This is a genomic window from Paenibacillus sp. B1-35 (assembly GCF_050474385.1).
Lineage (GTDB): Bacteria > Bacillota > Bacilli > Paenibacillales > Paenibacillaceae > Paenibacillus_B > Paenibacillus_B alvei.
The window spans coordinates 115,344-172,569 of the sequence record NZ_JBCHVJ010000009.1; the positions used below are offsets into that span (position 1 = coordinate 115,344).

The 57,226-nt window shown below is 46.6% G+C and carries 59 protein-coding genes, 2 tRNA genes, 1 pseudogene and 1 riboswitch (2 of these 63 only partly in view); of the genes and pseudogenes, 25 read left to right on the forward strand and 37 right to left on the reverse strand.

The features are described from left to right. The 3 genes from ACQ5BJ_RS24300 to ACQ5BJ_RS24310 form a co-directional block, all read left to right on the forward strand. Positions 1–233 carry the end of a GerAB/ArcD/ProY family transporter gene (locus ACQ5BJ_RS24300; RefSeq protein WP_430112764.1) on the forward strand. Its footprint begins 889 nt before the window's first position, so 233 of the gene's 1,122 nt are visible here — the last part of the coding sequence; its start codon lies off the left edge, out of view; its stop codon occupies positions 231–233. Between the two features lie 15 nt (positions 234–248). Then, positions 249–1,328: a Ger(x)C family spore germination C-terminal domain-containing protein gene (locus ACQ5BJ_RS24305; RefSeq protein ID WP_005546019.1), complete on the forward strand. Its 1,080-nt coding sequence runs from the start codon at positions 249–251 to the stop codon at positions 1,326–1,328. A 120-nt stretch (positions 1,329–1,448) separates the two neighbouring features. Continuing rightward, positions 1,449–2,660: an MFS transporter gene (locus ACQ5BJ_RS24310; protein ID WP_040735795.1), complete on the forward strand. Its 1,212-nt coding sequence runs from the start codon at positions 1,449–1,451 to the stop codon at positions 2,658–2,660. 124 nt (positions 2,661–2,784) lie between these two features. Here ACQ5BJ_RS24310 and ACQ5BJ_RS24315 read toward each other — a convergent pair whose 3' ends face one another. Beyond that, positions 2,785–3,774: a LacI family DNA-binding transcriptional regulator gene (locus tag ACQ5BJ_RS24315; protein ID WP_268622355.1), complete on the reverse strand. Its 990-nt coding sequence runs from the start codon at positions 3,772–3,774 to the stop codon at positions 2,785–2,787. Positions 3,775–4,003: 229 nt separating this feature from the next. Between ACQ5BJ_RS24315 and ACQ5BJ_RS24320 the strand changes: the two genes are divergently transcribed. Continuing rightward, a complete protein-coding gene (locus ACQ5BJ_RS24320; RefSeq protein ID WP_268594594.1) occupies positions 4,004–4,777 on the forward strand; it encodes a Cof-type HAD-IIB family hydrolase in 774 nt (257 codons plus the stop codon). Positions 4,778–4,944: 167 nt separating this feature from the next. On the opposite strand, the gene ACQ5BJ_RS24325 is transcribed toward ACQ5BJ_RS24320, so the two are convergent. The 3 genes from ACQ5BJ_RS24325 to ACQ5BJ_RS24335 all read right to left on the reverse strand — a co-directional run bounded on the left by ACQ5BJ_RS24325 (position 4,945) and on the right by ACQ5BJ_RS24335 (position 8,457). Next, a complete protein-coding gene (locus ACQ5BJ_RS24325) occupies positions 4,945–6,285 on the reverse strand; it encodes a sodium-dependent transporter (protein ID WP_005546007.1) in 1,341 nt (446 codons plus the stop codon). Between the two features lie 77 nt (positions 6,286–6,362). Beyond that, positions 6,363–7,709 (reverse strand): sodium-dependent transporter, encoded by a 1,347-nt coding sequence (locus ACQ5BJ_RS24330; RefSeq protein WP_163979017.1) that lies wholly within the window; start codon positions 7,707–7,709, stop codon positions 6,363–6,365. 112 nt (positions 7,710–7,821) lie between these two features. After that, on the reverse strand, positions 7,822–8,457 hold the full coding sequence (locus ACQ5BJ_RS24335; RefSeq protein WP_268598840.1) for an O-methyltransferase: 636 nt from the start codon (positions 8,455–8,457) through the stop codon (positions 7,822–7,824). Positions 8,458–8,539: 82 nt separating this feature from the next. On the opposite strand from ACQ5BJ_RS24335, the gene ACQ5BJ_RS24340 reads away from it, so the two are divergent. After that, a complete protein-coding gene (locus ACQ5BJ_RS24340; protein WP_268598841.1) occupies positions 8,540–9,703 on the forward strand; it encodes a THUMP domain-containing class I SAM-dependent RNA methyltransferase in 1,164 nt (387 codons plus the stop codon). Positions 9,704–10,076: 373 nt separating this feature from the next. After that, a complete protein-coding gene (locus tag ACQ5BJ_RS24345; protein ID WP_430112771.1) occupies positions 10,077–12,059 on the forward strand; it encodes an LTA synthase family protein in 1,983 nt (660 codons plus the stop codon). 92 nt (positions 12,060–12,151) lie between these two features. On the opposite strand, the gene ACQ5BJ_RS24350 is transcribed toward ACQ5BJ_RS24345, so the two are convergent. The 6 genes from ACQ5BJ_RS24350 to racE form a co-directional block, all read right to left on the reverse strand. Continuing rightward, a complete protein-coding gene (locus ACQ5BJ_RS24350) occupies positions 12,152–13,678 on the reverse strand; it encodes a glycine betaine uptake BCCT transporter (protein ID WP_268622359.1) in 1,527 nt (508 codons plus the stop codon). Between the two features lie 117 nt (positions 13,679–13,795). Beyond that, a complete protein-coding gene (locus ACQ5BJ_RS24355) occupies positions 13,796–14,077 on the reverse strand; it encodes a hypothetical protein (RefSeq protein ID WP_005545996.1) in 282 nt (93 codons plus the stop codon). A 104-nt stretch (positions 14,078–14,181) separates the two neighbouring features. Further along, positions 14,182–14,406: a DUF1450 domain-containing protein gene (locus tag ACQ5BJ_RS24360; RefSeq protein ID WP_005545993.1), complete on the reverse strand. Its 225-nt coding sequence runs from the start codon at positions 14,404–14,406 to the stop codon at positions 14,182–14,184. 125 nt (positions 14,407–14,531) lie between these two features. Further along, positions 14,532–14,810 carry a hypothetical protein gene (locus ACQ5BJ_RS24365; RefSeq protein WP_430112774.1) on the reverse strand — a complete coding sequence of 93 codons (279 nt, stop codon included), beginning with the start codon at positions 14,808–14,810 and terminating at the stop codon, positions 14,532–14,534. Between the two features lie 96 nt (positions 14,811–14,906). Further along, positions 14,907–16,112, reverse strand: coding sequence for a M14 family zinc carboxypeptidase (locus ACQ5BJ_RS24370; RefSeq protein WP_005545989.1), 1,206 nt, complete (start codon positions 16,110–16,112; stop codon positions 14,907–14,909). Between the two features lie 195 nt (positions 16,113–16,307). After that, entirely contained in the window at positions 16,308–17,120 is an 813-nt protein-coding gene (gene racE, locus ACQ5BJ_RS24375) for a glutamate racemase (protein WP_005545987.1), read from the reverse strand. Between the two features lie 231 nt (positions 17,121–17,351). On the opposite strand from racE, the gene ACQ5BJ_RS24380 reads away from it, so the two are divergent. After that, entirely contained in the window at positions 17,352–18,497 is a 1,146-nt protein-coding gene (locus tag ACQ5BJ_RS24380) for a phosphodiester glycosidase family protein (RefSeq protein ID WP_306416522.1), read from the forward strand. Positions 18,498–18,600: 103 nt separating this feature from the next. Here ACQ5BJ_RS24380 and ACQ5BJ_RS24385 read toward each other — a convergent pair whose 3' ends face one another. The 7 genes from ACQ5BJ_RS24385 to ACQ5BJ_RS24415 form a co-directional block, all read right to left on the reverse strand. Continuing rightward, on the reverse strand, positions 18,601–18,972 hold the full coding sequence (locus tag ACQ5BJ_RS24385; protein WP_268622365.1) for a YtxH domain-containing protein: 372 nt from the start codon (positions 18,970–18,972) through the stop codon (positions 18,601–18,603). A 15-nt stretch (positions 18,973–18,987) separates the two neighbouring features. Continuing rightward, positions 18,988–19,428 (reverse strand): hypothetical protein, encoded by a 441-nt coding sequence (locus ACQ5BJ_RS24390; protein WP_171418148.1) that lies wholly within the window; start codon positions 19,426–19,428, stop codon positions 18,988–18,990. Positions 19,429–19,739: 311 nt separating this feature from the next. Continuing rightward, the gene (locus tag ACQ5BJ_RS24395) at positions 19,740–20,381 is read right to left on the reverse strand and encodes a helix-turn-helix transcriptional regulator (RefSeq protein ID WP_005545979.1); all 642 of its coding nucleotides are present in this window, start codon (positions 20,379–20,381) and stop codon (positions 19,740–19,742) included. Positions 20,382–20,472: 91 nt separating this feature from the next. After that, positions 20,473–20,901, reverse strand: coding sequence for a DUF86 domain-containing protein (locus tag ACQ5BJ_RS24400; RefSeq protein WP_005545974.1), 429 nt, complete (start codon positions 20,899–20,901; stop codon positions 20,473–20,475). A 175-nt stretch (positions 20,902–21,076) separates the two neighbouring features. Next, complete coding sequence (locus ACQ5BJ_RS24405) at positions 21,077–21,454, reverse strand: hypothetical protein (RefSeq protein WP_005545973.1); 378 nt, start codon at positions 21,452–21,454, stop codon at positions 21,077–21,079. 173 nt (positions 21,455–21,627) lie between these two features. Next, positions 21,628–22,524: a helix-turn-helix domain-containing protein gene (locus ACQ5BJ_RS24410; RefSeq protein ID WP_268622369.1), complete on the reverse strand. Its 897-nt coding sequence runs from the start codon at positions 22,522–22,524 to the stop codon at positions 21,628–21,630. Positions 22,525–22,593: 69 nt separating this feature from the next. Then, on the reverse strand, positions 22,594–22,758 hold the full coding sequence (locus ACQ5BJ_RS24415; protein WP_005545969.1) for a hypothetical protein: 165 nt from the start codon (positions 22,756–22,758) through the stop codon (positions 22,594–22,596). Positions 22,759–22,947: 189 nt separating this feature from the next. Here ACQ5BJ_RS24415 and ACQ5BJ_RS24420 point away from each other — a divergent pair, with 189 nt between their 5' ends. Continuing rightward, positions 22,948–23,202 (forward strand): hypothetical protein, encoded by a 255-nt coding sequence (locus ACQ5BJ_RS24420; RefSeq protein ID WP_021253290.1) that lies wholly within the window; start codon positions 22,948–22,950, stop codon positions 23,200–23,202. 232 nt (positions 23,203–23,434) lie between these two features. Here the strand turns inward: ACQ5BJ_RS24420 and ACQ5BJ_RS24425 are convergent, their stop codons facing one another. Continuing rightward, positions 23,435–24,217 (reverse strand): CPBP family intramembrane glutamic endopeptidase, encoded by a 783-nt coding sequence (locus ACQ5BJ_RS24425; RefSeq protein WP_163979029.1) that lies wholly within the window; start codon positions 24,215–24,217, stop codon positions 23,435–23,437. 120 nt (positions 24,218–24,337) lie between these two features. Here ACQ5BJ_RS24425 and ACQ5BJ_RS24430 point away from each other — a divergent pair, with 120 nt between their 5' ends. Continuing rightward, a complete protein-coding gene (locus ACQ5BJ_RS24430; protein WP_268598848.1) occupies positions 24,338–24,610 on the forward strand; it encodes a hypothetical protein in 273 nt (90 codons plus the stop codon). Between the two features lie 17 nt (positions 24,611–24,627). Then, positions 24,628–24,915, forward strand: a complete 288-nt coding sequence (locus ACQ5BJ_RS24435; RefSeq protein ID WP_268594595.1) for a hypothetical protein — start codon at positions 24,628–24,630, stop codon at positions 24,913–24,915. A 227-nt stretch (positions 24,916–25,142) separates the two neighbouring features. Here the strand turns inward: ACQ5BJ_RS24435 and ACQ5BJ_RS24440 are convergent, their stop codons facing one another. From ACQ5BJ_RS24440 to ACQ5BJ_RS24460, 5 genes are all read right to left on the reverse strand, one after another. After that, positions 25,143–25,427 carry a hypothetical protein gene (locus tag ACQ5BJ_RS24440; protein ID WP_005545961.1) on the reverse strand — a complete coding sequence of 95 codons (285 nt, stop codon included), beginning with the start codon at positions 25,425–25,427 and terminating at the stop codon, positions 25,143–25,145. Further along, positions 25,420–26,034: a chorismate pyruvate-lyase family protein gene (locus tag ACQ5BJ_RS24445; protein ID WP_005545958.1), complete on the reverse strand. Its 615-nt coding sequence runs from the start codon at positions 26,032–26,034 to the stop codon at positions 25,420–25,422. Before ACQ5BJ_RS24445 ends, ACQ5BJ_RS24440 begins: the two co-directional genes overlap by 8 nt. An 81-nt stretch (positions 26,035–26,115) precedes the next feature. Further along, complete coding sequence (locus ACQ5BJ_RS24450; protein WP_430112781.1) at positions 26,116–27,135, reverse strand: bifunctional 3-deoxy-7-phosphoheptulonate synthase/chorismate mutase; 1,020 nt, start codon at positions 27,133–27,135, stop codon at positions 26,116–26,118. A 53-nt stretch (positions 27,136–27,188) separates the two neighbouring features. Then, entirely contained in the window at positions 27,189–28,430 is a 1,242-nt protein-coding gene (locus ACQ5BJ_RS24455; protein WP_430112783.1) for a phenylacetate--CoA ligase family protein, read from the reverse strand. 77 nt (positions 28,431–28,507) lie between these two features. Further along, complete coding sequence (locus tag ACQ5BJ_RS24460; protein ID WP_430112786.1) at positions 28,508–29,851, reverse strand: phenylacetate--CoA ligase family protein; 1,344 nt, start codon at positions 29,849–29,851, stop codon at positions 28,508–28,510. 300 nt (positions 29,852–30,151) lie between these two features. Here ACQ5BJ_RS24460 and ACQ5BJ_RS24465 point away from each other — a divergent pair, with 300 nt between their 5' ends. The 3 genes from ACQ5BJ_RS24465 to ACQ5BJ_RS24475 all read left to right on the forward strand — a co-directional run bounded on the left by ACQ5BJ_RS24465 (position 30,152) and on the right by ACQ5BJ_RS24475 (position 32,254). Continuing rightward, entirely contained in the window at positions 30,152–30,682 is a 531-nt protein-coding gene (locus ACQ5BJ_RS24465) for a hypothetical protein (protein WP_262866549.1), read from the forward strand. A gap of 53 nt (positions 30,683–30,735) precedes the next feature. After that, positions 30,736–31,917: a hypothetical protein gene (locus ACQ5BJ_RS24470; protein WP_430112788.1), complete on the forward strand. Its 1,182-nt coding sequence runs from the start codon at positions 30,736–30,738 to the stop codon at positions 31,915–31,917. A gap of 121 nt (positions 31,918–32,038) precedes the next feature. Beyond that, positions 32,039–32,254 carry a hypothetical protein gene (locus ACQ5BJ_RS24475; RefSeq protein ID WP_262866547.1) on the forward strand — a complete coding sequence of 72 codons (216 nt, stop codon included), beginning with the start codon at positions 32,039–32,041 and terminating at the stop codon, positions 32,252–32,254. Positions 32,255–32,538: 284 nt separating this feature from the next. On the opposite strand, the pseudogene ACQ5BJ_RS24480 reads toward ACQ5BJ_RS24475, so the two are convergent. Together ACQ5BJ_RS24480 and ACQ5BJ_RS24485 are read right to left on the reverse strand one after the other, a co-directional pair. Beyond that, positions 32,539–33,121: pseudogene (locus tag ACQ5BJ_RS24480) on the reverse strand (alpha/beta hydrolase). Between the two features lie 209 nt (positions 33,122–33,330). Beyond that, positions 33,331–33,406 (reverse strand) — tRNA-Ala (locus ACQ5BJ_RS24485). Positions 33,407–33,790: 384 nt separating this feature from the next. Between ACQ5BJ_RS24485 and ACQ5BJ_RS24490 the strand changes: the two genes are divergently transcribed. From ACQ5BJ_RS24490 to ACQ5BJ_RS24540, 11 genes are all read left to right on the forward strand, one after another. Then, entirely contained in the window at positions 33,791–34,822 is a 1,032-nt protein-coding gene (locus tag ACQ5BJ_RS24490; protein ID WP_430112790.1) for an ATP-binding cassette domain-containing protein, read from the forward strand. Then, the gene (locus ACQ5BJ_RS24495; RefSeq protein ID WP_430112792.1) at positions 34,819–35,634 is read left to right on the forward strand and encodes an ABC transporter permease; all 816 of its coding nucleotides are present in this window, start codon (positions 34,819–34,821) and stop codon (positions 35,632–35,634) included. The genes ACQ5BJ_RS24490 and ACQ5BJ_RS24495 overlap by 4 nt, the downstream gene beginning before the upstream one ends. 345 nt (positions 35,635–35,979) lie before the next feature. Beyond that, a tRNA-Lys gene (locus ACQ5BJ_RS24500) sits at positions 35,980–36,055 on the forward strand. 229 nt (positions 36,056–36,284) lie between these two features. Further along, entirely contained in the window at positions 36,285–38,291 is a 2,007-nt protein-coding gene (locus ACQ5BJ_RS24505; RefSeq protein ID WP_430112793.1) for a serine hydrolase, read from the forward strand. Positions 38,292–38,372: 81 nt separating this feature from the next. After that, on the forward strand, positions 38,373–39,068 hold the full coding sequence (locus ACQ5BJ_RS24510; protein ID WP_268594657.1) for a response regulator transcription factor: 696 nt from the start codon (positions 38,373–38,375) through the stop codon (positions 39,066–39,068). Continuing rightward, complete coding sequence (locus tag ACQ5BJ_RS24515; protein ID WP_005551575.1) at positions 39,052–40,434, forward strand: HAMP domain-containing sensor histidine kinase; 1,383 nt, start codon at positions 39,052–39,054, stop codon at positions 40,432–40,434. Before ACQ5BJ_RS24510 ends, ACQ5BJ_RS24515 begins: the two co-directional genes overlap by 17 nt. Positions 40,435–40,663: 229 nt before the next feature. Further along, a riboswitch (TPP riboswitch) is annotated at positions 40,664–40,770 on the forward strand. Between the two features lie 146 nt (positions 40,771–40,916). Next, positions 40,917–41,510: a YkoF family thiamine/hydroxymethylpyrimidine-binding protein gene (locus ACQ5BJ_RS24520; protein ID WP_005551576.1), complete on the forward strand. Its 594-nt coding sequence runs from the start codon at positions 40,917–40,919 to the stop codon at positions 41,508–41,510. 76 nt (positions 41,511–41,586) lie between these two features. Further along, complete coding sequence (locus ACQ5BJ_RS24525; RefSeq protein ID WP_005551577.1) at positions 41,587–42,162, forward strand: ECF transporter S component; 576 nt, start codon at positions 41,587–41,589, stop codon at positions 42,160–42,162. Between the two features lies 1 nt (position 42,163). Next, positions 42,164–43,960: an ABC transporter ATP-binding protein gene (locus ACQ5BJ_RS24530; protein WP_430112795.1), complete on the forward strand. Its 1,797-nt coding sequence runs from the start codon at positions 42,164–42,166 to the stop codon at positions 43,958–43,960. After that, positions 43,957–44,742, forward strand: coding sequence for an energy-coupling factor transporter transmembrane component T family protein (locus ACQ5BJ_RS24535; protein WP_268598911.1), 786 nt, complete (start codon positions 43,957–43,959; stop codon positions 44,740–44,742). Before ACQ5BJ_RS24530 ends, ACQ5BJ_RS24535 begins: the two co-directional genes overlap by 4 nt. A gap of 88 nt (positions 44,743–44,830) precedes the next feature. Further along, positions 44,831–45,118 (forward strand): hypothetical protein, encoded by a 288-nt coding sequence (locus tag ACQ5BJ_RS24540; RefSeq protein WP_005551581.1) that lies wholly within the window; start codon positions 44,831–44,833, stop codon positions 45,116–45,118. 225 nt (positions 45,119–45,343) lie between these two features. Here ACQ5BJ_RS24540 and nrdR read toward each other — a convergent pair whose 3' ends face one another. Beyond that, entirely contained in the window at positions 45,344–45,823 is a 480-nt protein-coding gene (nrdR, locus tag ACQ5BJ_RS24545; RefSeq protein WP_005551582.1) for a transcriptional regulator NrdR, read from the reverse strand. A 135-nt stretch (positions 45,824–45,958) separates the two neighbouring features. Between nrdR and ACQ5BJ_RS24550 the strand changes: the two genes are divergently transcribed. Next, positions 45,959–46,180, forward strand: coding sequence for an alpha/beta-type small acid-soluble spore protein (locus ACQ5BJ_RS24550; RefSeq protein ID WP_005551584.1), 222 nt, complete (start codon positions 45,959–45,961; stop codon positions 46,178–46,180). 74 nt (positions 46,181–46,254) lie between these two features. On the opposite strand, the gene ACQ5BJ_RS24555 is transcribed toward ACQ5BJ_RS24550, so the two are convergent. From ACQ5BJ_RS24555 to ACQ5BJ_RS24605, 11 genes are all read right to left on the reverse strand, one after another. Beyond that, the gene (locus ACQ5BJ_RS24555) at positions 46,255–46,836 is read right to left on the reverse strand and encodes a lytic transglycosylase domain-containing protein (protein ID WP_268622393.1); all 582 of its coding nucleotides are present in this window, start codon (positions 46,834–46,836) and stop codon (positions 46,255–46,257) included. Further along, positions 46,833–47,429 carry a dephospho-CoA kinase gene (coaE, locus tag ACQ5BJ_RS24560; RefSeq protein WP_005551586.1) on the reverse strand — a complete coding sequence of 199 codons (597 nt, stop codon included), beginning with the start codon at positions 47,427–47,429 and terminating at the stop codon, positions 46,833–46,835. The genes ACQ5BJ_RS24555 and coaE overlap by 4 nt, the downstream gene beginning before the upstream one ends. A 29-nt stretch (positions 47,430–47,458) precedes the next feature. Then, complete coding sequence (locus ACQ5BJ_RS24565) at positions 47,459–48,187, reverse strand: MntP/YtaF family protein (RefSeq protein WP_005551588.1); 729 nt, start codon at positions 48,185–48,187, stop codon at positions 47,459–47,461. Positions 48,188–48,315: 128 nt separating this feature from the next. Further along, entirely contained in the window at positions 48,316–49,146 is an 831-nt protein-coding gene (gene mutM, locus ACQ5BJ_RS24570; RefSeq protein ID WP_005551590.1) for a DNA-formamidopyrimidine glycosylase, read from the reverse strand. A 98-nt stretch (positions 49,147–49,244) separates the two neighbouring features. Next, on the reverse strand, positions 49,245–51,920 hold the full coding sequence (gene polA / locus ACQ5BJ_RS24575; protein ID WP_262866885.1) for a DNA polymerase I: 2,676 nt from the start codon (positions 51,918–51,920) through the stop codon (positions 49,245–49,247). A 161-nt stretch (positions 51,921–52,081) separates the two neighbouring features. Beyond that, positions 52,082–52,741 carry a phosphate signaling complex protein PhoU gene (gene phoU, locus ACQ5BJ_RS24580; protein WP_289356047.1) on the reverse strand — a complete coding sequence of 220 codons (660 nt, stop codon included), beginning with the start codon at positions 52,739–52,741 and terminating at the stop codon, positions 52,082–52,084. Between the two features lie 154 nt (positions 52,742–52,895). Next, positions 52,896–53,669, reverse strand: a complete 774-nt coding sequence (pstB, locus tag ACQ5BJ_RS24585) for a phosphate ABC transporter ATP-binding protein PstB (RefSeq protein ID WP_005551594.1) — start codon at positions 53,667–53,669, stop codon at positions 52,896–52,898. A 12-nt stretch (positions 53,670–53,681) separates the two neighbouring features. Continuing rightward, on the reverse strand, positions 53,682–54,557 hold the full coding sequence (gene pstA, locus ACQ5BJ_RS24590; protein ID WP_005551595.1) for a phosphate ABC transporter permease PstA: 876 nt from the start codon (positions 54,555–54,557) through the stop codon (positions 53,682–53,684). 4 nt (positions 54,558–54,561) lie between these two features. Then, positions 54,562–55,488: a phosphate ABC transporter permease subunit PstC gene (gene pstC / locus ACQ5BJ_RS24595; RefSeq protein ID WP_005551596.1), complete on the reverse strand. Its 927-nt coding sequence runs from the start codon at positions 55,486–55,488 to the stop codon at positions 54,562–54,564. A 142-nt stretch (positions 55,489–55,630) separates the two neighbouring features. Further along, positions 55,631–56,629, reverse strand: a complete 999-nt coding sequence (locus ACQ5BJ_RS24600) for a PstS family phosphate ABC transporter substrate-binding protein (protein ID WP_005551597.1) — start codon at positions 56,627–56,629, stop codon at positions 55,631–55,633. Between the two features lie 127 nt (positions 56,630–56,756). Further along, positions 56,757–57,226, reverse strand: the 3' end of a protein-coding gene (locus ACQ5BJ_RS24605) for a methyl-accepting chemotaxis protein (protein WP_430112804.1). It continues 655 nt past the right edge of the window; 470 of the gene's 1,125 nt are visible here — the last part of the coding sequence; its start codon lies beyond the right edge, outside the window; it ends in the stop codon at positions 56,757–56,759.

Here is a 57,226-nt window from a genome sequence, read left to right on the forward strand (position 1 = left end):
CACCCAAAGCGCCTGTTTTTGTACTTCTTTGCGTATTATGCTCAATACCGCTGCTTGCTTCCATCACTGTTGAGCAATTTGGCAAGATAAGCGAGTTTGTCGCATATGGAGACTGGATACTCATTCTGATCCTCATTAGTCTGTATTGGATTCTCCCAGTCCATGCTGATCAGCAATCGGCCGCTAAGCGCGAAGATACGTCCATACAAGAATCCGCCTGCCCGCAAACGTGAACAGGAGGTTGTGTCATGAAGGATACATCCATTCGAAAGCTCTTCTTAACCGGAGTATGGATCATCTCCATTATCGCTATAACCGGATGCCAGCAAAAGATTATTGTGAATGAGGCAGGTTTCATTCAAACCATTACGGTCGATGTTGGGGAGAAACACCCATTCAAATACGGCATCAGCTTTCCGCAAGAGTCTAGTGGCAACAAGACACTCATCTGGCATTCTATCCTGGAGGCGCCAGATTTCCAGGGGGCTATGAATCATTTCAATCTGCAGACACAATCCCAACTCGTGGTTGGACAACTGCGCAACATTTTGTTCGGGGAAGAGGTCGCGAGGCAACCGGTAAATGCCATCCGTCATCTTGTCTATGACTCGAAGTTCCCTTTGACCTCCAACCTGCTTATGGTGAAAGGCAAGGCCAGCGGCATTTTCCAAGCGCCCAAGGGGGAGTTGAACCTCGCCCTGTATCAATTGCTGATGAAGCTTCATAAAAATAAAAACTTGACCCTATCTTCACTCTTCAACTTTATTCGAGACGATCTCGATGATGGGATTGAGCCTGTCTGCTCCATTGCCAGTTTTAATAAAAACGATGTTCGAATTCACGGAATGGCATTGTTTCGGAACGGAAGCTGGGTCGCGACCCTGCCCGAGGAGGATGTCAATTTCATGCTCACTTTACGAAGCAACCGAATGACGGCGCTCCTGTATATTCCAGAGGAACGGATGAACAAACAACAACCGCTTATTATTGAAAATGCTCAAGTCAAACGGAAAATCCGCGTTATCCGAACGGATCCCTATCCAGAGGTGGAAATCACACTGTCCATCAAGGGAGCCACCACCTCATCATTGAACGAGCTTGGCAACAATAATGTTGGTACCTCCTCCAACATTACCAAGCAGTTGCAGCGCAAGTACGAGCAGGTCATTCGCTTCCTTCAGGAGCAAAAGACAGATTGTCTCGGGATCGGTGCACATGTACGCAATAAGATCGGTTATCCTGCTTATAAAGGCGAGGAATGGCCAGAACGATTTGCGAAGTCCAACATTCGCTGTATTGTAACGTACAGCAAAATCAATGAGGTGTAGCAATGCTTGGCATCACTGCCTTCCAATATGACAACATTGTTATAGTACAATATGGTATACTGGTACCAGTTGCTGGCACATCGGACGGACCGTGACCGAAGAAAGTGGTGAACAAGAGATATGCAGCAATGGAAATTAAATCTCATCATTTTATGGTTCGGTTCATTTCTTGCCATGGCAGGAATGACCATGGTTACCCCGTTTCTTGCTTTATATTTGCAGCATGATATCGGACTGACCGATACGCATCAAATCGCGCTCTGGTCAGGATTCATATTTGCGGCGAATTTCTTCACCTCATTTATTTTCCAGCCGATATGGGGGAAATTCGCTGACAAATACGGGCGCAAGGTCATGCTGCTTCGCTCGGGATTCGGAATGGCGGCAGTTACCGCATTAATGGGGTTAGCGCAGACGCCTTGGCATCTATTGCTGCTGCGCATGCTGAACGGAACCATTTCCGGATTCAACCCTGCTGCCGTTGCGCTAGTATCGTCAACGACGCCCAAAGAACGAATGGGCTTCGCGATGGGAGTTCTTCAATCCGGGGTCGTTGCAGGCTCGATTTTGGGGCCACTAATGGGCGGCGTGTTGGCCGACTTGGTCGGATACCGTCCTATTTTCTACATCACAGGAACGCTCCTATTTCTGGCAACCATGCTGACAATGTTCATGGTGAAAGAGTCCTTCGATCGTGAGAAGGTAAGCAAAACGTCTGAGATGTCTGTACTGCAGGGTTTCAAGGAATTGGCCCGCATCCCGCAATTGAAGTCGTTGTTGGCTGTTACCTTCCTGCTGCAATTCGCCATGCTAAGTCCCATGTCGTTATTGCCGCTGTATGTACAGGAGCTCCATGGATCACAGCAGGGTCTGGCATTGCTAGCCGGAGTCGTAAGCGCAGTGACCGGATTGTCTAATATGATCTGTTCACCGATACTCGGCAAAATCAGCGACAAAATCGGATCGCATCGCATCTTAACCATTTGCCTAGTCGGTGCAGCCTGCTGCTTAATCCCACAAGCCTTCGTCACGCAAGTATGGCAGCTTGCCGCCGTTCGGTTTGCACTCGGAATCTTCATGGGAGGACTCCTTCCTTCCGTTAATTCGCTTATCCGCAAATTTACGCCTGACGGTATGGAAAGCCGTGCTTACAGCTTCAACAGCAGCACCTTAGCGCTGGGCAACATGGTTGGACCGATTGTCGGCGGATTGCTTTCGGGCGTTATCGGTATCGAAGGAATTTTTATTATGTCAGGAATATTGCTGCTCCTTAATACGTTGTGGACTCGCTTCTCGTTGTACGGCAGCAACCGTGCAGAACTCCGTCCGTAGTGCCAATGAAATCACGTGTTCCACACCATCAAGAGATCATGGTCACAAATACATTTTGCCGACTACATCATCAGAAGTAATGAGCACATCATGAACAAGACCCAGGGCATCCCTGGGTCTTGTCCTATTTGATATCCGCGACTGAGCTCCGCTCTACGAACTCAAATCGCATAATTCGCTGTTCGGGCACTGCTTCAGGATTCATAATTCGTGTAAAGCACGCCTGAAACATAGCAGCTCCAGCTTCTTCATTGCGATAATCAATTGAAGTCACCCCGATAACTGAAGCCATCGGGAAATTCTCGCAACTGATTAAGGATAGATGCTCTGGGACATGAATTTCTTGCTTCCGTCCCTCCAATATCATTCCAGCTGCAACTTCATCGCCAGAAGCAATGATAGCGGTTGGACGATTTTCCATTGCAATCCATCTCTGGAGCAGCTCCGCTCCATGCTGGATGTTGCTGCTCCGATAGAACATCCAGTTCTCCTCAGGGGTTACACCAATATCACGGAGGGCATCCACATAAGCTTGCAAGCGAATCGAACTATTATAGCTATATTCTCTACATACCGATATCCCGATACGACGATGTCCCTTCTCAATGAGATAGCGCATGGCATAGCTGTAGCTTCCATAGTAATCAAAGCTTATCGAAGTTATCGGACGATTGCCGGCATGCTCTAAGGATACAATGGGTCCGTAGCGCGTGTATTCCTCAACCGTATCCCATGACAAGTCCTTCGAAACAATAATCAGTCCGTCAATTTGTCTCTGCTTCAGCATATGGAGCGCACGCAGCTCTTCTTCCGCGTTATAGTCCGTTTGAAAAAATACAAGATTATATTTATGTCGCAGCGCTTCTTCTGCCAATCCCGTCATGAAGCTTGAGAAAAACGGCATATCCATACAAGGAAGAAGAATGCCGATAAGCTGGGTTCTCCCCTTAACCAAATGCACCGCATTGAAGTTTTGCGTGTAATCGAGCTGCTCGACAACCCGCATGACGGCCTTCCGCTTTTCTTGACTCACATAAGGATGATTATTCAGCACACGGGATACCGTGGTGACTGATACACCGGACAGCTCCGCAATCTGCTTAATATTCGCCATTATCGCGATCCCCCTATTCATCCAATGCTTCTTCATTATACCGTATGGTAACCGATGTCTGAAAAAAAGTAAAAAGCTCTTGCTATGAAAAGCATTTCATCTGATACGTTATGACTGTAGCCGTTACCTGCTGGCGTAACCTGATGCACCACACGGAGAAAACCGATAGCTTCAATCTCCTAGGGCGTTACGGCAGGATGGCTCGCAGCCGATGAGAGAGGGAGAGATAATGATGACTAGGAGCATCGTATTTTTTGACATAGACGGGACATTATTGAATGAGAAAAAACAAATAAATCCCTCGACGAAGCAAGCAATTGCTCAACTGCAGCAGTCTGGGGTCTATACGGCCATTGCAACTGGCCGCTGTCCAGCATCCTTCCAATGGGTATGCGAAGAACTCAATATACGATCCTTCGTCTCTATGAACGGACAATACGCCGTCTTTGAAGGAAAGGTCGTCCATGATAATCCGCTGCCGGCCGCTGAGGTTGAACGCTTAACCGATATGGCAACGAAACGCAATCATCCGCTTGTCTATTTGCAGGCAGATGCAATGCAGTCCTCCATGGGACAGGACTCCATTAGTGATGCGCTTAAGCAATTCCAGATCGGACGCTTGCCTTTACGGCAGGCCAGCGATCAAGACAAGTCTGTCTATCAAATTTTGCTGTTCTGCAATGAACAGGAAGGCAAGGAATATGCTGTTCATTTCCCTGATTATCAGCAGCACCGCTGGCATCCGAATGCGGTAGATTTTCTGCATGGCAATATTTCAAAGGCCGTCGGTCTGCAAAAGATGCTTGAATACGGCGGATTCTCACGTGAACAGTGCTGTGCATTTGGCGACGGCACCAATGATATTGAAATGCTGCAATTCGCAGGCATAGGAGTGGCTATGGGCAACGCATCCCCCGATGTCAAATCATACGCGAATGTAGTGACAACTTCCCACAACGAAGATGGGATTCGAAACGGTCTGCAGGCGATCGGTCTTCTATAGCCTCCTACGCAAAAAACCTCCGGCTGGAAAACCGGAGATTTTTTCATGTTTGCTCTTTTTTCGATTTTACTTCTAGCTAACCTCTTTTATGCGGTGCAAGTATAGCTGCTGTTAAATCTAGATGCCATCGATAAAGCTTATATCCATGTAACATTTTTGTACATTCCTTATACGATGTGCAGAAGATTCAAGAATACAAGCACAATGACAATTGGAATGACCACACGTAGCAGCATGAGATACATTGCGAGTCCCTTCTGCCACCAAACCGCTTCCGTACGGAACTCTTGCTTCAATCGTGCCTTAGGGAATCGATAACCGACGAACAGAGCGATTAGCAGTACACCAATCGGCATCAATATATTCGTCACCGCAAAATCCGCCATTTCAAAGATGGTTAAACCAAAGAGTTGAATCTCTGACAATACGCCGAAGGACAACGCAGATGGGACGCCAACAACAAATATCAATAAGCCGAACAAGACGCTCAAACGCTTTCGATTGATTTTGTTGCCTCCCGAGAAGCCTGACACCAATATTTCCAACATCGAGAACGCGGAAGTCAATGCAGCAAACAAAAACAACGCTAGGAATAATGTAATAAAAATTCCGCCATAAGGCATTTGTTCAAATAAAGCCGGCAAAGTACCAAACAGCAGTCCCGGACCTTCTTGCGGCTTCATTCCCAAAGCGAATAATGCTGGGAAAATCGCAATTCCCGCCATTAAGGAAGTGAGCACATTCAAGATAACGACGGAAGTCGCCGATTTTACCAAAGATTCTTTCTTGTTCAGGTATGAGCTGTACGTAACCATTACAGATACACCGACACTGAGACAGAAGAACGATTGGCCAAGGGCATTCAATATAGCTTGTCCTGTCAGCTTGCTAAAGTCTGGCTTAAGGAAATATTCAAGTCCTTCACTCATCCCTGGAAGCGTAAGTGAACGGATTATGAGTACAAGGAACAAAATGAATAGACCCGGCATTAAAATACGGCTTGCCCGCTCAATCCCGGACTTTATCCCCTGCCCTACGACGACGATCGTAATCAGCATGAAGGATAGTTGCGCCATAACAGCAGTCCAAGGATTAGATACGGTCTGTGCGAACAGTTCATCATAATTTCTGCCCGCTACAAGCAATCCGCCTACAATCCCACGAGAGAGATAGAGCAAAATCCATCCCCCTACAACGCTATAGAAGGAAAGCAGCAGGAAGCAGGTTCCCATCCCCAAATAACCCGTCCAATGCCAGCGCGTTCCCGGCGCAATTTCCTTATAGGCTCTAATCGCTTCCTTGCCTGTTCCACGGCCAATTACAAATTCAGCAATGAGCAGCGGCAAACCAATCCCCAGTGTAAATATAAGGAACAATAGAAAAAATGCCCCGCCACCGCTTGTGGCAACTACATTCGGAAACTTCCATATCGCTCCGAGGCCTATTGCCGATCCCGCCGAGGCAAGTATAAATCCAATCTTCGATGTCCATTGTTCTGTAGCCTTCATGAATTCCTCCCGCAACCGTTCTTTCTCGTTGTCCCATCTCTTTTACTCTATGTCGCCTCATTCGTAATCGCTGTACTTTAGAACGGAAGCCAGTTCATCCCATGCAAAAACACAATACCTACAATAATCGGCAATACGTAGCGCAATAGCACCATATATACAACTAATCCCTTATGCCACATAGAGGGCATCGTGCTCCATTCTTCCTTCAAACGCTCCCGCGGATATCGGAAGCCGACAAATACAGAAATAAGCAGCACCCCTAACGGAAGCATCACATTCGTTACCGCGAAGTCCGCCCATTCGAATACATTTTTGTTCATCCAGGTCAGTTCGCTGCCAACCCCAAACGACAGTGCCGACGGTACGCCTAACACAAAAATGATCGTCCCAAATATCCAGCACATCCGCTGTCTGCGCACTGCATCTTGATGCGAGAAGGCAGCAACCACGATCTCGAGCAAAGAGAACGCGGATGTCAATGTTGCAAACAGGAATAATGCAAGGAATACCGCGATAAATATACTGCCGTACGGCAACTGCTCGAATACATTCGGCAGGGTCACGAACAGTAATCCTGGGCCGTCCACCGGCTTCATTCCTAACGCAAACAACGCAGGGAATATTGCAATACCTGCCATGAATGATGTCATAACATTTAACCCAACGACAGATAGGGCAGGCTTGCCGAGTGATTCCTTCTTATTCAGATAGGAACTGTACGTGACCATACAGGAGCCCCCGACACTCAAGCAGAAGAATGACTGCCCAAGCGCGTTCAGCAGCGCTGCCGAAGTCAATTTGCTGAAATCCGGCTTCAGAAAATATACAATTCCCTCGTACATGCCCGGCAGTGTCAAAGAACGTACGATCAGCACAAGGAATAGTACAAACAATCCTGGCATTAAAATGCGACTTGCCCGTTCGATCCCGGACTTCACTCCTCTTGCTACTACCAGAATAGTGAGCAGTATAAAGGCTCCTTGGGACAATACTGCAAACCATGGATCTGCCACAGTCTGTGAAAACAGCTGCCCGTAATCTCGTCCGTTCTCCAGCAATGTGCCGCTAATCGAACGAAGGAAATACAGCACGATCCATCCGCCTACTACACTATAAAAGGAGAGCAGCAGTGAGCACGTTGCCATTCCTAAATACCCTATCCAATGCCAACGGCTATTCGGTGCCAAGTCTCGATAAGCAGAGACTGCCTCCTTGCCTGTTCCACGACCGATAAGGAACTCAGCAAGAAGAAGCGGAAGCCCGATACCGAATGTAAATAATATAAATACAAGGAAAAAGGCTCCGCCGCCGCTCGTTGCAACTACATTTGGAAATTTCCATATTGCTCCCAGTCCAATAGCAGCTCCAGCAGAAGCCAGTATAAATCCAAGTCTGGACGTCCATTGTTCTTCCGATTTCATCTTATGATCCATCCTTCATCGTCTAGTTGCCGTCACATATTATAACATAAGAGAGTGCGGCACCACTCAAGATTTTAGGACTTCAGAGGCGATTTCATACGCCAAATTACGGTTATCGAACAATCGCAAGCGCCAAACCGTCATATGCTGGAAGCAGCGTGCTAATGAGACGTTCATCCTGAGCGATTCTTTCATTAAAGAGCCGCATCGCCTGTACAGCTGGTCCCTGTTTGGCCTCATCGAGCGTTCGGCCGCGCAGCATCAAGTTGTCCCCCGCAATGATGGCGCCTGGACGAGCCAAGCGTATGGCATATTCCAAGTAGTTCGGATAATTCCCTTTGTCCGCATCAATAAAGAAAAAGTCAAACGTAGCCTGCTCCTTCTCCAGCTCTTCCAAAGCATACATCGCTTCACCGACTCTATACTCCACTTGACCTCCGTATCCCGCTTCCGTCAAGTTTCTCTTTGCAATATCTGCATAATCCTGCCGCAGTTCGAGGGATACCAGCTTGCCTTCCGCCGACATTCCGCGAAGCAGACAACAACCACTGTAACCGCCTAGCGCACCAATTTCCAGAACGCGCTGTGCACCGATCATACGGACAAGCATTGTCAGCAATCTTCCGTATCCTTCATGCACCGATATGTCCGGCAAGCCATTTTCCCGAATATTTTCCTTAATCCGCTCTAAAATATCGTCCTTCTTATAGAGCTGTTCCAAATAGGTTTCAACCGCATCATTAGACATTTTCACAACCTCCTGCTTTTTATGATATGATGAATGCCATATGAGTACAAGTCAGACAAGAAAACGGAGTTGAATGATTATCATGAGTCGACCTTGGTCGTTAATCGCAACCGCACCGATGGGCCTTGAAGCTATCGTTGCCCGCGAATTGCAACAATTAGGATATGACACTCAAACGGAAAATGGGCGCGTTCATTTTACTGGCGGGCCGCTGGATGTGTGCCGCGCTAATTTATGGCTGCGTTCTGCAGATCGCATCCTCGTTAAGATGGGACAATTCCCTGCCCGTACCTTCGATGATCTATTTGAAGGAACGAAGGCCATTGACTGGCATGAATGGATTCCAGCGCACGGCGAATTCCCTGTCGATGGACGTTCACATAAGTCTCAGCTGTCCAGCGTGCCGGCTTGCCAAGGTATCGTGAAAAAGGCTGTCGTTGATAAATTAAAGCAGCAGTATCATATTGAATGGTTTGAGGAGACAGGTCCTTTATACCGGATTGAAGTGTCCCTGCTAAACGATATTGCAACAATTACATTAGATACAACTGGCGCCGGCCTGCACAAGCGGGGCTATCGCAAATTGACAGCCAAAGCCCCATTGAAGGAAACAATGGCTGCCGCACTTGTTCAGCTCAGCCGCTGGAATCCTGAACGCCCGCTGTATGATCCATTCTGCGGATCGGGTACACTGCTTATCGAGGCAGCTATGATTGGATGGAATGTTGCTCCTGGATTGCGCCGTTCTTTCTCAAGCGAAGCTTGGCCAATCATCGGTGAATCGTATTGGGAAGAAGCTCGTGACGAGGCATTCGATGCGGTACGAGACGATATTGAACTGCAGATAGCCGGTTCAGATATTGATCCAGAAGCGATCCGCTTAGCAGAAGCAGCAGCGAAGAGCGCAGGCTTCGGACGTGAAATACAGTTCCATGTAGCACCGGTTGCTCAAGCTAAGCCAACTGGGGATTACGGCGTCATTCTTACGAACCCGCCATACGGGGAACGCTTGAATGAACAGGATGAGGTCGACCGCATGATTCGTCAGCTCGGCTTCCTTTATAAGACGCTGCCGACCTGGTCAATGTTCGTCATCAGTCCGAACCGCCAATTCGAGCATAGAATCGGCGATCCGGCTACGAAGCGGCGCAAGCTGTACAACGGCAATATCGAATGCCAATTGTATCAATACTTAGGCCCTCTTCCTCCTCGCAAACCGCGGACAGACGAGTCTACTCAGGCCTAATACGAATCAGGTGAATGTGCTATGCATTCTTATTTGACTTACAGGATGGCATGAACATGAACCACTATATAAGTATGTCCAAGGGGCTGTTCAACACATCGAACAGCCTCTTTCCTATAACGTGTATGATTCGCGGCACGGATTGGTTTTTCCTCTCGAAACCATACAATATGTATTCACATAGCGGCCCTTTTTGACTACTCACTAAACAAAATAGTTTAAAAAACAATTACGCCTTTGTTTTTTAAAATTTGGTAAATCAACAAAATCATATAGCCTCTATCGCGGGTACCTTCTTTTTCAATTATTACATTTTCGTAAAATCTGGTATGATGTAGAGTGTTTGTAGAAGATGTACAGAAAGGATGGAAGTATGAATTCGTCTATGTATGGCTCGTATAATACCTCCAGCCATCGTCTCACTATCTCGTCCATATTCGGACGATTCGCTATGGTATGGTTTATCGCCTTAATGATGTGGAAGCTCGTTTGGTTCGATCGCACTTTATCCATTCCATATATGACAATGAGCACACCTGACTTTTTTGTAGCTCTAGGCACATTACTTATCATAGCTGGGTGGACGTTCTGGCTGTCAAAGCGCTGGCGTACGATTGTACTGTTAGTGTTGAATGTACTACTCACAATTCTTATTTTTTCGGACTTGGTATATTTTCGTTATTTCCAAGATTTCATCACTGTTCCGGTGCTGCTGCAAGCTGGACAAGTAAGCTCGCTTGGGGACAGTATCGCTTCCCTAATCCATCTCGGTGACATCTGGCTGTTCCTAGACTGGATCATTGTGATACCGTTGTCCATTATGTACTTCCGAGCACAGTCCAAGGAACATAAAGAACATAGAGGCGGATATTTGCTTAGCGGTGAGCGTCGCCGTCGTCCCGCTTGGGTTACCCGCTTAATCACTAGTACGCTCAGCCTTGTTATTGGCGTGTTGATGATGGCAGTGCCCATCCATCAAGCAACGACGACCTGGGCCTCAGGCGTCTTCACGGGCAATTGGTGGAATGCGTCCATATATAACATAACCGGACTGTTCGGATTTCATGGGTATGATGTGTACCGCTATGCTGAGCTGAATTGGTTCGGCGGAAATAAGCTAAGCGAAGAAGAATTGAATAAGGTCGGGCAGTGGTTTGACGATCATCGCGCGAAGCTGCAAGGCCCGCCTGCTTCCTTCGGCAAATACAAAGACAGCAATGTCATCATTGTACAGGCAGAGGCTTTCGAGAATTTCGTAATCGGCAAATCCTATAATGGGCAAGAGATTACACCGAATATGAACAAATTGCTGAAGGAAAGCATGTATTTTAGTCGTTTCTTCCATCAAACCGGACAAGGACGCACTTCAGATGCGGACTTTGGCGTAAATGCCAGCCTTCACCCTTTGCCAACTGGTTCTGTTTTTATTCGGTATCCAGGTCAAACCTATGATTCACTGCCTTCTATTTTGAAATCATCTGGCTACTCTACAGGTGCATATCATGCCTACGATGCGGGATTCTGGAATCGGTATATCATGTACAGCAATATGGGATACGATAAGTTCATGAGCCGCACTGACTATAAAATAGACGAGCCGCTTGGATGGTCTCTTGGTGATAAATCGTTCCTTCGACAATCGGTGGCACATATGGCGGATAACAAATCGCCATTTTACAGCTTCTTGATTACGCTGACCAGCCATCATCCGTACAAGCTGCCTGCAGATAAACAAGAGCTTAATGTAGAACCGTATCAGGACACCATCTTCGGCGACTATTTGCAAGCTATTCATTACGTAGATGCGGCACTGGGTGATATGATTCAAGATTTGAAGCAGCGTGGTCTATGGGACAAGACGATATGGATGATGTATGGTGACCACGACAATTCCATTGATGATCGCGAACCGCTTGCTCGAATGCTGGGCCATGAGATTAGTGATCTGGATATGCTGGAGATGAAAAATCAAGTTCCACTCATCGTCCATTTGCCTGATGGGGCAAATGCAGGAACCTATGATACCGTAAGCGGTCAGCTCGATATCGAACCGACACTCCTGCACTGGCTTGGAATCGATTCGAGCGACAAGCACCTCATGGGTCAGAATTTGCTGAATCCGGCGAATCGATTAGTCGTACTTCGCAATGGCTCCTTCACAAACGGCAAAGTATTTTATGTACCGTCTGCTGACGGATTATTCGAACATGGAACCTGCTACGATTATGGAACTCGTCAACCAACAGATGCAGCAGCGTGCCAGCCGTTCGCAGCAGAGGCGAATAATCGGCTGCAAATTTCCGATAAGGTCATTATAAACAATGCCATTCAGCAGTTGCGAGAACGCAAAAAATAACACAAACAAAGAAAGAGCCGCTGCATATACGCAAGCGGCTCTTCCACTATTACCTGTTATTCATGAATGCCGTGCACCCACGACAACTGTTATCATAAATCTTCCTGTTCCAGCAGTTTGTCCACTTTACGGCGTCTGCGCTTTTCCTTCAAGCGATAATCCCGTTCCTCCTTGCGTAACGCCCTTGTTATCGAGAAGCACATGCCAAGCAATATTACCGCAAACGGCAGCGCTGTGAGGATAGATGCGGTCTGCAATGCCTCCAAACCGCCTCCCAGCAGCAGCACGGTAGCGATGAGCGATTGGAATAGCCCCCACGCTATTTTAATCGGCGCGCTCGGATTCGGATCCCCGTTCGTTGACATCATTCCCAGGACAAATGTTGCCGAATCCGCGGACGTAACGAAGAAGGTAATAATGAGCAGCGTTGCTAGAATGGCAATAAAACTGCCGCCTGGCAGCGCATCCAGCGTTACGAACAGCGCAGATGTAATATCCTTTTTAACCGACTCTACGATCGGCAGGCCATCGAACATCTCCAGCTTAAGTCCGGTTGCGCCGAAAACAGAGAACCATATGAAACTGAATCCACTTGGCAGCAGCATTGTTCCCAGTACGAACTCCTTGATCGTTCTTCCCTTAGAGACTCGCGCGATAAAAGAGCCAACGAATGGTGCCCATGCAATCCACCAGGACCAATAGAACAAGGTCCAGCTCGCTACCCACGAATCCTCGGTGAACGGAGTCAACCGCAGACTCATCTGAATAATATTTTGCAAATACCCGCCAAGCGTCGTTGTAAAGGAATCGAATATAAATGAAGTTGGTCCGAGTAGCAACGTGAACAAAAGCAAGCCTAATGCGATCAGCAAATTCACATTGCTAAGAATACGAATTCCCTTGTCCAGTCCCGTCACTGCAGAAGTAAGGAACAACACGGTTACAATCGCAATAATAATGACTTGCACCGTTGCATTGCTCGGTATGCCGAACGTATGCGCAAGCCCGCCATTGATTTGCATGGCTCCAAGCCCAAGTGATGTTGCCACCCCGAAGGCCGTTGCAATAATAGCCAATATGTCGATTGTCTTCCCAATCGGCCCCTTCACTCGCTCACCAAGCAGCGGCTCAAAGGTCCAGCTAATTAACCCATTATGACCTTTGCGGAAAGTAAAGTAGGCAATTCCCAGCGAGACAAGCGTATAAATGCCCCAAGGATGCAATCCCCAATGGAAGAAGGAGTACCGCAGCGCTTCATTCGCTGCACCAGGCGTCATCCCTTTCAACGTTGGCGGATTTATGTAATGGCTGATAGGTTCGGCCACTCCCCAGAATACAAGCCCGATCCCCATCCCTGCGCTGAACAGCATGGCGAACCAAGATATATTGGAATACTCCGGGTCATCATCATCATTGCCTAATGTGATATGTCCGAACTTCCCAAAAGCAAGATAAAGACAGAAAACCAAGATGATTAACGCTGTAATCAAATAGAACCATCCAAAACGTTCAGTCGTAAACGACAAGGCCGCGCTGGATTGTGTGGATAAGCTTTCCGGAGAAAGGAATCCCCAAATGACAAACGCTAAAATAACGACTACTGATATACCAAATACCATAACCTCACTCCCAGATGCTAAGACTTGATGTCGGCGGTGGAAGGGTAAAAAAATCCCAGACATAGTCCGGGACAAGAACAAATATCATGACGATAAAGACAATAAAATTGCGTACACCTATCCCTCAAAGGAATCCAGTTGGTCTGCGCCAATGGAATTCAGCCGGGATTGCTCCGCTGCAAGCATTTCTTCAGCTAATTGGACCGGATGTGGATTATCGCTGTCTGCGGCCTGTTGTACGGCGCGCTCAGCATGTTGAAGAGATTGCTCCGCCTGATAGACGGATTGGTCCGAAGGATGTGACATTGCTTGAGATACAGCGTTGTGCGCTGTCTTGACTGCGTTCTGCGCTTGCGAAATCGGATTTTGCGATTGCAAGCTTGAGTCATATTTGGACATGCTGCGAGCCTCCTTCTTCGCCAGAGTATGGAATGTTCCCAAACAGGGAGTAGTCTCCAACGATTAGGATATCGCTTCGCAGCTTTTTCTATGCGGTTAAAAACTTACTTTTTGACAAAAGGCTTTGCCTTTTCAATTGCTTCATCCTCTGTCGGAGCAATTACGTACCGACCATTGATATAGATGAACACTCGCTTGGCGCAATGCCCACAGTATGACTTACAGCCAATCTTGATATCCGCTTCCGGATCCAGACCTTTGACTTTCGGTAAAAAAGTCTTCATTTTGATATGCCGACATTTATCACAAATACGAATATCGTTCGCCATTGTTCTTCACTCCGCTTTACCCCATTGTCTTGTTGTACTTTCGCAATGAAATTGTTGCGTTCGCCAACCTCTATGTCATTGTACGGGAACCCGGGGCGAGAAGCAACCTTTTGCGTCACATTCCGTCATTTTTGGTTCGCATTTTCATATTTTAGAGCATGCTTGGAAAACCAAGGCAACAGAATTAAGGTAAAAATAATGTCATCAATCGGCATAAAGGGAATTAAATCAAATGGGATTATCCAGTAAATAGCGATTACACCTACAAATATTGCTTTTTCCCAAAAAGGAACACGCTTGGATGTCAGCAGTCTTGGCACTGAACTGAGCAGCAACCACAACCTCTGCCAAGATCGCTTAGGGCGTGGTTTTTGAGATGGGCCTCTCGAAGTGGGATTCGCCAATTTTGCACACCTCCTACTCATTAGTGTGCGTAGCGAATTCTAGAACATGCAGGAGTGAATCACGCGCGTCCCATTTATTTTCTAGGCCTTCTAGTCTTATGGAAGCAGGGCTTCCTTCATAATTGCAGCCACTTCCCGGTACATGGCATCAAAGTCATCCAGCGGCAGCGGACTAACGCCATTGCCGACCTCGATAGTGAATCCAGGCTTCCTGTAGCGCTGTATGAACCAATCCTTGTAGCCGGCATCGCTTCCCGACAGCTTCACTGCCCGGTATCCGCTCGCCCTTTGAAACCGTTCTGCCCAGCTACATGCATCATCTGGCTCATAATCTCGATAGTTCCAATAAATTTCTTGTCCCTGGGTATGGAAGGACAGTGCCATTTCAAAAGGAATTCGTTCTGATAATTCGGCTAACGCGATTGCTTCCGGCTCAGTGAGCGGTCTCGTCCCACCGTAATTAAGTGGTGCTGGCGCATATACGCCTCTTCGCGCTTGTTCTTCCTCCCAGTAAGCCGGGAACTGATCATTAAGATCAATGCCTCGAATATTCGCCTTCCAGCGCTGAAATTTGCGCGACCCCTGATTCCATTCCATTATGGAAGCGTAAAGTGGATGCTCCGGCGATATCCCCTCTTGAACGAGTTCTACCCCGTCGGGGTTAGACATAGGAACCATCCATAATGTCGTTCTTTCAAAGGCAGCAAGCGCATCCCAGCCATTCCATGCCTCTCCGCTGTCATACGCCCTCGCATAATCTTCAACAAATTGCATTAATAAGGCTGATGTAATCCACTCATTCGCATGTACAGAACCATTGGCATGCACGGGAACAGTGCCTTTACCGATAATAATTGCAGGTATCGGCTTCCCCATCACACTATTCCCGATCTGCTCAACTCGAATGAAGGAATGGCTATTTTGCAGTTGACCAATATCTCTCATCATTTGAGCATATCCGTATTCTGCCGTTTTCCTTTCCCATTGCGTACTGTATTCGAAAGGAATTAACATAAGCTGTCCAGGTATCAATCTTCTCGGATCAAGCGTTGGATTTGCCTCTGCAAGGCGCTGTGTTGATACTTGAAATCGCTGCGCGATGTGATAAAACCTGTCTTTTGCCTGCACCACATATTTATTGATGGGGGGATCTGGAATATCGATTACCTGTCCGGGTACAGCATATCCATCCGCACGCAGCTGAGGGTTCGCACTAAGCAAAGCATGCAGTTGAATACCGTGACGCGCGCAAATGCGAAGATAGGTATCTCCCTTTTGCACCACATAAGGAACTGCCACCATTTGTCGCTCCTTTCCCAATCTGCTATTGGTTGAAGCATATGCGGCGGCATAGACGTTCATAACTTTCAGGATTTCACCTGAAAATGATACTAAACAATACAAAGAGAGCGCTCCCTGGCAGACTTGCTGCTCACGGAACGCTCTCTATTATCAATATCGTATAAGTTCGTGAATCCAAGTGAATGAGTTCAGCCATTACATAATTTTCGAAATCTGCCAGATTACAGGATTAGCATGAATGTGTTCGCCGAGCCACAAGCAGGCAATCTTCTGGAACATTTCCGGGTCTCCGCTGCAGAAAAATTGATGAGTGGGAACTGTTTCTGTGTTCGCTAACTGACCTTTATCTTGTAAAATGGTGCTGATTTCTCGTGCTGTTTCTTCTGCTGAATTAATAAGCTGAACCTTAGGCCCTATCGCTTCCTGAATCGAATCCGCTAGAAAGGGATAGTGGGTACATCCCAAAATGAGGGTGTCAATTGGGACACTATTCAGCGGTTCGAGTGATTCTCGAACGACATCGGATGTTGACGCACTATTTCTGAACATCCCTTTCTCCACGAGAGGTGCCAGACGAGGACAAGCTTGACTGACCACTTCCACGTGGGGGGACAGCCGCTTTAACGCTTGTTCATATGCTCCACTGCGAATTGTGCCTTCTGTTCCAATGACACCAACATAGCCGCTGTTTGTGGCGGACAGGGCTGCTCTAGCACCCGGGTGAATAACCCCGATTACCGGAATCGGCACGTAAGCTCGAATATATTCCAATGCTGCGGCTGTCGCTGTATTGCATGCAAATACGATCATTTTAGGTTGGTATTGAATAAGATAATCTACGATTTGACGAGTGAACAACCTTACTTCCTCAGCAGTACGAGGACCATAAGGCGAACGGGCTGTATCACCAAAATAGATGATTTTCTCCCGCGGCAGTTGACGCATTACTTCCTTGACGACTGTCAACCCACCAACACCCGAATCGAGCATAGCTATAGCTTGCTGCACGAATACACCGCTTCCTTCGTCTCTTGTTTGACTGACCTTACTTAACATATGTATTCTTTATTTAAAACGTACCTCGATCTTATCAGTAAGTTGGACAAGGTTCAAGTCATCCACAACTGGCAAAACTCGGAGGAAACTTTTCACTTCCAAAAAACGTCATTACTATGTGGAGACAAATAGAAAGGGTTGAAAAAGATGCAAACGGAACGTCCTATTAATAAAAAGAATAATATGCGAGCGTTACCCCCGCGCAATGTGGTCCGTACAAGCCATCGGACTAACAACCCTAAGCAAGGGAAGCAAAAAAAGCTAAAGAAGAAACGCTCGGTTTGGCGTATTTTTCGCATAGTTGCGGCTATCTTCCTATTAGTTGGCTCCCTTGGCGCCGGATGGTTATTCCTAACTCCTTCCGGTACAGAGATGCGGTTCTTGATCGCGGATACGTTAATCACAACACAGCATCGACATTGGGCGAAGTACATTATCGGCCAAGCCGAATTAGACAAGCGTGTACAAGAGTATTGGGCGAGATTTGAACGAATGGGCGACGAGAAATCAACAATTGATATTAATAAGCCTTCTGTAGCTGAGCAGGCCAAAAAGCCGCTCGTCGAGTATAAGGAAGTAAGCGGTACTGGTGCTACAGGCGCCTCATTCAGCGGATATTTAATGATTGTAAATGATCCCACCAAAATACGGATTGGCGTTCCCGGCAAAGTGGGACGAGGCGAGAAAGTCTCAAGCATGGTAAAGCGCACTGGCGCATTGGCAGGCGTCAATGGCGGTGGATTCGCAGATCCGAACTGGGAAGGCAATGGGTTTAAACCCATCGGTGTCGTCATTAACGACGGTAAGATGTATTATAATGGCGTAGGCAAGCAAAATACGCAAATTGTTGGTATTGATAAGGATGGCAAAATGGTAGCCGGTAATTTCAAGGTTAGCGAGCTGCTCGAAATGGGCGTGAAGGAAGCTGTTACCTTCCAGCCGCGCATGATCGTTAACGGAAAAGGGCAAATTCGCAATCATGCAGATGGCTGGGGTATTGCACCTCGAACTGTAATGGGACAACGCAAGGATGGAGCCATTCTCTTCCTTGTTATTGATGGCCGCCAGCCTCACAGCATTGGAGCAGACTTATATGACTGCCAGAAAATTATGCTTGAGAACGGCGCAGTGATTGCAGCTAACTTGGACGGCGGTTCGTCTACTGTGCTTGTGGAAAAAGACGGCGTCATTAAAAATTCGCCATCAAGCCAATACGGAGAACGTTATTTGCCTACTGCATTTCTTGTATTCGAGCATCCTGAAGACGCAAATATCCCGAACATTTGGGAAGGGATGAGACCTAGCGATATTGATCCTTCCAAATGGTAATGTAATCTCGCAATCCTATTTCATTCGCTTATAATTACACGGTAACAATAAATATCCCTACCATCTGTCTGCTTACGCACATAGGTGGTAGGGATATTTATATTTATCGAGCTTCTTTAATCTCTCCATCCTTTACTTTCACATCCGCAGTTACTTCCTCATCCCAATCGGCAGCGGGCTCCTGCAGGCTGGAGATGGCGGCTATCTGTGCTTCATCAGAGTCCTGCTGTCTCCATGAATTCAAGCCTTGCTTGAAGGATGCTACCTTTCCCTTAGCAGAAGTGATCAATTCTTCTGTCTGGTCACCAACTTGCTTCGCCCACTGCTGAGTACGTTCACTAACCTGCTGTGCTCCTTCTGCAATATCTTTACGAAGCTCGCGTCCGCTCTTTGGTGCGAATAGCAATGCAGATACCGAACCAATGACACTTCCGATCAATGCCCCTACCCAAAAAGACTTTTTGTTACTGCTCATCGTTCTTCCTCCTCATCACTCATTCCCGGTATTCTTTGCACTAGAAGGGGGAGACGACATAGCGCGCTTTGCTTGAATCGAGCTCCATACTGAATAGCCGAGTTCAAACATTTGAAGCATATCCGTAAGCCGCTGATCAGATGCATTATTCGCATTCCGCTGACTAACTTGAGCCACGATACGTTCCAACACGTCATTTCCGCGTTGTAATACTCTGCGTGTACGCTTCAATTCTTGTGCCCACTCGTTAATCGTCCCCACGGTCTCTTCGGACTGCTTCAACACTTCGTCAGCTCGACGCGTCAATACTTGGAGTTGGTGGCTCAGTCTCTGCCCTTCCTCAAGACATGCATCCGCCCTTCTCAAGGTACGCATTCCTCGGACAATGAGCAGGACAGTCGCCGTACATACAGCACTCCACGCTACAGCAGCCAGCAAGATGCTCCATTCAATCATCGTCTCCCCTCCTTAGCTGCAAGATCTACCGGGCTTATGCCCATGTCGTATTGACAGTATAGGAAGATGGGGCTCGCTTTGACACAACTTACCTTGTACTTTTTTTTGCCCGCTTGTCCCTAATCAGTGCAAATAGACCGAACCTCTGTGAGGCCGGCCTGAATTTGGGAAGCAAAATCAATGAGATAAAATTGCAAAACTTACTCGCGTCGCAATTCGTTTTCCCACCGATCAGAAAAAGGCTGCCCATAGCTATTATGGACAGCCTTCCCGATCATTCGAACAAGGAATGATCTTGCAATGTACAAGTATTACTGGTTAGTCCGAGGGCGAATCTTGTACGTGCAGCGCTGCCCGCGTTCTGCAAGACATTCTGTACGCTCTACATCGCTATCTAGTAAATCTTGGAATAAGGCAAGTTCACATGCGCACGGTTCCTTATAATGCTGAGCAACCTGTGCAATTGGACAATTGTACTCATGCAGCAGCCAGCTGCCATCGTCCGCCTTCTCCGTCTCTACCATATAGCCGTTTGAATCTTGAATGTGACCAAGCGCTTCAACTCGTTCCTCCAAGTTTTTGCCTTGGACGAGCGGCACATATTTCTCCAGCATGGACTGTCTTCTTCCTTCGAATAATCGATGGACACTATTCTCATCCTGCCAAGATTCCATTTCCTGAAGCAGATCTAAAATCAGTTGATGATACTGCTTTGGGAACTGTTCATCTCCTGTATCCGACAAGCGATACATCTGCAAGGGACGTCCCATCTGCTGTCGAACCATTTCCGTATCCAGCATGTGTTCCTGCTGCATGGCATATAGGTGTCGTCTTACTCCCATTTCTGTCATCTCCAGCTGCTTGGCAAGCTGGGCAACAGACATAGCCCCATTGGTTTTGAGTAAGCTCATAATCTCTTCACGTGTGGATGATTTGCGTACTGGTTGCTTCATGTAACCACCTTAACCTTGGTTGTCATCGTACCGTCATTGTAACGCATCACTTCCTTACAGACAACAACCTTGCCCCAGTTGAAGGCAGGAATCATTTCAACGCAAGTTCCTTACTTACAAATTGACGGACAGACTGAGCAAATTCCGGCAGCCACTTAGGCAGGTGTGCAAGCTGCGAATGAATGGAATCTCTCTCCCATATCATGTACTCCTGAACCAGCGGTCTGCGCAAAGACACTAGCTGAAGCAATGTCGCATGGAGCTGTGGCGATACAACCTGCTCTTGTGCGATAATTTCCACAATATCCTCGTAGCTGCTTGCATCACGCATTAGAAAACCGTCTATGAGCAAGCTGCCTACATCTGTGATGATCTCGATCGCGATATGAAGCGCCCGCTCCTGTGCATAAGAGTAGTGCAAGCTTCCATCCCATTTCACCATAATCTGTTCAACAGTCTCTATCAGTTGTGGTATAAAATCAAGCCGCTGCTCAATCTGCTCCATGTTCACATAGTACATTCGTTAGCCCTCCCCTGTGATGGTCTAGCTCGGAAGCGGTGTTGCGATACCATTCTCAACAGGCCTGGTATCTTTCCCGCTTCTACTACATTCGGCATATGTAACCAATCTCCTGTTCCCTGTATGCAACATGAAAAAAAGGAGCTTGTCAGCCCCTTCTCTCAACTGAAACGTATTATTCTACAATAAGAACCGACTTCATATCATCGTGGCCTGTTCCACACATGACCGAACACAAAATCTCATACTTGCCCGGTTTTTCAAATACAACGTCCTTCTCCATTTGGCCATCTTGCAGATTAATGCCCAATTCCTTAATTTCAGCACCATGCAACCCGGATTTGTTCACAAGCTTCATGCGAACCTTATCCCCGGCCTTCACTTTATACTCCGGTTGGTCGAACTTAAAATCACTTGTAGCGATAAGTTTAACGAGAGTGACTCCCTCAGGAGCTGCCTCCTCGACCTCCGGCTTTGGCATATTGAACAGCATCAACCCAGCGGCAAGCAGGCACGCGATGCTGAACAAAATGAACATAGCCCATTTCTGCATAACTGTTCTACGCCCCTTTGTCAGTTACATTCATCACTTCTCATATTACAAAATCTTTCCTATTTCTCTCAATACCTTCTTGCAAATTTCGGAAGCAAATTTTGTAATTGTGACAATTCATTGAACAACAGACATCTACGGCAACCCTATAAAAATAGGAAGAGAACCAAGTATTATGCCTGAAGCTGGTCATTCAATTCACGTAATTCACTAGGCGACATTTGGAAGTGATCTTTAAATAATCGATTGAAGTTGGACAGGTTGCGGAAGCCGCTTTCAGCGGCGATTTCGATAATTTTCTCTGTCGAAGAAGTTAATAGCTGAGCCGCATAGGCCAATCGTAGTCTGATCAGATAATCGAGCGGAGATGTGCCTAACGTCTGCTGGAATAATGCACTGAATCGGGAAGGACTTAGGTGGGCCAAGTCGGAGAGTTTCTTCAGCGTCCACGGATAAGCTAGCTGACTTTCCATGACGCGAATCACCTCTTTAATTGTCTGTACTCCTCTAGATGGCGATGGTGAAAATGCAGCGTGCGGCCTGCTTGCATATCTGTTGATCAGCGTAAAAAAGCGTATGTATTGGGCTTGAACAATTGTTGCAAACCCAGCTTCTCTTTGATCGAGTTCATTCTTTATGTCCATTAGCATATCAGACAACAGGCCGCATTGCAGCAAAGACCGCTGCAGGACATGCGGTACGGCTTGTCCAATATGATGGAGATAGGAACTCGTCTCCTGGCCCCACCATGAATTGAGTTGGATAGACACTTCAAAATGAAATGCTTCCATCAGAAGCTGATCTGTCCCGCACACCCGATGCAATTGCTGTGGCGGGATGAGCACAATGTCACCCTGTTGAATCGTATACGTTGTCCCGTTGATGATACAAAGGCCGCTGCCTCCGGCTACATAATTGATTTTCCAATGCGAATGCCAATGTGCCAGTGTTAATTTCGGATGATTGCCCTGCACCATCTTCTCAATTTTAGGTATCATAAACTCCTTCTGCCCTGTATCTACTTCAAATAAAGTATTAACGGGCGATTGTACAGCGGTATACCGTTTCATATGAACATGAACCTCCTGTCATCCTACCATGAATATAGAGGTGAACATTGGTCAAGATTATGAAAAGACTTATTTGCGCTTGGATGAATCGGATAGGCTCTCAGCAAGCTTGGACACTCTTTCCTCCTGTTTCATCGTCATTCGCGCAAGAATGGAGTTAATCTCCGTTTGCAACTCGTTTCTTTTGGCAATGAGTTCGCTTAGCTGCTTGAATTCTGAGTTGTCGTCATGCATGGTTCCATCCTCCAATTAGGTCGTAAAGTCAATCGCTCACTATATGTATCACCATCTGTGAGGCAAATGAAAATGATTAATTTTGGGAATATGGATTTTCTCTGGATCGTGAAGAAATAAATTGACAAACGAGCCCAAACAACATAATATGTTACTTGCAAAAAATTTAAGGATGCAGGTGAAGCCAACGTGACCTATGAACCGATTGTAAAGGAAAAAACGTTAATCGAACGCAACGATGCCGATAACCTTTATCAAGTAAAAGTAAAATTGCAGGATGGTACGCTATGCCGCGTCTTTTATAATCACGGTGCCAAGCATGTTAGCAGACTGCTTACTATTCCATGCCCGATTTGCCGCAAAGACTTTATTTGCAAATGCATGAGTCGCTTCGCAGACCAGCTTGACGAACAAATCAACTTGCCTGAACTGCTGGCTAAGTAGTCGCACAACGATGCAACCGTTCGAACTCGTTTACTGAATATAAGCAGCATACAAGCTCTCTATTCGCCTATTGCGAAAAGGGAGTTTTTTGTTTGATCTCCATCACTGCTTTCCCCTCGTACTAGCTCCTCGCTCCAACCTAATTATACCATTTATTTATTGTGAAATTAGACAAGCTCTCAATATTTTTAAGTTTTTTTTAATTTAGCTGCACTTGCCATTTTGGACTGAATTACAAGAAACCGCTGAGAATCATCAGAACATTAATCCATGTATGCCAAATCACGACGGGAATGATACTTTTGGATTTGATCGTAATTCCTCCGAAATACAACCCTCCCAGTGCAAAGGCGATGCAAATGCCCCAAGAGAATCCAAGGGAATAATGCTGTAAACCAAACCCTGCGCTGGTCACAATTACCGCCCACTTATCACCTAATTGTTCGGAGAACCGACTAAGAAGCACCCCTCGCCAGATGATCTCCTCCAACACGTTTATGATAGAAAAAGCAAGCGTGAATAACCAAATTCCTTGCACGTTGCCCCATCCGTTTCGAATAACAAATGGCATAAAAGCTAAAGAAACCGCAGCAATTGCGATAAGCAAGAAAACGTTTACTTTTGACTGACGGAAGCCTGACCAAATAAATGGTATCCCTATCTGCTCGTTCCAATGCGGTTTTTTCGCATACAGCATGAAAGGTAATTTTTGAACAAACGCCATGACAAGCAAGGGAATGATGATACAAATCAGTGACAATCTGTTTAGAAAGATATGCCATTCTTTGGGCTTCAAATCGAGGATCCAACTTGAGTTTATGAATAGATAAATAGCAAATCCGACACCCAAACCTATCGTTGTCAGAAGAAATGGCCGCATTGGCTTGTAAATGAAAAGCAATCCGGTACAACCTCCCCACAAACACATCAATACGTAGTTATGCGTTTGGAGGGAGATAAGAAGTGACCCAACTAAGAACAGACAAGCTAAATTTCGAAGTAACGTGAAATTCATTCTTTATCCTCCTTATGGATTAGACGAACGTGGAATTACGCTGAAAGGTACTCAAGTGTCCATATTATCGGGGAACTCCATACATATACTGGATTATTGTGAGAGGATGTGAGAAATGACATGGGTATGAAGGAAATGGGCTTTGCAGATCGCGTAATCTTTATTCTCGGATTAACCTTAGCCGGTGTACTGACATTTGTCCTTCTGGTCGGAGTCATTGTTGCAGTATTAAAATTTTATATGGACAAAAAGGAACGAGCCATTCAGGTTCAACCAGATCCAATGCTAAAAGATGATCCTAGGCCACCTTTGGAAAGCGTTTCGACGCCTAAGCATTTATCTGAAGATAAAGTATTGCAGGTTAATGATGAGCAAGAAAGACCACCGAATTAGGTAATTTTAGAGAGGAGATGACTCATTTGGCAACGAGTAATCAAGGAATGTCAAAGTTCTTTAGTCATATGAAGAATGGATTTCTACATTTCGCAAATACCTATTCTGTAGCAGTAAAAAGCGGCGCGAATGTGGCAGGAAAGCAAATTATTGAAGCGATGGAGGAATTGAATCAGCCATCTGATATTTCTGCTGGAAAGCTGATCGCAGCCGTTAAAATTGGTGTACAACATGCCAGTGAACATATGGTGAATTCAGGTACGGAATTCGTTGAACACATGAAAAACAGTCAAAAAAAGCAATAAGGAGAGAAATTAACATCCATCATTTTAATACAATTAAATAAAAAGGTTTTCTGTTTCATGTTTTCTCCTCTTGGTTGATGAACTTACGTTATTGACCAGAGGTTTTTTTGAGTTGGGCGCGCATTTGCGCTGTTGAGTACAGTTTGAATGATTGAAAAAACGGAGGACCACTCCCTTTAACAAAATAAGGAAGGAGTCCCTTTTTCATTTTATTTATAACTCTTTTATTATTCCTTGTCTTTTTCTTTTGCTTTTGCTTTCTGTTCTTTTTCTTGCTGTTTTTCAAGCTCTTTTTGTTCTTTTTCTTGCTGTTCCTTAAGCTCTTTTTGTTCTTTTGCTTTCTCTTCCGCTTGCTCTTTTTCTTTTTTCTTTGCTAGTTCCTCAAGTTCCTTCTTTTCTTTCCGTTTCTCTTTTTCTACTTTTTTCGCTTGTTTCTCAAGTCTAGCTTGCTCTTTCGCTTGTTCCTTTACCTCTTTTTTACTTGGTTTATGCTCTTTCATTTCTTCACTCATCTTTTATCCCTCCATTTTGGAATTGGTTAACCTTGTTTAAACGGTATCTGACAACTTCTGGATTAAAATATTCAAGCATATGAATTCCTGGCACTGACTGAAAAAAAATATCGTATCTCTTGTAAGGAATTTTACTGTGCCGTTCAGGGATACGAAGATTGATTGGCTTTTGGAACAGATCAACAGCCTCTTCTTGACCCTTAAGCCCAGAGTCAACCACTTTTCTGTAGGATTGTAACCCCATCGAGCTGATTGATTTGCCAATTCCCTCTTGTTTGTGAGCAATTTTCTCAAATAAAGATTCTGGTACGTACTTTGAGTTCACAATGGCAATATTGTGAGAAACGATAAAATCACTTTTGTCGCTTATCAAAATCGATTCTCTCACATATAAAGGAGCGCCGGAGGACTCCGCTTGATGATCCGCATGTTCTTCTTTCAATTGCTCTTGCCGAATGACCGTTACACACATCTTTTCGTTCAACAAGGTTTCTAGCAAATCTGTCGTCCTTCCGTCTGTCACTAGCAACAAATCGAATATTAGTTTCTGCAAAAAGTCCAATGCCTCTCCCGCATGCCGCGAGCCCTTGCCATTGGTATCTGTCATACAGTTTCCTCCATTAGCCGTATGTCAGCTCGTGTTGAATTATAACCTGTGTACAGGAACTTCTGTTATGATAACCTGCTGTTAACGATAGAGACCGGAATCGCGGATCCCCTGCAAAAATTTGTGAAATTCATCAATATTCAACTGCTGCTTCGCATCAGAAAGTGCAACCCGCGGATTCGGATGCACCTCGACCATAATACCGTCTGCGCCAGCCGCTAGTGCTGCTTTCGCACATGGAAGCATAATGTCCTTTCGACCAGTGGCATGGGTAACATCTACGAGAACCGGAAGATGAGTTTCTTGTTTCAATATCGGAACAGCAGAAATATCGAGTGTATTGCGCGTCCATCTTTCATAGGTGCGAATTCCGCGCTCGATTAACATGACTTGGTTATTCCCGCTGGATAGCAAATATTCAGCCGCAAACACAAATTCCTCGAGTGTAGCGGAAAGGCCTCGTTTCAGCAGGACAGGCTTCTGGGTTTGGCCAACGGCTTTCAACAGATCGAAGTTATGCATGTTGCGGGCACCAATCTGAAAGATGTCAATGTAACGAGCTGCCATGTCGATATGCATAGGGCTCATGATTTCACTTATCGTCACCATCCCCGTTTCAGCAGCCACTTCCTTCATGATTTTCAACCCTGCTTCGCCAAGGCCTTGAAAATCATACGGTGATGTTCTCGGTTTGTACGCGCCTCCTCGTAAGACGGTAATGCCGGCATTCCTCATCGCAGTAGCAACCGTTAGCAGTTGATCTCTGCTTTCAATTGAGCAGGGTCCAGCGACGATGACAGGCGAAGAACCGCCGATTTCGGCATGCTTGACTTGAATAATCGTATCCTCGCTCTTATGCCGGCGGCTAACAAGAAGCTTGCGCTCGGCTGGAGCCTCTTTTTTTATTTCGGACGCAAAAGTAAGGGTAGCAAGCTCATTCAGTAGTTGTTGGTTGCCAACTGGCTCCGCTTGTGAAATACCCTGCTTATTCTTTTCTTGAACGATTTCCGCAGCCATTCGTGCACGTTCGTTCATCAGATCGAGCAATTGTTGGTTAATTCCATCCCATTGCGTGATTAATTGTTTCCATCTGTCGCTCACAACGAGCACACCCCTCTTTTTCACAATTGACTGCAGCCTTTCCTTCACCAGACTTACACTTTATTTCGCTTCTGGATATATACCGGTTTGGTCGATGGCACGTTATTCACGAGCTCCACTCGATCAAGAAGCGTTGCGTCGGTAATGATTTGAAGGGTGACAGGCAAATGAAGCTTTTCAGATAATTGAGTTTGGATGTCCTCCCTACTCCATTGTCCAGCATCGTGCGAATCAAGAAGAACATACAAACCATCTTCTTGCTCCAATACCTTCCATGCATCTGGGGCAGGTGTCAACGAATAGACGGCCTCTTGGATATCATAAGCATCTAGAATGGTATCACCGATCACGATTCGATCCTTACTTCTGCCGTAATGCACCAACTTGCCCGTTACTCGCCCACAAGCACACCTGGAAGGTTCAAGGGAGATAATATCGTCATTAAAGTAACGCAACAACGGAGAAGCTTGATGAGAGAGTGTTGTGATTGCCGCAAACCCTCTTTCTCCTTGAGTAACAGGGCCCGAACCGTCTTCATGCAGCACTTCTACGTAAAAATCCCGTTCCACGATATGCATCGAGCCATACTCACACATGGTTGCAATATTCGCAGTTTCCGTCGAACCATACATATTAAAAACAGGTACACCCCACAGCCTTTCGATATGCTCTTTGCGTTTATCGCTCAATAACTCACCGGCAACGCAAATGGCCCTCAGCGCTGGAAAATCCTCGTTCACATCCAAACCAATGAGACGCGCCGCCTCGGCCAGAAGCTCCATCTCGCGCGGAAGTCCTGCCAATACTGTGACTTGCAGGCGCTTCATTAGACTTAATACTTTCGGGTATGGCGTAACTACCGTACGTCCGCTTGCAGGTACAACCCCCGCTCCTGTGTGCCAGGCAGCTTGCTGCATTAAGAAGGCGGGCAGCGCCAAGGCATACGGGAATCGAATCAATACAAGATCATCCGCTGTCAATCGGACTCCACACTCCTGCAGCTGTCTTCCGCCAACTCGGATGTCTTCTTGCGTGAACCAAGAAGCGGAAGGTTCTCCGGTTGTACCCGTAGATTCGTGGTATTGGGCAATCTTACTTATTTCGACAGCTAGGTGTCCGAAAGTGCCGGCATTTCGGAGATCTTCTTTCGTTGTCAATGGCAGTGTTTGAATGTGTTTCATTCCCATATTATCGATGTTATATTTCGCTAATCGATCCTTATATAGAGGGGATTTCGTTAGGCGTAGTAATAAATTCTTGAACTTCTCCTCCCGCTCCCTCTGAATATCGGTCATCAGGGCACCTCCTTTCAGCGTTACACGGCGCTTTGGGATGGCTAATGCAAATCCTTGGCCCCATGCTCCTAGCCGCCTTACGTGATGATTCGCGTTGCTTTGCCAAAAGTACGAGGAATATCGTGTTTGATTTCCACTTCGCAATCAATCCCGATCCGATCTGCCATATGCTTTCGAATTTTCGTTGCCAATTGCTCGTCTGTTAATTCCGTCCGGAACGGTTCGGCTTCAATTTTGAAAGATCCCTGATTCAATTTGAAGTGATACCACATACCCACATCTGGAATTTCCATCAAAAATTGTTCTAGTATGAACGGTGAGTAGTCTTCATCCCCTAATCGAATCATGTTCTCCATTCTTCCTCTCAAATGAAGAACGTCCATTGTGAGACCACAATCACATTTGGATTTCTGTAAATACCCGATATCCCCACTGCGGTAACGCACCATTGGCATGGCCTCGCGCAACAACGTCGTGACAACGATTTCTCCCGTCTTGCCGTAAGGGAGCTTTTCCAGCGTAATTGGATTAATAATTTCTACTTTTACATGTCCCTCCATCACGTGATAACCTTTGTGCTCACTGCATTCAACCGCAACGACGCCGCATTCGGTCGATCCGTAGAAGAAGGACACTTCACATCCCCACCATTTTTCCAAACGCTCACGGAATTTATAGGAGCAGCCTTCACCTGTAAGCACTATTTTTTTCAACCGTATATCTTCACCTATTTTGATGCCGAACCGCTCGCTTTCTTCGGCCAAAAGCGCCGCATAGGAGGGGGTCGTAGTCAGAACTGTAGCTTGGAACTCCTTCATCAACTCTAATGACTTATCGACGGGAGCCATGTAACCGCCTTTGCCAAGTGACAGCACCGCTGTTCCAAAAGCAAATTGAAACAACCGCTGAAATCCAAGTCCAGGCAAAGCAAATTCATAAGGCAAGGCGACAGCCACCACATCAACATCCGTTTCCTTAAACAATTCCAAATATTTAGGCAGCAAATCATAGACATACTGATCAGCTAAGGAGTACGAGGTATAAATAGGTTTGCCCGAAGTACCGCTCGTGAGGTGAACCTGACCGATTTCCTTTGGATCCAAGCATAAGATTTTCTGCTTATCGCCTCGGATGACGTCTTTATTCAAAAACGGTACCTTTGTTAATTGCTCCAGACTTTCAATTTCTGGCACTGTAAAGCCTGCCTCTTCCAGCTTTGAACGATAATATTCATTGCGGTTCCAAATATGAGTAAGTGTTGCGTTAATCGCTTTTAACTGATAATCTTCAATTTTTTGCCGAGGCAGCTTCTCAATGGTGATTCCATTCTCATCCAATTGTTCAAAAAAAGCTTTGAATTGTTCTAAATGGGATGTATGTTCGTCCACGGATACCTTCATTTTATGGGTTTGCGCTTTCATAAAGATCCTCCTAACCATTTTCAATCCAATCCTTCGGCATGTCATTCATCTAGCGTTCTCTCATGATTATTTGTAAGTAGTTGATCTGCTCGCCCTCCTAGTCACCCTAATATGAAATGCAAGCAAAGTCAGCCTTGACTCGGACAGCCGTATATCTTCTGAAAAGTGATTTTTTCATCCAATCATTGCAGTAGGGATTCACATATCGTAACAAGTATATAGCCCTTGAAATCATGAGAAGTTGACGTAGAGAAACTCGGCTTTCAAATAACGGCGAAGCAAATTGGAGGTGAGGTAAACTTGTCATCTGACAGCAATCCTGATAAACAATTCAAGATCGCAAAAAAACTCCTTCAAGATGGGGTTGAAGGAGACAAAAAGGCAGCGAAAAGAGCGAATGAGAAGCTTGTAAAACTACGTGAGACCCAGCCTCATAATGCGCTTATTGAAGCCTATTACGGTAGCTCATTAGCCCTCTTATCACGTGATGCCGTTAACCTTGTTGAGAAAGAAGAAAAAGCACTAGAGAGTTTGGAGGCATTGAATCAAGCAGTTATATGGGATCCAAATGAAAAAGAAATTCGCTTTTTACGCGGAAGCGTCTGCCTGCATCTGCCGGAGTCTTATTTCTATTGTTCGAAAATAGCGATCGAGGACTTCACGTTCCTCCTTGACCGTTATCAACAAGGTTCAAATTACCTAACCCAAAAACAAGTCAGAGAAGTACTTCGAAAGCTGAGTAAAGCCTACCTAAATATCGGAAATCAGGTCAAATCGAATGAAATCTTACAGCTTCTTGCCTCCATGCATCCGAAGAAAAAAGATGATTAGAACCATGCAAGCGATCGATGTGATCATGCATGAATACAGAGAGGATGAATTTAGTGACAAACCTTAACCCCAGTGATATGGAAGGATCAAATTTGATTGAAACTTCTATATCAAGCGATGATCATCCGAATTCATTGACCGAAAGCAACCTAAATTCCGTGTCAGTTCCGGTGTCTACTCCACCTGACCCCTTTAATGAGAGATTCACCCTAGCTGTCCAACTTCATAAGGATGGCATAGCTGGCAATGCAGCGGCTGTTCAAGAAGCACATCAGATTTTAGAACAACTGCGTGTTGATTATCCAGATAATCCTCTTGTTGATGCTTACTATGGCAGCACAATGATATTGATTGCAAGGGATAAAACAGAGGCTTCTGATAAATTGAAATGGTCAAATCAAGGATTGAAAATACTCGATGATGCGGTAGCCGCCGACCCACACGACAGTACGATTCGACTGCTTCGCGGCAAGTCCTCTTACAATCTCCCAGAGAAATATTTTCATCGGACGAAGACGGTGATTGAAGACTTCACCCTCCTCCTCAATACACAATCTGATACGCTTGATACTGATACACAATTAGAACTCATCTATGAACTGGGTGAGGCTTGCACCAGGATAGGTCGAAACCAAGATGCGGCTGCGCACTTTAGAAGATTGCAGAGTCAAACACAAAATTCGGCATGGCAGCAGCTATCCAAGCAAAAACTGCAAGCGCTAGAAGGAAAACCGGCTTTTGAAAAAATACCAAACAACATTCCCACTACCCTATTGATTGAAGCTACTCGGACTGTAGGGAATGCCCTCCTTATCTGGATTAATAATGAAAAGAAGAAACAGATAGCCCAACAAAAAGCAAAAGAACGGGCTAAAAAACGGGCTTTACAAAAAGCGAAAGAAGAAGCGATTGAAAAAGCGAAAGAACGTGCGAAGAAAAAGGCTGAGGAAATGGCCTTAGAAAAAGAAAGAGAATTGATTTTAGAGAAAGAAAGACAAATGGCACTAGAGAAAGAAAGAGAAATGGCTTTAGAGAAAGAAAGACAAGTGGCAATAGAGGAACTAAGGAAAATGGCCTTAAAGAAATCAAAAGAAAAAGCTAAACCAAAAACTAAACTGATCACAAAGCGAAAAGGTAAACCGCTTGCTAAGCCAAAACCTAAAGCTAAAGAAGTAGTAAAACCAAAATCAAGACGAAATCAAAAAAACAAAGCCTACCGTACAGCCATTAGATAAGAAACATGTTCTCCTTCTAACCCCCCTTGATGTTAGTTGGTCAGTGCTAGCGATAAGTCGAATTCATATTAGACTTTACTTCAAGGGGGGATTAGCGTACTTTCGGAAGGAGGTGAGATACATGTCTGACAAACACAGCGAATTTTTCAAGAGTTTCCTTGAAACAGCTTTAAAAAGCGGCGCTAACAATTTCGGCAGACAACTTCTAAATGCAGTAAATGATGAAAACCAACCCGCTGAAATTATTTTAGGGAGAATCGCAACTGCCCTTAAGAGTGGTGCCGTAGCAACTGGCCAAGAAGTATTGCGAGCTCAACTTGATCAGCTTAAGAATTAACTTGAAACATATGGGATTCCCCCTATATTTCACACAAATAGACAGAGGTATTTGATAGGAGTTTCACGCAAATAGCCCCAAGTCTTGGAGGAGTTGTTGACAATGGGTTGAGGATTTAGTCCCCAGCCCAGCGAAGTCTTTGCAAAAACCTTATGTTTGTCAACAGCCCCAGAAGGCTTAGGGCTTTTTCATATTCTTACGGTTAACTCCATTTACCAAGATAAAAAATCAACAATTAGTTATGCCTGTCAGCTTGCACTCATATTCTAATCCTTTTATAAAAATTAAGGGAAATGAAGTGCCCGGGCCATCGCCTCCATATAGCTCTGAGCGGCGCGTTGACTTACCTCCTCTTCTGGAACAAAAAATTCGAAAAGGTGGAAGCATCCGGGATATAAGTGAAATTCGACATTTACACCTGCTTGTGCAAGTCTTGTTACATATTCGATCGTTTCATCTCGGAACAGATCGAGCTGACCTACACATGTATAGGTTGGCGGCAGCCCTGCCAAGTTCTCCGCTATCGTCGGTATTGCATAGGGTGATATCCCGCTGGAATGGTTCTCCACGACAACACATCGAGCCGTCTGAACGAAGCGTTCATACAACTCGTCGTCCATATCAGGATGTCCCAGCACATATCCACCCCCGTGAATCCACAACATGGCTGGAAGCTTGTCATCATTTCTCCTGCCAGGTTCATAAATTTTTACCAGTCTCTCCTGCAGCACCTCAAATTTTTCGACTGGTCGTGTTTACTTGCTCTGACCTTCTTACAGGAGGAACCGACACTAAATTTCTGCTCCACTCTAAATTTTCTTCCAATTGAAACCCTGGAAATTGTGATAACATTTCTGAACCGATCATTCCAGATAAATAAGTACAGAAATTTCCCATTCTTGATTGATCTTGCTGTCGAAGCTCGTTCGACGATGACTACCTTACTAGTTGAATGAGATGCCGTGCTCTCTCGCCTTTGGCTCCCTGCGCGCGGGCGAACCCGGGTTCGCTCCCCCCTGTTATACTCCATCAATGCAAAAAACACGACCCATAGGATCGTGTACGTTTGTTGATTTTGGTGGAGCCAAGGGGGATCGAACCCCTGACCTCTTCGCTGCCAGCGAAGCGCTCTCCCAGCTGAGCTATGGCCCCATATTTTTGTATGCCAAATTATTATACTACTTCAACTCATTTTCCTGCAAATTGCTACAATCGACCACAACGGCCTATATTTTAACAATTTTCAATCATTAGCGGGTAGTTAGTCATTATTTCTCACATTTTCTCCATATAACTTTCCATTTCATATGTAATGCAAATTCCACACGATTTATAGATACGTAAAGTACATTCCACTTCACGCAGCCTATTGTAGGCTGCGTTTTTGATTGAGCAAATACTCTGAATCCGTCCACAGACCGATCGATATACCATTCTTCGGAAGGTTTAATGAATTGAAAAACATTTTTACAATACAAATAGACAAAAACGAATTCAAATTCAACTCATCTAATCTTCAAATAAGGAGCATTGGAAATGAACAACAAATACAAAACAGCAGGTTCGAGCGCCAACGAATGGGCCGTTGAAGCCCTCGGGCTTATTAAAACGTTCGGAGACAATCGAGCTGTCGATGGCGTAGATCTGAACGTTCGTGCTGGCTCCATTTACGGCGTGCTTGGTCCGAATGGAGCAGGTAAAACGACGACGATTCGCATGCTTGCCACATTGCTGCGTCAGGATGCTGGAGAGGCACGAATATTTGGCCATGATGTAGTGAAAGAGTCTCACATTGTGCGTCAATTAATCGGCGTAACAGGACAATACGCATCGGTTGATGAATCGCTGAGTGCTACGGAAAACCTCATTATCTTCTCAAGGCTGCTCGGGCTAGGACGTGCAGAGGCGCGACGCAAGGCGGCTGACTTGTTAGAGGAATTCGGCCTGACGGAAGCTGCAAAACGGCCGTTGAAGCATTTCTCAGGAGGCATGCGCCGCCGGCTTGATTTGGCCGCCAGCCTAATTGCGCAGCCACCGCTCATTTTTCTGGATGAACCAACAACAGGTCTTGATCCGCGAACGCGATCGCAAATGTGGGATACGATTCGCCGCTTAGTAGACACGGGGTCAACGGTGCTTCTCACGACGCAGTACCTTGATGAGGCGGATCAATTGGCGGATCGAATCGCGGTTATCGACCACGGCAAGGTTGTCGCTGAAGGAACGGTCGATGAACTAAAATCCTCGGTCGGCACCTCGTCCTTGCATTTGAGAGTCCAAGAAGAAAAAGACATCGCAGAGGTCCGCCATATCGTGGAACAAGTGCTCAAAGTCCGTTCCAATGTAAATGCCGAGGCCGGAAAAGTTACAGCACCTATGACGGATGCGGATCAGGTGACCGATCTGTTGATCGCACTTCGTGCGAGGGGGATTCATCTGTCCGAGCTCAGTGTACAGAAGCCTACCCTTGACGAAGTATTCCTAACGATCACAGGACATAGCGCAGAAGACAGCGCAAGAGAAAATCATGTGCAAATGGACAGCGCAATCAAGGAGGAAAGAGCATGAACCAGGTATCTGTAAGCGTAAAAAAAGGACGCCCTTTAAAAAACTACACTGGCTTCTGCCAGGCACTTCGCAATTCGTTAACGATGGCCTATCGCGGGTTGCTCAAAATAAAGCGTACTCCCGAGCAATTGTTTGATGTAACCATTCAGCCCATTTTATTTACCATCATGTTTACGTATATATTTGGCGGCGCAATTTCAGGTAATGTACACGACTACTTACCGATCATTATCCCCGGCATTCTTGTTCAGACGGTCATCACGAGTGCTGTCGCCACTGGTGTCCAATTGCGCGAAGATATGGATAAGGGTGTATTCGACCGCTTTAAGTCACTTCCGATCGCGCGTATTGCGCCTTTGGCGGGAGCCCTTCTGGCGGATACGATCCGTTTCGCTATTGCGACCGTACTCACCTTTGTCATGGGCTACTTAATGGGCTATCACCCAGTCGGAGGCTTGGGTTATGTCGCAATCGCCGGCTTGCTTGTCATTGCGTGCTCCTGGGCAGTCAGTTGGATTTTTGCCTTTTTCGGCGTCATTGCTCGTACAGCCGCAAGCGTACAAGGAATTGCCATGATGGTGCTATTCCCACTCACCTTTCTCTCCAATGCATACGTACCGGTTAATACAATGCCAGATTGGCTTCAATGGTTTGCTAACATTAACCCAATCACCCATTTAGTAAGTGCTGTACGAGAGCTCGCCAATCAAGGTACGATCGGCATTGAATTTGGCCTCACTCTCCTTTGCGCTATGGTCATCGTAGCTATCTTCGCCCCACTCACCGTTCGCGCTTATATGCGCCGCACCTAAGTCACATGTGCAGTCAACATCAAATACATCTACTCAGCAAGCATATCATTCGATTGTGCATGTTCATGATTTAGCTAAGATCGTGCGGATATCTGTATAAAGTAAGGAGTGGGGACACCTGCTCCTTATTGAATGACTGGGGAAAATGCAGCATTCTTTACAGATCCCCATTGTCTTGTCAGGAGAAAAGGCGTTATCAGCAAATACCAACAAATACAACCCTTATTCCGATTTTACGAATCGCCTGTAGAGGGCTATACTTAAGGGGTGTTAAGGAACAAGGTACTTCTCAATAGCTTCGTTCAATCGGGATGCTTCAATCCCCCTTGAACCCAGTTCTCATATGGGTTCTTAGCTCAGTTGGTAGAGCAGTTGACTCTTAATCATCAGGTCGAGGGTTCGAACCCCTCAGAACCCACCAATTATGTGATCAAAACGGCAGAAATGCCGTTTTTTTGTTGCATTCTTTTCATTTTCCGCTTACCAAACATTGATTCTCCTAATGGAATCTTGCATCCCATGTCCCCTCCCCCTAAGATTCTGCTGTTCATCGGAAATTTCACATTACATTAAGGTTACATAGAATCTGGATTAAGTTTGCTCATATATTCTGATGATGCACGAAAATGATACAGAGGAGAGAGCAAACAATGAATATGTTTTCCAAGCGCGTGACGACCATTGCACTGACCATCATCGTAGTAACCGGCTTGCTTAGCGGTACGGGTACATTATCGAAAGTATCGGCGGCAGCATCCGTAAACATAGGCCCACAAGACCCCAAAGAAGTTGAGCAATTTGCCGATGAATTTTTTAGCCGTCCAGAAATTAAGGACAGTATGGCAGGAGCTGCGTTTGTCGTCGTCAAGGGTGACAAGGTGCTGTTGAAGAAAGGTTACGGCTATGCAGATGTGGGTAAAAAGCTGCCGGTCGATCCGGATCGAACCGTATTCCGCGTAGCTTCGATTTCCAAGGTGATCACCGCTACAGCCGTGATGCAATTGGCAGAGCAGGGTAAAATTGATTTGAACAAAGAGTTGTCTGCATACCTAGGAGATATTAAAATCCCTAATAAGACTGGATATCCCCTAACTACGAAGCATTTACTAACGAATTCGACCGGATTCGAATTCGGAGACGGCTCAGAATTATCAACCGACGATTTAACGCGAGAAGTATCTATCAAGCAATATGTGTCGGACAATACGCCTACGGTGATCCGCAAGCCTGGCGAGCACTACCGCTATGACAATCTAGGCTTTACCATTCAAGGTTACATCGTAGAGCAAGTGAGCAAACAGCCATTTGGCACATACGTGCAGGAGCATATTTTTAAACCGCTAGGTATGACAAACAGCGAATTCCGCTTAACCTCGGACATCACGAAACACCTGGCCGTTCCATATAACGTAATGGGAGATGCAATTCCCACCTACGCAACGGTTCCGACGGAGCTTCCAAGCGGCGGCATGCTCTCTACTGGCGCTGATATGGCCAACTTTATGCTCGCCCATCTAAACGGCGGCAAGCTGGGAGATGCAACGATTCTTAAAAAAGAAACGGCAGCGGAAATGCATAAGCCTCAGCTAGCCATACATGAGAAGCTGCCGAACATGGCATACGGCTACGAATACGCCAATCGGCAGCATAACAACGGACATTATATGATTGAGAAAGCCGGGGACATGGCTGGGTATCACAGCAATATGTGGTTGATTCCTAATGAAAAGGTCGGTTTTTTCGTCACGGTAAATAAGGATGTTGAGTTCCGCAAGGAATTGTTGGAAGCACTCATGGATCATTATTACCCGAAGAAAGATGGCGCCCAGGCTCCTCATGAGCAAGCGAAACAATCGTTGGCAGCTTTCGAGGGCATGTACAGCGACTTACGAAATCGGATGTGGACCTCGCGTGTTCGTACTGAGAACGGCAAGCTTATCGTGAAAGATCCGCTTGGAGAGCATGTGCTCCATGAAATCGAGCCCCTGCTTTTCCAAGATGAACAAGGCGTAAAAGCTGCATTCAAGTTAAATGACAATGGCGAAGTACAGGCATTTTATTACGACCTGAAATCAGATAGTTGGGCCGAAAAATTAGCAGCACCGCAGCATTATCAGGATATCAGTGACGACCATCCGTATGCTCGGTATATCTATCACTTGCGCCAATTGAAAGTCATTGATGACAATAGCGGCGACAATCGCTTTCAGCCTGAGCAAGCAATTACCCGGGAACAGTTTATCGGTTGGTTTATCCGATGGCTTGGAGTGTCTCCATCCAAAAGCAAGCCTGCTTTCATAGATATATCCGATAGTGCGTTTGCTAAAGAAATACAAGCTGCGTATGAGTTTGGCGTCATTCAAATGCCTGAAAGCGGCAAATTTCAGCCGCGGGAATTGTTGACGCGCCAGGAAGCTGCAACTATTATATGGCGTATGGCATTCAACCACGTGGGTACCGGACCGAAAAAAGCACGGCTCGGCGGCTCCACCGATTCTTGGGCGCGGGAAGGCGTTCAGTTCGTCATCGCCAAACAATTATTTGGTCCTGAAGTTGTCCAAAGGAAAGACGGGACGTTCGACTATCGATCCAAGCAGCCGATGCTGAAGCAAGAAGCGGCAGGATTGCTATCTACATTCGCCGACAATCTATTCTAATTCAGCACAACTCCCGATCAATCTGCGTTAAGCCGCATGTTGATCGGGAGTTATTGTTGCATACATAGAGGTGGACAAAAAATGAAAATCATACTCATCATAGACGACGAAGCCGAAATTCGGGAATTGCTGACCATCTATTTGACCAACCACGGCTATGCTACGATTACAGCCGGGAACGGTGTCGAAGCTATGACTATCTTGCAGGAGCAGCCCGTCGATTTGGTCATAGCCGATATTATGATGCCGCAAATGGATGGCTTGGAATTACTTAAAAAAACGCGGCAGAATTCGCAAATTCCGTTTCTCTTTATTTCTGCCAAATCCGACGATATGGACAAAATTTATGGCTTGCAGCTCGGGGCGGACGATTACGTGGGCAAGCCCTTCAACCCACTCGAAGTCGTCAGCCGCGTTCAAGCGCTGTTCAGGAGAATTGATTCCCATTCGAAGCCTGATAAACAGGAACAAGAATGTATCGAAATTGGAGATGTGAGGCTGAATATAAGAAGCTGCCAACTGTTCAAGTCCGGTATCCAAAAGGAATTGACATCATACGAGTTCAAGATTTTGGAGCTCCTTATGAGAGAGGCTGGCAGAGTGTTGACCAAAGCGCATATTTATGAGCAGGTGTGGGGCGAGGAATACATCGGAGACGAAAATTTAATTATGGTGTACATAAGCAAAATTCGCGAGAAAATTGAAGATAATCCGAGAAAGCCTATCTATCTCATTACAATTAGGGGGTTAGGCTACCGTTTTGAAAAAAGCAAATAATCTCTCCGGTCGACGTCCCTTGAAACGGGTGTTTTTTCGAAATTATGCAGTGATCTGCGTCCTGATGATAGCAGCGATCATTGTATCTCTCCTTAGCACGAACCTTTTTATGAGGCGGTATATAGATGAATTGGTCGTTGCTAAAATTAATGGAACGGATATTTATCGATACCCTTTCCATAACATCAGCGATCATTTACTGGACAAGTACGGCGGCTGGTTCGAAATTGTGAATGAGTCAGGCGAGATCATTTTTGTCAAAGGAAACAAAGAGGACGACATCATGCATTACGAAGACGGCCAAATGTATGCCAAAATGGATGCGGAGCGCAACGATGATTCAATCTTCTATCATGCTTACCAAGCAAAAGGACCGGACGGCGAATCTTATGTATTGCTGTGGAAAATTCCTGAGCGATTATTGAAATTATCAACTGCGACAACGATCTTTGCTGCAATATTAGCTATTTTATTATTTATCCTGCTTTACTTTTACGCCCGCTATTCGGTTAGACAAGTGAAAAAGCCGCTACGGCAAATCGTAGAAGGCATCAAGGAGATGGAACGCTTCAATTACACGAAACGGCTCCATTATTCAGCAGAACAGGAATTCGCGGAAATACAAGATGCGTTTAACGGCATGGCTGAACGTTTGCAGCTTACTTCTGCCGAGAAGGAAACCGCCGAGAACAATAAGCGGAACATGCTGCTGCATCTGTCGCATGACTTGAAGACGCCGATTACTTCGATTTACGGTTATTCGCAGCTTCTGTTGGACAATCAGGCATTGGAAGATAAAGATACCCGCAAGTATATTCAATACATTTACGATAAGTCAGCTTATATGGCCAATTTGATTAAAGACTTATTTGAACTGGCGAAGCTGGATGACAAGCATACGGAATTGATCAAGGAGGAAGTAAACATCACGAAATGGTTCCAGCAGCTCGTGGTGGAATTTTATCCAGAAATAGAAGAGAAGGGATTTGAGCTTGAAGCACGTATCCAGGAGGAACCGCTCTATGTCAAGATAGATAAGATTCATATGAGCCGCGTCATCACCAACTTAATTAGCAATGCACTGCGATATAATCCAACGGGAACGGTGCTTTATGTGTCATGCGAACGACTGGATAGACATGTTATTTTGCGGATCGGAGATGACGGCATTGGCGTTCAGGAGCCGATCAAGGAGCATATTTTCGAAGAATTCATTCGCGGTGATGGCCCGATTAAAGACAGTACAGGCTTAGGTCTCGCCATTTGCAAAAAAATTATAACGCTCCATGAAGGCACGATTGAACTAACGCAGGATCAGCGGTATTCTACCTTGTTCCAAATCACGCTGACCATTATGGAGGACTAGCTGCGTGCAAAACGCCGCTGCCCTTTTGCAGCAAACCCGGCATTTCATTCTTATGAGCATCTATTCCCCACTATATCACTCTTAGATTTCCGCAACGCTCACATCATCGACTGCAGATAGAACGGCGAGTAATAATCACCTTGCCTCCATGATCCTCTTTACAAACCGATCATCCAGTGTATAATGTAAGCAGTCAAGCATATGAACAACGGAACAACTGCATAGTGATATCGAACACTAGGGGTGCTGTAACAAGCTGAGAGACAGCGGCAACGCTGTTAACCCTTATAACCCGAACTAGATAATACTAGCGTGGGGAAGTGTAGTCGACTGATTGATATAAGCGGTGGCTTCACCATGCACGTCTTTGCATGAAGCTACGCCGTAATCTTGTATCCTCAAGCGCAACTGCACCGACTCACGGTGCAGTTTTTTTGTTGTCTGCTGGCCCATATATTAATTTGCCAAGGAGGATATAAGTCATGAATCATTTATCTTGCGGTACGAGCCGCATCGTTGGTTGCCGCTTTTCCATTTATCCGATGAGCGATCGCTTTGTCGACATTATTTTGGGAGCGCTGCGAAATACGGACTTGTCCAAGGTATGGTCCCATACCGACGATGTCAGCACTTGGGTGCGTGGACGGAGCGAGCATGTATTCGATGTCGTACAGTCCATTTTCTTGCATAGTGCTGCTGGCGGTGAACATGCCGTGCTGAATGCAACCTTCTCCATTGGTTGTCCGGGAGACACGCAGGGAGACGCCTTCATAAGTACGGACGATATGCGAATGAATGCTGAACGCAATCAAGCGATTCCACTCCAGGTCGCTGCCCATTTTGCACTTTACCCGCTCGGGACGCCCGATTATATGGATACCATTTATGAAATTATCGGTCTAGCGAAGGAAGAAGGAACATTCGATGAGAGTGCACACTATGCAAGCCGCCTGGAAGGAGAAGCACAGCGAGTATTCGCCACACTCGAACATGCCTTCAATCGCGCACAAAAAACAGATAAGTCCCATGTCGTAATGACAACCACCATTTCTGCCAATAGTCCTTCAACAAAGTAACTGCTGCAGAGGAATTTTGAAACCTGCAATCTCAACGGACTCATCTGATCATCATACAAAGAAAAGAGGAATGTTCATGAATATGCGAAACAGCCAATGGAAATTGCGGGATATTGTCGTTCTCAGCTCACTGTCTGTCGTGTTTGCCGTCATTTATCTGCTCTTCTTGCAAATCGGCAATGTGCTTGTGGGCTTTATGGGGCCGATGGGCTATGAAGTGATTTTCGGCATTTGGTTCATCGTATCGATCATTGCCACCTATATTATTCGCAAGCCAGGGGCTGCTGTCATTTCGGAAACGGTCGCTGGATTGGTTGAGGTGCTCATCGGGAATGCGGTAGGCCCTATTTTAATCGTCTCTGCCTTGATTCAAGGGTTGGGAGCAGAAGCCGTATTTGCCGCAACAAGATACCGTAATTTTTCGACCAAGGTACTCATGCTTGCCGGTGTTGGTTCTGCTGTGTTCAGTTTCGCTTGGGGCTATTTCCGAAGCGGGTACGCAGCTTTTTCGCTGGGACTAATCCTTGCGATGCTCTTGGTTCGCTGCATAAGCGGTGCAGTCATTTCCGGTCTCTTAGGAAAATCGATTGGTGATGCATTAGCCAATACAGGCGTACTCCGGAGCTTCCCAATTGCAAAGGGGCAGCGATAACATGACGAGCACATTGCTTCTACCTAATGAGCAAGCATCTCCAGCAACGAGGGAAGATGATATAGAACCGCACCCTAATATAGCGATTGCCGCCTTGAATGTGTCCCTCGCCTTCGAGCATGAAAGCGAGCCGATCTTATCAGGAATTGAATGCTCTATTATGGATGGAGAGACCGTACTGCTGCTCGGGCCAAGCGGATGTGGAAAAAGCTCGCTGGCTTTCTGTCTTGCCGGACTGTATCCCTATGCTATCGACAGCTTTGTGGAAGGCTCTATACAAGTATACGGCAAGCCAATTGAGCAATATGGTTCAGGCGAGGTTGCCCAGATCATCGGCATCGTATTTCAAGATTTCGAAAGCCAGTTCTGTATGCTGCGAGTGGAAGAAGAGGTTGCTTTCTGTCTCGAAAATCGCAATTGTCCTCGTACGGATATGGAGCCAATCATTTACGAGGTGCTGGAGAAGGTTGGCCTGCTCGGATGGCGCCAAGCTTACATTCATGAGCTGTCCGGTGGTATGAAGCAGAAGCTTGCGCTCGCCTGTGCCCTCGCACTTCGTGTGAAAATGCTTGTTCTGGACGAGCCGACCTCGAACCTTGATCCGTATACAAGGCGTCAGTTCGCCGCACTTATCGCTGAGTTGGCGCAGAAGGAAGGGGTTTCCTTGCTGATTATTGAACATCAGTTGGATGACTGGATCGGGTTTGCGGATCGCTTGCTTGTCATGAATGAACGAGGAGAGCTCGCATTCGATGGGTTGCCTGCTGCCTATTTTGAGCAGCACGCCGCTGAGGCCAAATCACATGGCATCTGGCTTCCCCAAGCCTTCGAGCTGCAACGTACCCTTCAACAGACCGTATCCTCCTACTGCTCAGCTTCGGGGCTGACTCATTATCCTGCATTAACCGACGATGAGCTGCTGAATATGTTATTGCCTCTTTCTGCAGAGATCCAGAAGGCAGCGGTGCGTATATTGACACCAGCAAAGCCGAAGCCTTCTCAGCAGCAGCGCCGGACAGTTCTGAAAGCGGAGGGGCTTGCCTATCAGCGCCAAGGGAGATCGATTATTCATAACGCGTCGCTTACCCTGTACGAGGGGGAGTGGGCAGCGCTTGTTGGCCCGAATGGAGCCGGCAAGTCTACCCTTGCCTCCCTTCTGTCCGGATTGACTCAGCCGAGTGATGGACATATTCTGCTGCAAGATCTGCCTCTTCATCGTTATGCTGAAAGAGAGCTGCGGGCGCACATTGGCTATATATTTCAAAATCCAGAGCATCAGTTCATAACAGATACCGTATTCGATGAGATTGCATTTGGAATGCGGATGCAGCATGTAGAGGAAGAAGAAGTGAACACCAGAGTCGCGGAAGCATTGGCACGGTTCCGTTTAAGCAAGGTTGCGAAGGCGAACCCATTCTCCATCAGCCAAGGCCAGAAGCGCAGACTCAGCGTAGCTTCCGTCCTTACGGACAGCCAGCAGCTCTTGCTATGCGATGAGCCCACATATGGACAAGATGCTTATACATCCAAGCAGTTGATGGATATGCTGCAAATGCGTGTGCAAGCCGGGGCAACCGTCCTAATGATTACACATGATATGGAATGGGTTCAAGCGTATGCAGACCGTGTTATCGTTCTGGATCAAGGACACATTCGCTATGACGGCTGCCCTTCCGAATTGTGGACGAAACACCCGGAGCTTGTGGAAGCCTGTCATTTGCGAATGCCTATAAATTTCGCGATAGCGGAACAGTTGCAGGCGCTAATTTTTGCTAGGAAGGAAGTGGAGGGGCAGTGATTCTACGAGAATGGAATCCCAGCATCAAGGGATTGGCCATCATTGTGGCAGTTATTATGCTGTCGCTAACATTCGATCCGGTTACACCGCTCGCAGCACTTGGCTATATTATTCTTTTTACCTTCACATTAGGACGAATATCTTTGCGCAAATGGCTGCTCAGCTTCTCTCCCTTTCTCATTATGGGGATTGGCTACGTCTGGACAGCCCTCGTCTTCCCGCGCGCAGCCGATCCAGCTTCGAGCACGATCCTCTGGCATTGGGGCTCGCTCATCATTACCGCAGCGACGTTCCAGCAAGCTGTATCACTTGGTTTACGAGTGCTTATTTTCTCAGCCTTGTCGCTTATATTCATTTTGACGACTGATCCGGTGCGCTTCATGCTCAGCCTAATGCAGCAGTGCAAGCTTCCCCCGAAATGGGCTTATGGCATATTGGCAGGCTATCGCTTCCTCCCCTTCTTCAAGGAAGAGCTGCGCATCCTTCAGCACGCTCACCGAATGCGAGGCATTGAACGGGCTCAAGGCTGGAAAAATAAGCTGCGCGCCTGGAAGCGTTACGCCATTCCTCTGCTTGCTTCTGCCATACGCAAGTCAGAGCGCGTAGCAGCCGCAATGATATCCAAGGGCTTTACGGGAAGGCGCGATCGAACGTATTATACCCAGCTTCGCGTTACTTGGAAGGATTGGCTATTATTTGGCTTACTGCTGAGCGGGATCGCTCTTTGCTACCTGTTATCTTGGAAGCTTGGGTTTGTACAATGGTATCAAGGACAGTTGTGACACAGTTTGACACCCTTTTCTCGTATCGCGCATAACATAATGAAGCACACTTTGTGTTTCCTTTATCTAGCGAAAAGGAGGTCGTTCTATGCCTAAAAAGATTACGCCGAAAAAAACCGTTCCGAAGAAGATATCCTCCCATTACACAAAAAGCGTAAAATACTTAAAAAAATTCGTGAAAATCAAGGATAAAAAGGGGAATATCTATACGGGCACCATCGTAAAGGTAGATAAAAAAAGAGTGTATTTGAAAGTCAATTCCGTCAAGCATGCCGGTAAAGTACACACCTCATTTATCCCGTTTATTTTGCCGCTGGTACTGTTTGACCTGTTAGCCATTGTGCTGCTTGATACGCGTCGAGGATGGCTGTTTTAAAAGCTTTCTACCCCCTTAACGATCCTTAAAAATAATCATATCTTATCATTTCGAGTATTTCGTTTGGACATACACGAATTTTTATCCTATGTGTGTCACGTGCAGGGAAAAAATGAACAAGCATGGCGTCTCCATACTCCCTTGAGCAATTGAGGGAGTATGGTTCATGTGATAAACATAACCCCCTCCAGCGTTATCTGCTTGAGGGGGGCATATAGTAAAAAACTATTTGTCAGGGTGTTCGCCTAATGCATTCTTCGATAGAAGGTGGTTCAGTTCCTTCATAAACATACTGATATCCTTGAACTGACGATAGACCGATGCGAAGCGCACGTAAGCCACTTCATCAACCGGATAGAGCTGTTCCATGACGAAATCGCCGATGACACGGCTGTCCACTTCCGCATGTGCCGTATCGCGCAACTGCTTCTCAACCTCAGAAGCAATCATCTCTAGCCTCTCCACAGAGACCGGCCGCTTCTCGCAGGCCCGAATGAGTCCGCGCAGCATCTTGTCTCTGCTGAATTCCTCTCTGCTTCCGTCCTTCTTTATTACGATTAATGGAGTCTCCTCCACCATCTCAAATGTAGTAAAGCGTCTGCTACACAGCTCGCATTCCCGCCTGCGGCGAATGGACTTATTGTCGTTCGCTGGACGAGAATCAAGAACCTTTGTACCTAAGTGGTCGCAATAAGGACACTTCATTACCTTACCTCCGTCCTATTCTTGATGTTATTGATGTTATCATTTTTCACTAATAAAAAAATACCAGTGGTTACCTGTAATGATCTTTGAAAGAATGCACACAATACAATTACCAACCGCAAGGAGGTGAATCAAATGAGCCAAAACAATCGTTCCAGCAACAACTTAGTCGTACCTCAAGCGACAGCAGCTCTTGAGCAAATGAAGTTCGAGATCGCACAAGAGTTGGGCATTGCCATCCCATCTGACGGATACTATGGCAACATGGCAACTCGTGACACCGGTTCTATCGGTGGTTACATCACGAAGCGTCTTGTCCAAATGGCTGAACAACAACTTGCAGGTCAATACAAATAATGATGGGAAGAAGCGTCGGAGATAAAGCGCGATAACGGTATCGGCTTGTCCGATGCTTCTTCTTCGTTATTCATTTACTTCGAATAGATGCCTTTATATTTATCATAATAATGGATAACGCGCTGTACGTACAACTTTGTTTCCCCGTAAGGGATTCGCTGCTTGGCAGTTTCATAGCGGCCGTCCCATATTTTCGTACGAATCCATTTGCTCACATTTCCAGGGCCGGCATTATAAGCAGCGATCGCAGCGATCCAGTTCTCATTGAATTGCTTATGCAAAGACTTCAAATACCATGTTCCAATGAGGATGTTCGGATCGGCTGTATTTTTCAATTCATCCAATGACCAGCGCTCTTTCATCTTCAACTGTTCCATGGCCCATGTCGCCGTCTCCGGCATAAGCTGCATCACCCCGATAGCGCCCTTGCGAGATTCTCGACCTGCCTGAAAGTTCGTTTCTACTCGAATTATGGCTGCTACGAGCAGGGGGTCAATATCGTATTTGGCCGCATGCTTGCGAATCTCCTCTTCATACGCAATTGGATACATCCATTTTCCCAGCCACTGCGACTGCACGAACAGCAAAAACAGCATGCCTAAAAACAACAGCAATAGCACTCTCTTTTTGCGAAGCATCTTCATCATACGAATCATAGCAAGCCTTTCTCCGACCAAAATCGGTCGACCTGCATGATCGTATCTTGCAGCGAACCACTATTGTCGATCACAATGTCCGCCAGATCCCGTTTTTTCTCCATGCTCCATTGCGCATTCAGCCTTTGCTCCGCTTCCTTCTCGTTCCAACCGTCCCGTTCCATTAGACGCTGTAATTGAACACTTCTTGGTACATACACGACTACTATCGAATCGAACAGCTCAGCGAGGCCTGACTCATACAAGAGTGGAATATCTACAACAACAAGACGCTCTGGATGCTCCTGTTCGTACTGTCGCGTTTGACGTTGTATTTCCTGACGGATAGCTGGGTGCGTAATGCTTTCCAACTGTTTGCGACTTGTTTCACTTGCGAAGACAAGCTCTCCTAATCGCTTACGATTCAATGATCCGTCTTCCAACAGCATGTCCGATCCGAAATGCATCGCAATTTGTTCCAACACGGGACTGCCAGGGAGAACGACTTCCCTGGCAATCTTATCAGCATCAACTAATAGAGCACCCCGCTCCACTAGTAATCGGGAGACGGTGCTTTTGCCGGATGCGATGCCTCCGGTTAACCCGATGTTCATGCCTTCACCTCATTCTATAATAATGCCGCCTACGTCAGCAGCTTAATAATCCCCATAATAATCAACATGAACCCTGGAACAAATGACAGCTTGCCGATCCACCGCGCGCCTGCAAATGAAATCCCGACGTGAATGCCAAAGCGCAGGAAAATACCGCTGAATAAGGCGATCGTGAATGCGGTCATGAACGAAGGATATCCCAGCAAAGCCGCTCCTATACCCGCGCCAAAAGCATCGAGTGACAGTGCAACACCTAGCCAAGCAGCTTCTACAGCACTAATTGTTCCAGAGCGATCCATATCGGCAGCGCTCGGGGTCTTCAAGATTTGAATGACGACACCTAAGCTCTTTAATTGAATGCGTACGACTTGACGCGGCTCAGCCTCCAGCTCTGTTGTGTGCAGAAGAGGCTCAACGAGATGAGAATCTTTTGCCGCATTTGGATCCCCTTGCTCAAACCGTTCCAAATGTTCGCCTTCTTCATGCGAGGAACGAAGTAGCTGCAGAATGGCCCAACAGCCGATTGCCACGAGAATTAGTGAACCAATCCACTGTGCTACAGCAGGAGATACATATTGAATAAGCACATTGCCTACCTGCATCGACAGTAGAATGACAAGTCCCGAGCAGCATGAAATCACTACGATCGATGTCCAAGGGATGCGGAGCCGACGCAATCCATAGGTCATTCCTACTCCGAAGCTATCCAGGCTTAGGGCAAAAGCCAGGATGAGCAAAGACACGGTATGAATAAGCAACAACAGTCCCTCCCGCTAAGTCGTTCCCGAGCATCTGACTGCGTGCGGCTCAGGAATACCGATTTACCATATCATATGGGCATGAGCGGATAAGGGTGCTTATTCAACGATTAGCCTTACCTAAAAGCCTAAGAAAGCTGCTGGCATTTCGGACAATAATGTGTGCCTCGACCGCCAACAACTGATTTTTCAATGATACTGCCGCAGCGAACACAAGGCTCACCTTGCCGCCCGTACATTTGCAATTGATGCTGGAACATCCCCATTTCGCCTTGTCCATTGACATAAGACTTAATGGAAGAACCTCCAGCCTCAACAGCCTCCTGAAGGGTATCAATAATAGAGCGATGCAGGAGCGCATACTCCTCATCTGTTAATTCATCTGCCGCGCGGTTCGGGTGAATGCCGGCTCTGAACAAGGCCTCATCCACATAGATATTCCCGATTCCGACGACGATATGCTGGTTAAGCAGTACGGGCTTAATAAAGCTGCGCCGTCTTCGCATCGCTTCTGCGAATCGTTCCACAGTAAATTCTGCGGACAACGGCTCTACCCCCAGCTTATGTAGCGGCGGCAATTCCCATTCTTCCCCGGCCGCGAACAGATGCATCGTACCAAATTGACGCACATCCTTGTAACGCAGTTCGGTACCGTCATCAAAATGAAAAATGACATGCGTATGCTTCTCCACTGGCTCGTCAGCTTTATATACGCCATAGCGTCCTTCCATGCGCAGATGGGAGACAAGGACGAGTCCGTCCAGAAGGATTCGCAGAAACTTGCCTCTCCGTTCAACCCGCTCAATGGTATGACCCTGCAATGCATCACAAAACTGCTCTATCTCTAACGGCCGCTGGATGATGCGGGGCAGCGTTACTGTAACGCGCTCTATCCGCTTCCCAGCTACCAATGTGTTCAATGTTTGTTTGACTGTTTCTACTTCCGGCAATTCCGGCATGTCCATCACCTCTCACTATCCATTATACCGAAAAAGCCATGAATATGTAGGCTTAGCGGATCTTGTCATTCTCTTTAACTATGCCTAAAGATCTATTCCTACTTCGCCTCATACCAATTCTCGCCGCTGTTCACATCCGCCCGCAATGGCACATCAAGTGATATAGCAGATTCCATCACCTCGGGAACGAGCTTCAACATCGTCTCCATTTCCTCATCTGGAACCTCAAATACCAATTCATCGTGTACTTGAAGCAGCATGCGGCTCTTCAATCCCGCTTCACGCATACGTATATCCATTTGCACCATCGCCAGCTTAATAATATCCGCTGCTGTACCTTGGATCGGTGTGTTCATTGCTGTCCGCTCCGCAAATGAGCGCAGGTTGAAGTTGGATGCATGAATATCCTTCAAGTAGCGTCTCCGTTCGAGCATCGTCTTCACATAGCCGTCTTGGCGGGCAAGCTTCACGATGTCTTCCATATACTGCTTTACGCCTTGGAATACGGCAAAATATTGTTCAATAAATTGGCCTGCTTCCTTGCGCGTAATATTCAAGTTCTGAGACAGTCCGTAATCACTGATACCGTATACGATACCGAAGTTAACCGCCTTTGCCGAACGGCGCATATTGGCATCGACCTGTTCAGAGGAGACCCCGAATACATCCATCGCCGTCTTCGTATGAATGTCCATATCGTGGACGAACGCTTCCTTCAGCTTCGCATCTCCCGAAATATGAGCCAATACACGCAGCTCAATTTGAGAGTAGTCGGCAGCAACAATATGCCATCCCTTCTCCGAAGGAACGAACGCTTGGCGTATCTTGCGCCCTTCTTCCAGCCGAACCGGTATGTTCTGCAAGTTCGGATATTGGCTGCTCAACCGTCCTGTTGCAGTAATCGTCTGACGGAAGTACGTATGCACATTGCCCGTCTCCTTGCGAACTTCCTTCAGCAATCCTTCAATATAAGTCGATTGCAGCTTCGTCATTTGCCGGTAATGCAAAATGAGCGGGATAATTTCATGGTAAGGCTCCAGCTTCTCCAATACTTCCGCATCGGTGGAGTATCCCGTCTTCGTCTTCTTAATCACAGGCAATCCGAGCTTGTCAAATAAAATCTCACCGAGTTGCTTCGGTGAACCAACGTTAAACGCTGTACCCGCCAACTCATAAATACGCTTCATTGTCGTTTCGATCTGTTCGGTGAACTGAGCACCCAAGCTGTTCAGCGCATCCGTATCGACTTGAATGCCCGTTTTCTCCATCTGTGCGAGCACTCGCGATAAGGGAAGCTCCAGCTCAAAGTACAGCCGGTTCATCTCCTGCTCTTCAAGCATCTTCTCCATAACTGGCTTCAACTGGCGAACGAGTTTCCCCTTGCGCGCAGCATGCAGCGCCACCGTCTCCAGTGCCGGAACCTTGAACTTGGCCCCTTTTCCATACACGTCATCATCTGTCGGGGTCGCTGCCAAGCCATACTTCTCTGCAGTTGCTTGGAGCGTTAGCGTCGCATCATCCGGGTTGAGCACATAAGACGCAAGCTGCGCATCGAATGCAGAGCCGTCATAAGGAACTCCCGCCCAATGAAGAACCAGTTCCGCATAATGCATGTCATAGCCGTTCTTCGGCTTGCCTTGATCCGCAATCCATTCCCGTACGAACTGCGCCTCGTCAGACAATAGCTGCTCCTTCGTCAAGAACCAGTTGGATTCCTCTTCTGCGATAAGCACACCGATTAGCTCGGCCTGATGAGGATTGTCTCCATGAGCTTCCACAATGATCGTATCTGCAGAAGCGATCATTTGCTTCATGCCGCTGTAATCCCCGTCCACAAGCTGTACATCCAGCTTTTCTTCAGACAGTTCATCATCGGCTGGTTCAGCGGATACAGGAGTGCCTCCCTCGATCAGCCCTATTTTCTCCATGCGTTCAATGATCGACTTGAACTCAAGCTTCTGCAGCATAGGAATGGCAGTGTCCGCCTTAATGCCATGGTACGCCATCTCCTCGCGGCCCTTCTCCAGCGGAACCTCACGGAAGATCGTTGCGAGCTTCTTGCTCATGCGTGCGTCTTCAGCGTGATTGATGAGGTTCTCCTTCATCTTGCCTTTCAGCTCGTTTACATTCTCCAGTACATTCTCAACGCTGCCGAATTGATGCAGAAGCTTCAGTGCCGTCTTCTCTCCAATTCCAGGAACGCCCGGAATATTATCCGAGGAATCGCCCATTAAACCCTTCATATCTATGATTTGCAGCGGTTCAATTCCGTATTTCTCCTGCAGCGCCGCAGGCGTGTACTTCTCAATCTCGGTTACACCCTTGCGAGTAAGCAAAATCGTGACTTGGTCGGAAACTAGCTGCAGCATATCCTTATCACCGCTCACAACCGCCATTTCGATTCCTTGTTCATTTGCCTCACGGGTCAAAGTACCGATAATATCATCCGCTTCATATCCGCTCATCTCGAAGTGCGGAACGCCAAGCGCATCAAGCAGTTGCTTCAAAATCGGGAACTGCTCTGACAATTCAGAAGGCGTCTTCTCCCGTCCTCCCTTATAATCCTTGTAATCACCATGACGGAATGTCTCCTTGCCGGCATCAAATGCAACGAGCAGATGGGTCGGTTTCTCCTCTTCGAGGACACGAAGCAGCATAGTCGTAAATCCGTACACAGCATTTGTATGTAATCCTTGAGCATTCGTCAAAGGAGGCATTGCAAAAAAAGCGCGGTAAATTATATTGTTGCCGTCAATAATGATCCATTTATCCATAGTTTCATGCACCTCAATCCATTCTCTACCTTCATGATAGCATAGCCAGTACCAGAAAAGAAAATGATGATCTTATGGGAAAAAAATAACCGACCGGGTATGTCGCGGTCGGCGAAAAGATGAAGAATGAAAATCACATATTCATCAATAATTCCGTATGATTAATTATTCAAGTCGGGACGCTGGTTCGTCACGAGATAGACGACCGCCTCGCCGATATTCGTCGCGTGATCGGCAATTCGTTCAATATAGCGTCCTACAAAGGTAAGCAGCATGGCTTGAGATGCATTCTGTGGATTTTCCACGACGTACGTCAACAGCTCACGGAAGATTTGGCTGTATAGCTGATCGACCATATCATCGTCCTTCGCCATTTTATAAGCAAGATTCACATCTTCCTTAATATAGGCTTGAATGGATTCCTTAATCATAATCTGCACCGTTTCCGCCATTCGCGGCAGGTCAATTAACGGCTTTATGAGCGTCTGTCCTTCCATGCGCAGCACAACCTTCGCTACGTCAATCGACAAATCGCCCATCCGTTCTAAATCATTGGAAATCCGGAAGGCTACAAGAATACGGCGCAAGTCTTTGGCAACAGGCTGCTGGGTCAGAATCAGCTTCGATCCCAAGTCGATGATCTTTTCTTCAATTCGATTAAGCTCTGCATCTTCGGAAATAATCCGCTTGGCGCGCTCGACATCCGTATTCTTCAATGATTCGATTGATTCGGACAGTGCACGTTCTACTCGCGCCCCCATCTCTTCAAGCAATTTGCTTAGTTCTTCCAAGGCCAAGTCGAACTCTCTCCGTTTGATCATTTGCAGCTACACTCCTTATCCTACTTATCAATTTCCGTTCTTTTGCAGCATCTTGCTGTAATTGAGCGATCCTGTGCTCCACACCGTGATTATGCTGGGCGCCAGATAACATGCCCTATGGCGAAGCCAGACACCGGAGGAGTCCATCATGGCATTAGCCGAAGCGACCAGTAATATAGTCCTCTGTCCGCTTATCGGATGGATTGGAGAACAGCGTTTCCGTATTGTCGAATTCGACTACTTCCCCGTTCAGGAAGAACACCGTCTGATCCGATACACGGGCAGCTTGATGCATATTGTGTGTAACCATAACAATCGTGTACTTATGCTTCAATTCTTGAACAAGCTCCTCAATCTTCAGCGTAGAAATCGGATCCAAGGCCGAGGTCGCTTCGTCCATCAGCAAAATATCCGGGTTGACTGCCAATGCGCGCGCAATACAGAGACGCTGCTGCTGACCGCCGGACAAGCCGAAGGCAGAGCGCTTCAAGTAGTCCTTCACTTCATCCCACAGTACCGCTTGCTTCAAGCTTTGCTCGACAATCTCATCGAGTTTTGCTTTACTGCGTATCCCATGAAGTCGCGGGCCGTAAGCGATATTGTCATAAATCGATTTTGGAAAAGGGTTCGGCTGCTGGAATACCATTCCTACCTTTTTGCGAAGTGTCTCTACATCGACTTCATTGCTGTAGATATCTGTACCGCCAATCGCAACTGTCCCTTCAATTCGCGTCCCCGTGATCATGTCGTTCATCCGATTCAATGTACGAAGCAATGTAGATTTCCCGCAGCCGGATGGTCCGATGAACGCTGTGACTGCCTTCTCCGGAATCGTCATAGTGACATTTTTCAGCGCATGATACGTGCCATAGTATAAGTTCAAATTTTTAATGTCGATTAACGTCTGTAAGGCAGTCGCTGTGCTCATGCTATCGTCTCCTTAAATATGTTTCTGATATTTATTGCGTAGAATTACTGCTGAAATATTCATAATGATAAGCAGCCCCAGCAGCACGATAATGCCTGCGGCAGCGAGTTCATGGAATGCAAGTTGCGGTCTGGATACCCAGTTAAAGATCTGAATTGGCATCACGGTGAACTGATCCATAATGCTCTCAGGCAGGAACGCCACAAATGTTAATGCCCCAATCATGACGAGCGGGGCGGTCTCCCCAATTGCCCGGGACAATGCCAAGATAACACCTGTCAAAATACTTGATATCGAGGACGGAAGCACCGAACGCGATACCGTTTGCCACTTCGTAGCGCCAAGGGCGAAGGAAGCATCGCGCCGCGCTCTTGGCACGGCTCGAATCGCTTCCTGCGCAGACACGATAATAATCGGCAGCACGAGCAGCGTCATCGTAAGCGCACCGGAGAGCAGACTGCGTTCCAAGGCCAATCCGCGTACGAAGAGCGTCAAGCCTAGTATCCCGTACACGATGGATGGAACTCCGGCCAATGTACTAATATTCAGTTGAATCAACCGTGTCAGCCTATTCTTCTTCGCGTATTCCTCAAGATAGATCGCCGCTCCTACGCCGAGAACGAACGAGATAGGAGCCATGATAAGCACCATGTATATGGAGCCGACGATAGCCGATTTCATACCTGCCTTCGCAGCCATTCGCGAAGGATAATTCGTAAATAAGTCAAGATTCAAACGAGACAATCCGTCCATCATAATTTGAATCAGCAAAGCCATTAGCGCAATAATACCGATCGAAGTTGCCACCAGGAATAAGATATGCAGCACAAGGTCTACCTTCCGGCGGGTACCAATCTGTTTGCGATTCGCATCTTGAAACATACTCATTAGCTTAGTACTCCTCCCTGAAGCGTCGTGCCACCCACAGCGCCAAAATATTGAGCAGGAACGTAATGACGAACAGTGTCATTCCGACAGCAAATATTGTTCCATACTCGATAGAGCCATGCGGTGTATCCCCCATACTAACCTGTACAATATAAGCGGTCATCGTCTGGATGCTCTCCAGCGGATTCCAGGTCAAATGAGGCGTAGCACCCGCTGCAATCGTTACAATCATCGTCTCGCCAATGGCACGCGAGAAAGCGAGCACGGCCGATGATACAATACCGGAGAAGGCGGCCGGAACGACAATTTTCAATGCCACCTCGAATCTGGTTGCTCCAAGCGCATATGCACCATTCCGCAAACTGCGAGGCACAGCCGACATCGCATCCTCTGATAAAGAGGAAACCATCGGAATAATCATAATTCCGACGACAAGGCCTGCACTTAACGCGTTGAACATCCCTGTTGAAGGGAAAATAAACTTTAACAATGGCGTAACAAACGTTAGAGCAAAATAACCGTAAACAATCGTTGGGATACCAGCCAACACCTCAAGAATCGGCTTCACCATTTTGCGAACACGACCGGGTGCATATTCGCTCAAATAGATTGCACTTGCAAGTCCAATCGGTATCGCAACTAGACAAGCAATGACCGTAATCATTAACGTACCGCCCAACAGGGGCAGGATGCCGAATGATTTCGGCGCTATTAACGGGCTCCATTTTGTACCGAATAAAAATTCTGTAATCTTGACTTGCTTCAAGAAAGAGAACGTTTCAGAAAAGAGCGTGTAAACAATCCCGATGGTTGTCACTACGGACAAAGCAGCACATAGAAATAAAAGAATAGGAACAAGCTTATCTGATAGATGCACTTTGCCGTTACTGAATGATATCGTCGTCTCTCGCTGCGGGAGATTACCCTGCATAGCCTTAACCCCTCTTTGCGTTCTTTTACAATTCGTTAACATTGACTTCGTGAAAATGTGATGTCTCCACCATCTGTTTTTGACGAGACATCACATTATACTGCAGGTTGTATGATGCTGATTTCGAAGCCTTTCCTTGTTCTTACTTCAACAGATTCAATTGCTCATCGTATTTTTCTTGCGGCAGAGCTACATAGCCTACTTCCTTCGCGATGCTGCCTACATTTTTGAGGTAGTACTCTACGAATGCCTTCACTTCAGGCTGTTCCAGCTTCTTCTTGTTCACATAGACGAAGAGCGGACGGGACAATGGAGAATAGCTTCCATCTTTAATTGCCTCTTCAGAAGGAGCGATTGCGCCTTTGCCGCTGTCAACGGGAACAAGCTTCAGCTTGTCTTGGTTCTCTTCGAAGTAAGAGAAGCCGAAGTAGCCAAGTGCGTTCTTGTCGCCGGATACTCCTTGCACGATTGCGTTCGTATCCGCACTGAATGTGATTTGCTTGTCATTGCGGCTCTCTTGCGCCTTGCCGTTGATTTCTTCTGTAAAGTAGTCAAATGTGCCATGGTTCGTGTCTGGCGAGTATATTTTAATGTCTTCCGCCGGCCATCCTGCACGAACATCAGCCCATGTTTTTACTTTGGAGTTAGGCTCATAGATTTTTTTCAATTCATCTGTCGTAATGTGGTCAACCCAAGTGTTGTCCTTGTTGACAACGATGGACAGGCCGTCATAGGCAACGGACAATTCCAAGTAGTCGATTCCTTTTTCTTTTGCTGCAGCCGCTTCTTTATCTTTGATAGGTCGGGAAGCGTTGCTGATTGCAGTTTCGCTGTTAATGAAGCGCTTGAAGCCGCCGCCTGTGCCAGCCGTACCTACCGACACGCGAACCTCGCTGTTCTCTTTGCCGAACTCCTCGGCGATTGCTTCCGTAATCGGATATACGGTGCTTGATCCGTCTATATCAATCGTGCCTGTCAGCTTCTCAGGGCTGGTTGTTTCCTTCGCTGCATTATTCGTTTCCGTCGTCGCCGCGTTGTTGTTCGCAGAAGCATCATCCTTCTTGCCGCCACAAGCTGCCAATACTACCGTCAACGCTGCTACGAGCGTAAGCATCATGATTTGTTTTCCCCATCTTTTCAAGTCAATCCACTCCTTTTGATCGTTTCCCGTTTGTTGTTGTATGCATTGTTGTTTGTCTCACATCTAGTATGTTAATGCCTGTTTGTTAAGACTGTTTGGTTTATTTGTTAACGGAATGTAAAAATCATTAATGCTGCGCAGACATTGACTGTAATTGTCGATTCGCCTCGTTCGCTGTCACAGCCATACGCGCCGCATATGCATCGACTTGATCCAAGCGATTGCGATTTTCCGCAATCGCGCGGAACAACTGCTCGAATTTGAACAAGGCAGAATTCAGTCCTTCAAGCGTTGTGTTCACTTCGGAATGGGCTTGATCGCCGGTTGTTATTGTAGCCGTTAATGCTTGCATCATCTGATGGAGCGTCTCATCAATTTGTTCCGTAGCGGCCTTCGTCAAGACAGCCAGCTTGCGCACCTCTGAAGCAACCACTTCAAATCCTCGGCCATGCTCCCCCGCCCGCGCCGCTTCAATGGATGCGTTCAGCGCCAACATATGGCATGAATCAGACCACGAACGAATCACGCTGACGGCATCCGCCACCGCTGCGGTATAATCTTTCAGTTCCTTCGTTTGTCTCGCCTGACTTTCCACTC

Coding starts and splice junctions, on each gene's coding strand:
- ACQ5BJ_RS24305 (WP_005546019.1), top strand. CDS start 249: ATGAAGGATACATCCATTCGAAAGCTCTTCTTAACCGGAGTATGGATC.
- ACQ5BJ_RS24310 (WP_040735795.1), top strand. CDS start 1,449: ATGCAGCAATGGAAATTAAATCTCATCATTTTATGGTTCGGTTCATTT.
- ACQ5BJ_RS24315 (WP_268622355.1), bottom strand. CDS start 3,774: ATGGCGAATATTAAGCAGATTGCGGAGCTGTCCGGTGTATCAGTCACC.
- ACQ5BJ_RS24320 (WP_268594594.1), top strand. CDS start 4,004: ATGATGACTAGGAGCATCGTATTTTTTGACATAGACGGGACATTATTG.
- ACQ5BJ_RS24325 (WP_005546007.1), bottom strand. CDS start 6,285: ATGAAGGCTACAGAACAATGGACATCGAAGATTGGATTTATACTTGCC.
- ACQ5BJ_RS24330 (WP_163979017.1), bottom strand. CDS start 7,709: ATGAAATCGGAAGAACAATGGACGTCCAGACTTGGATTTATACTGGCT.
- ACQ5BJ_RS24335 (WP_268598840.1), bottom strand. CDS start 8,457: ATGTCTAATGATGCGGTTGAAACCTATTTGGAACAGCTCTATAAGAAG.
- ACQ5BJ_RS24340 (WP_268598841.1), top strand. CDS start 8,540: ATGAGTCGACCTTGGTCGTTAATCGCAACCGCACCGATGGGCCTTGAA.
- ACQ5BJ_RS24345 (WP_430112771.1), top strand. CDS start 10,077: ATGAATTCGTCTATGTATGGCTCGTATAATACCTCCAGCCATCGTCTC.
- ACQ5BJ_RS24350 (WP_268622359.1), bottom strand. CDS start 13,678: ATGGTATTTGGTATATCAGTAGTCGTTATTTTAGCGTTTGTCATTTGG.
- ACQ5BJ_RS24355 (WP_005545996.1), bottom strand. CDS start 14,077: ATGTCCAAATATGACTCAAGCTTGCAATCGCAAAATCCGATTTCGCAA.
- ACQ5BJ_RS24360 (WP_005545993.1), bottom strand. CDS start 14,406: ATGGCGAACGATATTCGTATTTGTGATAAATGTCGGCATATCAAAATG.
- ACQ5BJ_RS24370 (WP_005545989.1), bottom strand. CDS start 16,112: ATGGTGGCAGTTCCTTATGTGGTGCAAAAGGGAGATACCTATCTTCGC.
- ACQ5BJ_RS24380 (WP_306416522.1), top strand. CDS start 17,352: ATGCGAGCGTTACCCCCGCGCAATGTGGTCCGTACAAGCCATCGGACT.
- ACQ5BJ_RS24385 (WP_268622365.1), bottom strand. CDS start 18,972: ATGAGCAGTAACAAAAAGTCTTTTTGGGTAGGGGCATTGATCGGAAGT.
- ACQ5BJ_RS24390 (WP_171418148.1), bottom strand. CDS start 19,428: ATGATTGAATGGAGCATCTTGCTGGCTGCTGTAGCGTGGAGTGCTGTA.
- ACQ5BJ_RS24395 (WP_005545979.1), bottom strand. CDS start 20,381: ATGAAGCAACCAGTACGCAAATCATCCACACGTGAAGAGATTATGAGC.
- ACQ5BJ_RS24400 (WP_005545974.1), bottom strand. CDS start 20,901: ATGTACTATGTGAACATGGAGCAGATTGAGCAGCGGCTTGATTTTATA.
- ACQ5BJ_RS24405 (WP_005545973.1), bottom strand. CDS start 21,454: ATGCAGAAATGGGCTATGTTCATTTTGTTCAGCATCGCGTGCCTGCTT.
- ACQ5BJ_RS24410 (WP_268622369.1), bottom strand. CDS start 22,524: ATGAAACGGTATACCGCTGTACAATCGCCCGTTAATACTTTATTTGAA.
- ACQ5BJ_RS24415 (WP_005545969.1), bottom strand. CDS start 22,758: ATGCATGACGACAACTCAGAATTCAAGCAGCTAAGCGAACTCATTGCC.
- ACQ5BJ_RS24425 (WP_163979029.1), bottom strand. CDS start 24,217: ATGAATTTCACGTTACTTCGAAATTTAGCTTGTCTGTTCTTAGTTGGG.
- ACQ5BJ_RS24430 (WP_268598848.1), top strand. CDS start 24,338: ATGGGTATGAAGGAAATGGGCTTTGCAGATCGCGTAATCTTTATTCTC.
- ACQ5BJ_RS24435 (WP_268594595.1), top strand. CDS start 24,628: ATGACTCATTTGGCAACGAGTAATCAAGGAATGTCAAAGTTCTTTAGT.
- ACQ5BJ_RS24440 (WP_005545961.1), bottom strand. CDS start 25,427: ATGAGTGAAGAAATGAAAGAGCATAAACCAAGTAAAAAAGAGGTAAAG.
- ACQ5BJ_RS24445 (WP_005545958.1), bottom strand. CDS start 26,034: ATGACAGATACCAATGGCAAGGGCTCGCGGCATGCGGGAGAGGCATTG.
- ACQ5BJ_RS24455 (WP_430112783.1), bottom strand. CDS start 28,430: ATGACCGATATTCAGAGGGAGCGGGAGGAGAAGTTCAAGAATTTATTA.
- ACQ5BJ_RS24460 (WP_430112786.1), bottom strand. CDS start 29,851: ATGAAAGCGCAAACCCATAAAATGAAGGTATCCGTGGACGAACATACA.
- ACQ5BJ_RS24475 (WP_262866547.1), top strand. CDS start 32,039: ATGTCTGACAAACACAGCGAATTTTTCAAGAGTTTCCTTGAAACAGCT.
- ACQ5BJ_RS24490 (WP_430112790.1), top strand. CDS start 33,791: ATGAACAACAAATACAAAACAGCAGGTTCGAGCGCCAACGAATGGGCC.
- ACQ5BJ_RS24495 (WP_430112792.1), top strand. CDS start 34,819: ATGAACCAGGTATCTGTAAGCGTAAAAAAAGGACGCCCTTTAAAAAAC.
- ACQ5BJ_RS24505 (WP_430112793.1), top strand. CDS start 36,285: ATGAATATGTTTTCCAAGCGCGTGACGACCATTGCACTGACCATCATC.
- ACQ5BJ_RS24510 (WP_268594657.1), top strand. CDS start 38,373: ATGAAAATCATACTCATCATAGACGACGAAGCCGAAATTCGGGAATTG.
- ACQ5BJ_RS24520 (WP_005551576.1), top strand. CDS start 40,917: ATGAATCATTTATCTTGCGGTACGAGCCGCATCGTTGGTTGCCGCTTT.
- ACQ5BJ_RS24525 (WP_005551577.1), top strand. CDS start 41,587: ATGAATATGCGAAACAGCCAATGGAAATTGCGGGATATTGTCGTTCTC.
- ACQ5BJ_RS24530 (WP_430112795.1), top strand. CDS start 42,164: ATGACGAGCACATTGCTTCTACCTAATGAGCAAGCATCTCCAGCAACG.
- ACQ5BJ_RS24540 (WP_005551581.1), top strand. CDS start 44,831: ATGCCTAAAAAGATTACGCCGAAAAAAACCGTTCCGAAGAAGATATCC.
- nrdR (WP_005551582.1), bottom strand. CDS start 45,823: ATGAAGTGTCCTTATTGCGACCACTTAGGTACAAAGGTTCTTGATTCT.
- ACQ5BJ_RS24550 (WP_005551584.1), top strand. CDS start 45,959: ATGAGCCAAAACAATCGTTCCAGCAACAACTTAGTCGTACCTCAAGCG.
- ACQ5BJ_RS24555 (WP_268622393.1), bottom strand. CDS start 46,836: ATGATTCGTATGATGAAGATGCTTCGCAAAAAGAGAGTGCTATTGCTG.
- coaE (WP_005551586.1), bottom strand. CDS start 47,429: ATGAACATCGGGTTAACCGGAGGCATCGCATCCGGCAAAAGCACCGTC.
- mutM (WP_005551590.1), bottom strand. CDS start 49,146: ATGCCGGAATTGCCGGAAGTAGAAACAGTCAAACAAACATTGAACACA.
- polA (WP_262866885.1), bottom strand. CDS start 51,920: ATGGATAAATGGATCATTATTGACGGCAACAATATAATTTACCGCGCT.
- phoU (WP_289356047.1), bottom strand. CDS start 52,741: ATGATCAAACGGAGAGAGTTCGACTTGGCCTTGGAAGAACTAAGCAAA.
- pstB (WP_005551594.1), bottom strand. CDS start 53,669: ATGAGCACAGCGACTGCCTTACAGACGTTAATCGACATTAAAAATTTG.
- pstA (WP_005551595.1), bottom strand. CDS start 54,557: ATGAGTATGTTTCAAGATGCGAATCGCAAACAGATTGGTACCCGCCGG.
- pstC (WP_005551596.1), bottom strand. CDS start 55,488: ATGCAGGGTAATCTCCCGCAGCGAGAGACGACGATATCATTCAGTAAC.